At 60.4% G+C, this 57671-nt stretch carries 43 protein-coding genes and 11 pseudogenes (1 of these 54 only partly in view); 34 read left to right on the forward strand and 20 right to left on the reverse strand.

Features of this window, described 5'->3' with window-relative positions; all coding sequences use genetic code 11:
- A protein-coding gene (locus HAP41_RS44720) for an IS91 family transposase (protein WP_166053869.1) crosses the window boundary here: on the reverse strand, positions 1–106 show its beginning. Its footprint begins 1121 nt before the window's first position; the window shows 106 of its 1227 coding nt (coding positions 1–106); it begins with the start codon at positions 104–106; its stop codon lies off the left edge, out of view.
- A gap of 20 nt (positions 107–126) precedes the next feature.
- Complete coding sequence (locus tag HAP41_RS44725) at positions 127–987, reverse strand: tyrosine-type recombinase/integrase (protein ID WP_029085027.1); 861 nt, start codon at positions 985–987, stop codon at positions 127–129.
- A gap of 349 nt (positions 988–1336) precedes the next feature.
- On the opposite strand from HAP41_RS44725, the gene istA (HAP41_RS44730) reads away from it, so the two are divergent.
- Positions 1337–2878 carry an IS21 family transposase gene (istA, locus tag HAP41_RS44730; protein WP_166065845.1) on the forward strand — a complete coding sequence of 514 codons (1542 nt, stop codon included), beginning with the start codon at positions 1337–1339 and terminating at the stop codon, positions 2876–2878.
- Between the two features lie 16 nt (positions 2879–2894).
- Entirely contained in the window at positions 2895–3656 is a 762-nt protein-coding gene (gene istB / locus HAP41_RS44735; RefSeq protein WP_166063422.1) for an IS21-like element helper ATPase IstB, read from the forward strand.
- A 32-nt stretch (positions 3657–3688) separates the two neighbouring features.
- Here istB (HAP41_RS44735) and HAP41_RS44740 read toward each other — a convergent pair whose 3' ends face one another.
- From HAP41_RS44740 to HAP41_RS44750, 3 genes are read right to left on the reverse strand one after another with little or no spacing between them, the layout of a single operon-like run.
- Entirely contained in the window at positions 3689–4129 is a 441-nt protein-coding gene (locus HAP41_RS44740; RefSeq protein ID WP_166072083.1) for a DDE-type integrase/transposase/recombinase, read from the reverse strand.
- Entirely contained in the window at positions 4053–4415 is a 363-nt protein-coding gene (locus HAP41_RS44745) for an IS3 family transposase (RefSeq protein WP_166072022.1), read from the reverse strand. The genes HAP41_RS44740 and HAP41_RS44745 overlap by 77 nt, the downstream gene beginning before the upstream one ends.
- Positions 4412–4663 carry a transposase gene (locus tag HAP41_RS44750; RefSeq protein ID WP_224580976.1) on the reverse strand — a complete coding sequence of 84 codons (252 nt, stop codon included), beginning with the start codon at positions 4661–4663 and terminating at the stop codon, positions 4412–4414. Before HAP41_RS44750 ends, HAP41_RS44745 begins: the two co-directional genes overlap by 4 nt.
- Before the next feature lie 182 nt (positions 4664–4845).
- Here HAP41_RS44750 and HAP41_RS44755 point away from each other — a divergent pair, with 182 nt between their 5' ends.
- From HAP41_RS44755 to HAP41_RS50870, 12 genes and pseudogenes are all read left to right on the forward strand, one after another.
- Positions 4846–6120 carry an IS256 family transposase gene (locus HAP41_RS44755; RefSeq protein ID WP_166064748.1) on the forward strand — a complete coding sequence of 425 codons (1275 nt, stop codon included), beginning with the start codon at positions 4846–4848 and terminating at the stop codon, positions 6118–6120.
- A 1730-nt stretch (positions 6121–7850) separates the two neighbouring features.
- Positions 7851–7952: pseudogene (locus HAP41_RS44760) on the forward strand (IS66 family transposase); the annotation flags it as partial.
- A gap of 372 nt (positions 7953–8324) precedes the next feature.
- On the forward strand, positions 8325–8678 hold the full coding sequence (locus HAP41_RS44765) for a hypothetical protein (RefSeq protein WP_166072002.1): 354 nt from the start codon (positions 8325–8327) through the stop codon (positions 8676–8678).
- Positions 8679–8969: 291 nt separating this feature from the next.
- Positions 8970–10304: an oxygen-independent coproporphyrinogen III oxidase gene (gene hemN, locus HAP41_RS44770; RefSeq protein ID WP_166072000.1), complete on the forward strand. Its 1335-nt coding sequence runs from the start codon at positions 8970–8972 to the stop codon at positions 10302–10304.
- 215 nt (positions 10305–10519) lie between these two features.
- Positions 10520–11380 (forward strand): tyrosine-type recombinase/integrase, encoded by an 861-nt coding sequence (locus tag HAP41_RS44775; RefSeq protein ID WP_029085027.1) that lies wholly within the window; start codon positions 10520–10522, stop codon positions 11378–11380.
- A gap of 20 nt (positions 11381–11400) precedes the next feature.
- A pseudogene (locus HAP41_RS44780) lies at positions 11401–12048 on the forward strand (IS91 family transposase); the annotation flags it as partial.
- An 88-nt stretch (positions 12049–12136) separates the two neighbouring features.
- The gene (gene tnpA / locus HAP41_RS44785; protein WP_166055731.1) at positions 12137–12559 is read left to right on the forward strand and encodes an IS66-like element accessory protein TnpA; all 423 of its coding nucleotides are present in this window, start codon (positions 12137–12139) and stop codon (positions 12557–12559) included.
- On the forward strand, positions 12553–12906 hold the full coding sequence (gene tnpB / locus HAP41_RS44790) for an IS66 family insertion sequence element accessory protein TnpB (protein ID WP_166055720.1): 354 nt from the start codon (positions 12553–12555) through the stop codon (positions 12904–12906). The genes tnpA (HAP41_RS44785) and tnpB (HAP41_RS44790) overlap by 7 nt, the downstream gene beginning before the upstream one ends.
- Before the next feature lie 51 nt (positions 12907–12957).
- Positions 12958–14523, forward strand: coding sequence for an IS66 family transposase (gene tnpC, locus HAP41_RS44795; RefSeq protein ID WP_166055670.1), 1566 nt, complete (start codon positions 12958–12960; stop codon positions 14521–14523).
- On the forward strand, positions 14520–15122 hold the full coding sequence (locus HAP41_RS44800; protein WP_166055583.1) for a plasmid pRiA4b ORF-3 family protein: 603 nt from the start codon (positions 14520–14522) through the stop codon (positions 15120–15122). The genes tnpC and HAP41_RS44800 overlap by 4 nt, the downstream gene beginning before the upstream one ends.
- 28 nt (positions 15123–15150) lie before the next feature.
- A pseudogene (locus HAP41_RS44805) lies at positions 15151–15750 on the forward strand (IS91 family transposase); the annotation flags it as partial.
- 418 nt (positions 15751–16168) lie between these two features.
- Positions 16169–16386, forward strand: a pseudogene (locus HAP41_RS50870) (IS630 family transposase); the annotation flags it as partial.
- Between the two features lie 1044 nt (positions 16387–17430).
- On the opposite strand, the gene HAP41_RS44815 reads toward HAP41_RS50870, so the two are convergent.
- The 5 genes from HAP41_RS44815 to HAP41_RS44835 all read right to left on the reverse strand — a co-directional run bounded on the left by HAP41_RS44815 (position 17431) and on the right by HAP41_RS44835 (position 23649).
- The gene (locus HAP41_RS44815) at positions 17431–18777 is read right to left on the reverse strand and encodes an IS5 family transposase (protein ID WP_166071952.1); all 1347 of its coding nucleotides are present in this window, start codon (positions 18775–18777) and stop codon (positions 17431–17433) included.
- Positions 18778–19184: 407 nt separating this feature from the next.
- A complete protein-coding gene (locus HAP41_RS44820) occupies positions 19185–20411 on the reverse strand; it encodes an IS91 family transposase (RefSeq protein ID WP_166053869.1) in 1227 nt (408 codons plus the stop codon).
- A gap of 20 nt (positions 20412–20431) precedes the next feature.
- On the reverse strand, positions 20432–21292 hold the full coding sequence (locus HAP41_RS44825) for a tyrosine-type recombinase/integrase (RefSeq protein ID WP_029085027.1): 861 nt from the start codon (positions 21290–21292) through the stop codon (positions 20432–20434).
- Between the two features lie 959 nt (positions 21293–22251).
- Positions 22252–22767, reverse strand: a complete 516-nt coding sequence (locus HAP41_RS44830) for a hypothetical protein (RefSeq protein ID WP_166071946.1) — start codon at positions 22765–22767, stop codon at positions 22252–22254.
- A 726-nt stretch (positions 22768–23493) separates the two neighbouring features.
- Entirely contained in the window at positions 23494–23649 is a 156-nt protein-coding gene (locus tag HAP41_RS44835; protein ID WP_166071945.1) for a hypothetical protein, read from the reverse strand.
- Positions 23650–23908: 259 nt separating this feature from the next.
- Between HAP41_RS44835 and HAP41_RS44840 the strand changes: the two genes are divergently transcribed.
- From HAP41_RS44840 to HAP41_RS44875, 7 genes and pseudogenes are all read left to right on the forward strand, one after another.
- A complete protein-coding gene (locus HAP41_RS44840) occupies positions 23909–25492 on the forward strand; it encodes a carbohydrate porin (RefSeq protein ID WP_166071944.1) in 1584 nt (527 codons plus the stop codon).
- Positions 25493–26288: 796 nt separating this feature from the next.
- Positions 26289–26849, forward strand: a complete 561-nt coding sequence (locus HAP41_RS44850; RefSeq protein WP_414643272.1) for a S10 family serine carboxypeptidase-like protein — start codon at positions 26289–26291, stop codon at positions 26847–26849.
- Positions 26848–27704: pseudogene (locus tag HAP41_RS44855) on the forward strand (IS3 family transposase); the annotation flags it as partial. The gene HAP41_RS44850 and the pseudogene HAP41_RS44855, both read left to right, overlap by 2 nt.
- Before the next feature lie 471 nt (positions 27705–28175).
- Positions 28176–28379, forward strand: coding sequence for a hypothetical protein (locus HAP41_RS44860; RefSeq protein WP_166071943.1), 204 nt, complete (start codon positions 28176–28178; stop codon positions 28377–28379).
- A 571-nt stretch (positions 28380–28950) separates the two neighbouring features.
- Positions 28951–29400 carry a hypothetical protein gene (locus HAP41_RS44865; RefSeq protein ID WP_224580568.1) on the forward strand — a complete coding sequence of 150 codons (450 nt, stop codon included), beginning with the start codon at positions 28951–28953 and terminating at the stop codon, positions 29398–29400.
- Between the two features lie 55 nt (positions 29401–29455).
- Complete coding sequence (locus HAP41_RS44870; RefSeq protein ID WP_224580567.1) at positions 29456–29785, forward strand: hypothetical protein; 330 nt, start codon at positions 29456–29458, stop codon at positions 29783–29785.
- Positions 29786–30745: 960 nt separating this feature from the next.
- Positions 30746–30859, forward strand: coding sequence for a TIR domain-containing protein (locus HAP41_RS44875; RefSeq protein ID WP_231169030.1), 114 nt, complete (start codon positions 30746–30748; stop codon positions 30857–30859).
- 180 nt (positions 30860–31039) lie between these two features.
- On the opposite strand, the gene HAP41_RS44880 is transcribed toward HAP41_RS44875, so the two are convergent.
- The 3 genes and pseudogenes from HAP41_RS44880 to HAP41_RS44890 form a co-directional block, all read right to left on the reverse strand.
- Positions 31040–31321: a Fic family protein gene (locus HAP41_RS44880; RefSeq protein WP_224580565.1), complete on the reverse strand. Its 282-nt coding sequence runs from the start codon at positions 31319–31321 to the stop codon at positions 31040–31042.
- Positions 31318–31758 carry a Fic family protein gene (locus HAP41_RS44885; RefSeq protein WP_224580564.1) on the reverse strand — a complete coding sequence of 147 codons (441 nt, stop codon included), beginning with the start codon at positions 31756–31758 and terminating at the stop codon, positions 31318–31320. The genes HAP41_RS44880 and HAP41_RS44885 overlap by 4 nt, the downstream gene beginning before the upstream one ends.
- Before the next feature lie 191 nt (positions 31759–31949).
- Positions 31950–32785: pseudogene (locus tag HAP41_RS44890) on the reverse strand (IS5 family transposase).
- 289 nt (positions 32786–33074) lie between these two features.
- Between HAP41_RS44890 and HAP41_RS44895 the strand changes: the two are divergent.
- The 3 genes from HAP41_RS44895 (at position 33075) to HAP41_RS44905 (ending at position 37026) form a co-directional block, all read left to right on the forward strand.
- On the forward strand, positions 33075–33299 hold the full coding sequence (locus tag HAP41_RS44895) for a hypothetical protein (RefSeq protein ID WP_166071942.1): 225 nt from the start codon (positions 33075–33077) through the stop codon (positions 33297–33299).
- A 1179-nt stretch (positions 33300–34478) separates the two neighbouring features.
- Positions 34479–35237: a glucose 1-dehydrogenase gene (locus tag HAP41_RS44900; RefSeq protein WP_166071941.1), complete on the forward strand. Its 759-nt coding sequence runs from the start codon at positions 34479–34481 to the stop codon at positions 35235–35237.
- Between the two features lie 43 nt (positions 35238–35280).
- Positions 35281–37026 (forward strand): oleate hydratase, encoded by a 1746-nt coding sequence (locus HAP41_RS44905; RefSeq protein WP_166071940.1) that lies wholly within the window; start codon positions 35281–35283, stop codon positions 37024–37026.
- A 377-nt stretch (positions 37027–37403) separates the two neighbouring features.
- Here the strand turns inward: HAP41_RS44905 and HAP41_RS44910 are convergent, their stop codons facing one another.
- Entirely contained in the window at positions 37404–37805 is a 402-nt protein-coding gene (locus tag HAP41_RS44910; protein WP_166071939.1) for a hypothetical protein, read from the reverse strand.
- 278 nt (positions 37806–38083) lie between these two features.
- On the opposite strand from HAP41_RS44910, the gene HAP41_RS44915 reads away from it, so the two are divergent.
- Complete coding sequence (locus HAP41_RS44915) at positions 38084–38458, forward strand: hypothetical protein (protein WP_166071938.1); 375 nt, start codon at positions 38084–38086, stop codon at positions 38456–38458.
- Between the two features lie 292 nt (positions 38459–38750).
- Here the strand turns inward: HAP41_RS44915 and HAP41_RS44920 are convergent, their stop codons facing one another.
- Positions 38751–40094 carry an IS1380 family transposase gene (locus HAP41_RS44920; protein WP_166053720.1) on the reverse strand — a complete coding sequence of 448 codons (1344 nt, stop codon included), beginning with the start codon at positions 40092–40094 and terminating at the stop codon, positions 38751–38753.
- A 530-nt stretch (positions 40095–40624) separates the two neighbouring features.
- Here HAP41_RS44920 and HAP41_RS44925 point away from each other — a divergent pair.
- Complete coding sequence (locus HAP41_RS44925; protein ID WP_166071937.1) at positions 40625–41041, forward strand: hypothetical protein; 417 nt, start codon at positions 40625–40627, stop codon at positions 41039–41041.
- Positions 41042–41116: 75 nt separating this feature from the next.
- Here the strand turns inward: HAP41_RS44925 and HAP41_RS44930 are convergent, their stop codons facing one another.
- Both HAP41_RS44930 and HAP41_RS44935 read right to left on the reverse strand, forming a co-directional pair.
- The gene (locus HAP41_RS44930; protein ID WP_166105276.1) at positions 41117–42553 is read right to left on the reverse strand and encodes an IS701 family transposase; all 1437 of its coding nucleotides are present in this window, start codon (positions 42551–42553) and stop codon (positions 41117–41119) included.
- A gap of 104 nt (positions 42554–42657) precedes the next feature.
- Positions 42658–43493 (reverse strand): annotated as a pseudogene (locus HAP41_RS44935) (IS5 family transposase).
- A 911-nt stretch (positions 43494–44404) separates the two neighbouring features.
- On the opposite strand from HAP41_RS44935, the gene HAP41_RS44940 reads away from it, so the two are divergent.
- The 3 genes from HAP41_RS44940 to HAP41_RS44950 all read left to right on the forward strand — a co-directional run bounded on the left by HAP41_RS44940 (position 44405) and on the right by HAP41_RS44950 (position 48950).
- On the forward strand, positions 44405–45694 hold the full coding sequence (locus tag HAP41_RS44940) for a glycoside hydrolase family 28 protein (RefSeq protein WP_166071936.1): 1290 nt from the start codon (positions 44405–44407) through the stop codon (positions 45692–45694).
- A 260-nt stretch (positions 45695–45954) separates the two neighbouring features.
- Positions 45955–46941, forward strand: coding sequence for a pectinesterase family protein (locus HAP41_RS44945; RefSeq protein WP_166071935.1), 987 nt, complete (start codon positions 45955–45957; stop codon positions 46939–46941).
- A gap of 734 nt (positions 46942–47675) precedes the next feature.
- Positions 47676–48950 carry an IS256 family transposase gene (locus HAP41_RS44950; protein ID WP_166064748.1) on the forward strand — a complete coding sequence of 425 codons (1275 nt, stop codon included), beginning with the start codon at positions 47676–47678 and terminating at the stop codon, positions 48948–48950.
- A gap of 1031 nt (positions 48951–49981) precedes the next feature.
- Here the strand turns inward: HAP41_RS44950 and HAP41_RS44955 are convergent.
- Positions 49982–50270, reverse strand: a pseudogene (locus HAP41_RS44955) (transposase); the annotation flags it as partial.
- A gap of 503 nt (positions 50271–50773) precedes the next feature.
- Here HAP41_RS44955 and HAP41_RS44960 point away from each other — a divergent pair.
- The 3 genes and pseudogenes from HAP41_RS44960 (at position 50774) to HAP41_RS44970 (ending at position 53422) form a co-directional block, all read left to right on the forward strand.
- Positions 50774–52015, forward strand: coding sequence for a cytochrome P450 (locus HAP41_RS44960; protein WP_166071934.1), 1242 nt, complete (start codon positions 50774–50776; stop codon positions 52013–52015).
- A 114-nt stretch (positions 52016–52129) separates the two neighbouring features.
- Positions 52130–52519 carry a hypothetical protein gene (locus tag HAP41_RS44965; protein WP_224581068.1) on the forward strand — a complete coding sequence of 130 codons (390 nt, stop codon included), beginning with the start codon at positions 52130–52132 and terminating at the stop codon, positions 52517–52519.
- Positions 52455–53422, forward strand: a pseudogene (locus HAP41_RS44970) (IS481 family transposase). The gene HAP41_RS44965 and the pseudogene HAP41_RS44970 overlap by 65 nt, the downstream one beginning before the upstream one ends.
- A 356-nt stretch (positions 53423–53778) precedes the next feature.
- Here the strand turns inward: HAP41_RS44970 and istB (HAP41_RS44975) are convergent.
- A pseudogene (gene istB, locus HAP41_RS44975) lies at positions 53779–54536 on the reverse strand (IS21-like element helper ATPase IstB).
- Positions 54537–54552: 16 nt separating this feature from the next.
- Positions 54553–56094: pseudogene (gene istA, locus HAP41_RS44980) on the reverse strand (IS21 family transposase).
- A gap of 788 nt (positions 56095–56882) precedes the next feature.
- Here istA (HAP41_RS44980) and tnpA (HAP41_RS44985) point away from each other — a divergent pair.
- Entirely contained in the window at positions 56883–57305 is a 423-nt protein-coding gene (tnpA, locus tag HAP41_RS44985) for an IS66-like element accessory protein TnpA (protein WP_166055731.1), read from the forward strand.
- Positions 57299–57652: an IS66 family insertion sequence element accessory protein TnpB gene (tnpB, locus tag HAP41_RS44990; protein WP_166055720.1), complete on the forward strand. Its 354-nt coding sequence runs from the start codon at positions 57299–57301 to the stop codon at positions 57650–57652. The genes tnpA (HAP41_RS44985) and tnpB (HAP41_RS44990) overlap by 7 nt, the downstream gene beginning before the upstream one ends.
- Positions 57653–57671 lie beyond the last annotated feature (19 nt).

The following is a 57671-nucleotide window of genomic DNA, read 5'->3' on the forward strand; positions in this document are numbered from 1 at the left end:
GCCCCAGATGACCGGCATGTACACGGCGATAGGCGTCGCCATGCCGGCGCAGAATATCGGCAATCTCGATGGCGGGCCTGTTGGAGCGGATGTCGGAGCGGGTCATGACCCGCATCCCGCTGCGGGTCATCCAGGTGGCGTCACCTCCAGCGACAGGCGATCGAGCGGGCTCTGCGTCGCTCGGATCGTATCGGTGGCGACCTGCGTGTAGCGCGCTGTCGACGACAAATTATTGTGCCCGAGCAAGACCTGGATGATCCGGATATCGGTTCCGTTCTCGAGAAGATGTGTCGCGAAGCTGTGGCGCAGCGTGTGCAGCGTGACGCGCTTGGTCAGGCCCGCAGCCTTCACCGCCGACCGGCAGGCGGCATGCAGCACGGTCTGATCGATCGGATGATCTTCGTCACGACCAGGGAACAGATAAAGCCGCGGCCGGGCGAGCCGCCAGTAGGTGCGCAGGATGCCCAGCAGCTGGGGCGACAGCATCACGTTGCGATCCTTCGCGCCCTTGCCGTGGCGCACCTGGATGACGCCGCGGGCGCTGTCGATGTCTTCGATCCGCAGTCCCGCAACCTCCGAGGCCCTGAGCCCGGCCGCATAGGCGGTGGTGAGCGCGGCGCGGCTCTTCAGGCTCGATACCGCTTCAAGAAACTGAACCACTTCGTCGGCGCTGAGAACGACCGGCAGCTTGCGCGGTTCTCGCGCATAGGGAATGCGCTCTGGGATGAGCGCCTCGCCGAGCGTGACGCCGTAGAAAAACCGTAGCGCACAGACGATCTGGTTCAGCGCCGGCCATGAGATGCCGGTCGAGACCAAATGCACCTGGAAGGCGCGGACGTCTTCCAGCTCTAACCGGTCAGGCGATCGGCCAAAATAGCGGCTGAACTTCGAAACCGCGCTGATGTAGGATCTTTGCGTCGCCGGCGACAGATTGCGGACGGTCATGTCTTCGATCATGCGGCGGCGAAGAGGGCTCAAATCGGCCATCTCGATACTCCTGTCTGAGGGGGTGGGCTCCAACACCCACATCCTCTCAGCCAGGAGGCGATCTATGCCACCTTGCCCCCTACGCCGCGGCAGCGGCTTCGTTCAATCCGGCTTCAATGAGGTCGCGTCATAAGCGCCTGCCGCGCCCTCGCGTGAGCGCGACCTCACAGAACCCTTGCATGTTTCGCGGGATCGTGAGCACGGATTTCAGGGGATCGTGAGCAGAGATTTCAGACGATCGTGAGCACGGATTTCGCGGGATCGTGAGCAGCTTTTCAGCAACTCAGCCCGCTTCGGCCGACAACTCAACCGGCTTAGGAACTGCCTCGTCAGTGAACGAGGAAGGCCGATGCCCACCCAGAGATTGTCGATGCGCCGGATCAAAGAGGTTCTCCGCTTAAAACATGTTCAAGGCTTGCCGGAGCGAGCCATCGCGCGCACCTTGGGCATCAGCAACGGCGCCGTGCACAGCTATCTACGCCGAGCCGGGGCTGCCGGGCTGAACTGGCCGTTGCCGGCCGGAATGAGCGACGAGGACCTGGAGCTGCTGCTTTTCCCGGCGCCGAGGCCTGCGTCGCAGAGCCCCCAGCGGGCCGTTCCCGACTGGGGCTATGTCGACAAGGAGCTGCGCCGACGCAACGTGACCCGTCGGCTGCTGTGGGACGAGTATCGCGCCACCCATCCCGATGGCTTCGGCTACACCTGGTTCTGCACGACGTACGAGGCCTGGAAGGGGCGAGCCCGGCCTTCGATGCGGCAGACGCATCTGGGCGGCGAGAAGGTTTTCGTGGATTTCGCCGGCGACACCATCGACGTCATCGATCCCTCAAACGGGGAAGTGCAGTCGATGAAGCTGTTCGTCGCGGCGATGGGCGCCTCCAACTATACCTATGCCGAGGCCTGTCCAAGCGAGGGGCTCGCCGACTGGATCCGGGTCCACATCAATCTTTTCGCCTTCCTCGGCGGCGTGCCGACATTCGTAGTCTGCGACAATCTCAAGGCCGCCGTCACCAATCCCGACCGCCACGATCCCGGCCTCAACCGAACCTATGCCGAGATGGCGAGCCATTACGGCACGGCCATTCTCGCAGCCCGGCCGCGGCGCCCAAAAGATAAGGCAAAGGTCGAAGTTGCGGTGCAAGTCGCCCAGCGATGGATTCTGGCGCGGCTGCGCAACCAACGCTTCTTTTCGTTGGCGGAGCTGAACGCAGCCATCAAAACACTCGTCGTCGAACTCAATGCAAGGCAGATGCGCGACTTTGGCGCCAGTCGCGCCGAACTGTTCGCCGAGCTCGACAAGCCCAAGCTTACAAAGCTGCCGGACCAGGCTTACGCTTTCGCACGCTGGAAGCGATGCCGGATCGGCCCCGACTATCATATCGAGATCGATGGACACTGGTATTCCGCGCCGTATCGGCTCATCCGTGAGCTTGTCGACGCACGCATCGATGACAGAACGGTCGAGATCTTCCACAACGGCCGCAGGATCGCCAGCCACGCCCGCGCGCCCAACCGGCGGGGCCACACCACCATCGCCGACCATATGCCCAGCGCCCATCGGCGCTACGGTCAATGGACGCCCGCCGGAGTGATCGTCGCCGGCGAGCGGATCGGTCCGTCGACCGCCGCCTTCTTCCAGGCCGTGATCGCGGCCCGGCCGCATCCCGAGCAAGGCTTTCGCACCTGCCTCGGCATTCTGTCACTGGTCAAAAGCTACAGCGCGGAGCGCGTCGAAGCGGCCTGCCGGCGCGGCATTCTGATCAAGGCGCGATCCGTCGCCTCGATCCGCTCCATCCTCCAGAACGGTCTGGATCGTACCTTTCTCGACGAGCCCTCCGAACACCAACCCCTGCGCCACGGCAACATCCGCGGCCGCGATTATTTTCACTGAAGCCAAGGAGACCTGTATGCTCAACCATCCCACCCACGAACGCCTGATCGAGCTCGGCTTGAGCGGCATGGCCAAGGCCTTCGAGGAGCAGCGACGATCGCCTGATCTCGAAGCCTTGCCGTTCGAAGATCGCATCGGCCTGCTGGTCGACCGGGAAGCGGCGGAACGCGACACCAGGCGGCTCACCACGCGCCTCAAGCTGGCCTCGCTCCGCCAGAATGCCTGCGTGGAGGACGTCGATTTGCGCACGCCGCGGGGTATCGACCGGGCCGTCTTCGCCAAGCTCGCCAGCGGCGACTGGATCGATCGCCACGAGAATTTGCTCATAACCGGGGCGACCGGATTGGGCAAAAGTTGGTTAGCCTGTGCCCTCGGCCACAAGGCCTGCCGAGATAATCGCTCGGTCCTCTATCACCGCGTCCCAAGATTGTTCGAAGCGTTGGGGCTCGCGCGGGGCGATGGACGTTATGCCCGCTTGCTCAAAACCCTTGGCCGCGCCCAGGTTCTGATTTTGGATGATTGGGGATTGTCGGTGCTCACCGCTGCCGAGCGGCGCGATCTACTGGAAATCCTTGACGATCGCCATGGCCGCTCCTCCACCATCGTAACCAGCCAACTCCCTGTGGACACATGGCACGAAGTTATCGGAGATCCCACGCTAGGCGACGCGATTCTGGATCGCCTCGTCCACAACGCTCACCGCCTCCAGCTTGCTGGCGAAAGCATGCGAAAACGCAACGCCAAAACCATCACCCTTGACGAGCAGCCAGAACGCTGACCCTATCACCGCCTCGGCCGGAGCGAGGCTGCTCACGATCGTCTGAATTCGGCGCTCATGATCGCGCGAAATCGCTGCTCACGATCACTGAAATATGCATTGCGGCTCATCGATGCGGTGATGCCGGCGCCCGTGAAAGCGTCGCGATGGGCGCGTGAGGCATACTGCACTCCGCGATCGGAGTGGTGGATCAACCCGTGCTGCGGGCGTTGCTGCTTGATGGCCATTGCCAGAGCCGCGGATGGCAGTTCGACCTGCATGTGATCCCGCATCGCCCACCCGACGATCTTTCGGCTGAACATGTCCATGACGGCCGCCAGGTATAACCAGCCCTCCGCGGTCGGGATGTAGTTGATATCGGCGAGCCAGACCCGGTTTGGCGCTGCGGCGGTAAAGTCACGCGCGATCAGGTTCGGCGCGATCGGCAGATCGTGACGACTGTCGGTGGTGCGAACCCGACGGGGTCGCGCCATGAGCGCTCGAATGCCATATCAGACGCATCAGCCGTTCGATCCGGCCGCGGCTGGCGCCCCGTCCCTGGGTCCGCAGAGCGGCATAGACCCGCGGGCTGCCATAGCGCTGACCGCTGTCGTGATGGACCTGCCGGATCTCGGCCAGGAGCGTGGAATTGGAGCCCGCACGCGCGCTCACCGGGCGCTCGCGCCATGCGTAATAGCCCGCCGGCGAGACCTCGAGCACGGCACACATCAAGCGTATCGGATAGGTCTCGCGGTGGTCCTCGATGAAGCGAAAGCTCATGTCCGGGTTCCGGCAAAGATCGCGATCGACTTTTTTAAAATGTCGCGCTCCATGCGCAGCCGTTCGTTCTCCTGACGCAACCGGGCGATCTCTGAAGCCTGGTCCGCCGACATCGGCGTCGCCTGCGTGGTGGGGCGCCACGCCGCCGATGCCGGCTCCTGCCGGAGCTTATCTACCCAGCGCCGCAGCACCGAGTTGCGCAGACCCAGCTCTTTGGAAACCGACCCGATCGAGCGACCGCTCGACACCACCAGTTCGACCGCCTGGCGCTTGTAATCCTCGGTAAACGACCGACGTTGAGGTTACATTCGACACCTCCGGGCTCATTGAGGGGGATGTCCCGGGTTCTGTTGAATTTCTGAAGAGGTCGGCGTTGCCCACCTTGAGCCGGTAGGCTCGGGGTGCTGATTCCACAAAGGAGAGCAACGCCATGACGAGAGATATCACACCGGCTGGTTGGCCGGCGACCGGGGCTGTGGAGAAATCATTTGCGGAAGTGCGAGCGAGCTTCGATCGGTTCTGCCTTGCGGCAGGAATCGAGGCGCTCGGCACGATGATGGAGGCGGATGTGACAGCGGCCTGCGGGCCGCGCCACGGTCGTGATGCGGCGCGGCGGGCGCACCGTTGGGGCCGAACGCGGGGGCGGATCGGTTTCCACGGCGGCAAGATCGAGGTCGATCGCCCGCGGGTCCGGGGCATGGACGGCCGCGAGGTCACGATCCCGAGCTGGGAAACGGCGGCGCAGGAGGACTGGCTCGGTCGCTGGGCGATGAACCTGATGCTGATCAATGTGTCGACGCGCCGGTTCGGCCGCGCCGTCCGGCTGCCCGAGGGTGACGTGCCGGCACCGCCCGGATCGGGGATTTCGAAGTCGGCGGCCTCGCGGAGGTTCGTGGCTCTGTCGGCGGCGCGGCTGGCCGACTTCATGGCTGCCGATCTGTCCGCGCTCGACCTTCTGGTGGTCCAAATCGACGGGCTGCATCTCGACGACGATCTCGTGCTGGTGGCCGCGATCGGGGTTGACGGCGAAGGCAACAAGCATCCGCTGGCGCTGGTGGAAGGGGCGACCGAGAATGCAGCAACGGTTCAGGCCCTGCTGGACAACCTGGTCTCGCGCGGGCTCGACCCGACGGTGCCAAGACTGTTCATCGCCGACGGCGCGAAGGCGTTGTCGAAGGCGATCCGCCGCACCTTCGGTTCGGCCGCTGCGATCCAGCGCTGCCAGATCCACAAGGCGCGCAACATCATGGAACGCCTGCCGAAAGAGCATCATGCGGCCACCCGCCGGGTGCTGCGCCAGGCCTGGGAGCTCGATGACGCCGACAAGGCTGAAAAATTGATCCGCAATCTCGCGCGTCGACTCGACCAGCAATGGCCCGGCGTTGCGGCCAGTATCCTCGAAGGCCTCGACGAAATCCTGACTGTCGTCCGGTTGAAGTTGCCGAAGGAGCTTCGCCGATCGCTCGCCTGTACCAATATCGCCGAGAACATGATGGGCACCATTCGCCGCGTCACGCGCAACGTTAAACGCTGGCGGGATGCCGGTATGGCCTTGCGATGGGTCGCGGCCGGTATGATCGAGGCCAACAAGGGCTTCCGACGATTGAAGGCGCATAAGCAATTGTCGGTTCTGCGTGCGGCCCTTCAAGCTCACCACGATCGCATGACAATCAAGTCCGTTGCCCACGTCACGAGGGCTGCGTAATATTCATTCCGGCAACGTCGACCCGACGTAGTTCAACAGCGATCGGGACATCCCCCTCATTGAGCCTACTACAGGTGTACACTCATTCGGAGGAAGTTCACACGCAACCATGGTCCAATGGCCAAGTGGAAGCTCAGGAAACTCAAGCTGGTCAAACGGCAGATGTACGGGCGCGCTAAGCTCGATCTCCTTCAGGCTAGAGCGGTTTTCGGTTGATGTGAATCGGAACAAATAAGGGCGGTCCCTGAGGCGCGCTAATCAGATTCGGGTTGCTTTGACAAGCAATGGCGAGGTCGCGATGGCGAAGGGGTACTCGAAGGATCTCAGGGCGCGGGCGGTCGCGCTAGTCGAAGACGGCGAGAGCAGACGGAAACGGCGCGGGTGCTCGGTCTCGGCGCCTCGACCGCAATCCGCTAGATTGAGCGCTGGGTGACGACGGGCAGTGCCCTTCTTTAGCCCGGGCCGCCCCGAGGATGAATAGAGGATGAGTGGCCAGGGAGCGACGGGCCCCCCAGAAAAGGTAGGAGCCCGATCCAATGTTGATGCTGTACCGTCAAACGTGGTTAGCCTTTCGGGCTGGACTCCGTGGAGCATCAGGATCTGACGATGTCTAGAAAGACTGCCTGCTTGCACGCCGAAGTTAAGAAGCGCATTGCCCAGATCGAAAGTATGAAACTGGTCCAGATTCAACGGGTCATGATGGATTGTGTGTCCGAGCGGTCCGCTGGCAGGATGACGACAGATGAGGGCAATGCGTTGCGCCGAGCACCGAACAAACGGGTTAGCATTCTCAGACGAGACCTTATCGCGTAAGAGTTCGCGAGCTTGTCAGGCAAAGCACTGACGTCGCACAGCGGTAGGACACGAATTTAGTCGGGGAGAACCCAGATAAATGACTGCTTTTAGGTGGGGTTGCTAGGTAAGCGATTTACCCGATGGACTAAGCTGGACGACCAGCGGGTATTCGAACTGCGGGAAGCCGCGCGAGCTGCGCAAGAGATCGCGAGTGAGCTAAAGCGCAGTGATTCGGCGATCAGAATCCGGGTCGTCACCCTTGAGGGCCTAAAGAAAGAACCCGCGGTGGGGAGTTAGGACGAAGAGGAGCGGCGTCTTTTATTTGGACTCCCTTACCCTCGGCGATCGTTGCCGGCCATTGACGACACGGGGGCGCACTCGGCGCATCCCGCCCTTCGTCCGTCCGGCATTAGGTAGGTGATATGAAACAGCATGTCCGGGTGGCGTCAGCTGCGGTCGCGTTCGCTTACCATCGCCGCTGCGAAGTCCTCAGCGTGTACGAACGCGAAACCAAAAAGCGCAACGAGATTAGTGTCGCCGTATGCGGAAAACAAGTGGACGGATACGACTACGACAGTGAATGCCACGTCAGCGGTTTGTTACCGAACCTATGTCACCACGGGGCGAAATCGCGTTGGATATTGAGCCCTGGGACCTCGGAGATATGCATCGGCTACGAGGATGACACATCGTCCTTCTTCTCAGTGAAAATCGTCAGCGGTCACGTTCAGGTATTTGATTGCCGCCAAGTCCTGTCCTTCACATACACAGTATGGTGGAGAGACGTGCAATCCGATAGCTGCTGATGCCCCTCGGCTCGCCGAGGCCGGGTGATTTCTACGGAGGATTAGGCCGAGAGGACGTTAACTGGAACACTGCGAGGCGGTCGGCGACGCTGGGGTTGGCTTCCGCGTCTCTCGTTACCGGCACTTGCTTTGACGACGGAAGCGCTTCTGGCCCAGATTGCCGTTGCCAAATATGCCGATGGCGAGCCGCTTTACCGCCAGGAGGCCATCTACGCCCGCGACAAGCTCGACCGCCACGCAACAACCGCATCTCACTCGGCCGGCGAAGAGATGCCTGGGCCGCCGGCGTCGGCGGTGGGTACACGATGATCTCGAAGGACCTGCACGGCGGCGCGGGAACAAGGTGACGTGCAATAATCGCGTGAACATCCGGCACGATGCGCTGGCGCCATCCGTATTGAACGGCCTCCGGACGCACTTAACAAAGCCCGAATTGTTCAAGCAGTTTTGCGAGGAATTCACCCAAGAAGTGAACCGAATGCGGATCGAACGTCGAACCGATCAGGATGCTTGGCAAAGCGAGCTGGAAAGAGTCAAAAAGCAGATTCGAGGCATTATCACTGCGATCAAGATGGCATGTATGAACCGTCGATGAAGGCTGAGATGGATGCGCTCGAAGCTTGCAAGTCGAAGTTGACCGATCTGCTCGCGAGCGCTGAGGCCCCCGCCGCTCTTGCACCCGAACATGCGGAGTCTATCGGCAGCGCATCTCTGCACTGTATGAAAGCCTGCAGTGCGAAGAGGAGAAAGCCGAGGCGGCGGTTCCGTACGTTGATCGATCAGGTCACGCTCGTGCTCGACGGGGAACAGCTCGCCATCGTGCTGCGCGGTGACTTGGCCGCGATCCTGCGATTTGCGGCGGACAAGAAGAACCCCGACTTCCTCTCGGAGGCCTGGGCTCTGGATGGCTTGCTATCGCAAACATCGGTCGTTGCGGGACCGGATTTGAACGTATGACGATCAGTTCATGAACCCTCCTGCCCTATTGATCCTATGCTGCCAGACTGCCAGAGCGAATTTGATCCCGCCAGCCGTCGGCGCGCTTTACCACATCCGCCGCGAGCTGATGGTTTGAGATCATTGCTTCTTCATAAACGTGTGAGAGCCAGAAGCGACACACCTTCGGAGGACGGATTGCCACTACGTCCAGACAAAGATCGAGACCAAAGCGGGCACATTGACATGAAGCAAAGACACCGAAGAGGAGATCGGTCAACTTCATGTTGTGTGAGCATGGATAGATAAGACGTGCAGACCTCGTTGCTGAACAAATATTGCGATTCCCGCCTGCCTTGGTACACTATTTATCCGACCGTACCTGATTTCTCCGCGATGGTGGGCGCCAACACTTATGGGAGATGGTTGAGGCGGCTGCTGCGCGATGAACCGGTATCCATCTATCTCCACGTTCCGTTCTGTCGCTCGATTTGCTGGTATTGCGGCTTCCCGACAAGCCTCACTCACAGCGAGCGACCGATCCGCAAATATCTCGGGGTGCTCCGCGAGGAGATTGATTTGGTCGCAGCGCAGGCGCCCCGCGCCTTGTCCGTCAGCGACGTGCATTTCGGCGGCGGAACGCCGACCATCATCTCGCCTGCCGACTTCTTGGGCCTGATGGAGCTCCTGCGCGACCGCTTCACATTCAGCAAGTCGACCACCGTTGCCGTCGAGATCGATCCCAGAGCGTTCACGACCGAGATGGCCGAAACACTAGGCTCAGCCGGCGTCAGCCGCGCCAGCATTGGCGCGCAAAGTTTTGATCCCCTGGTGCAGCGGGCAGTGAACCGCGTCCAGAGCGAGACACAGATAGCTCTTGCCGTCGAAAGTCTGCGCCAGCATGGAATAAGCCGCATCAACTTCGACCTCCTGTTCGGATTGCCACACCAGTCGGTGCAGTCCTGCGTTGACTCCGCCAGAATCGCGGTTGCTATGCGGCCGGACCGGCTTGCGGTTTTCGGCTACGCCCATGTTCCCTCCTATATGAAACGTCAGCGCCAGATCGATGAGGCGGCGCTGCCAGACAATGTCGCTCGCGCCGAGCAAGCCGCGGCGGTGGCTGAAACTCTGGTCGCGGCGGGCTACCGACAAATTGGGCTCGACCATTTCGCCTTGCCATCCGACGAGCTCGCGCTGGCGCAGAAGGCCGGTCGCCTTTGCCGCAACTCCCTGGGTTATTCGGCTGATACCTGTCAAACCGTGATCGGCTTCGGTCCGTCCGCCATTGGCCGCCTTCCTGACGGCTACGTCCAGAATGAGCTCGCAACCGCTTCCTATCATCAGCATATCAAAGCTGGCTGCTTCCCGACTTCAAAGGGCTACCGTCTCACCGAGGAAGACCGGCTTCGGGCCGAAATCATCGAACGCGTGATGTGCGACTTACAGGCCGATGTTCCAGCAATCTGCGCCAACCACGGATTTGATCCGGTAGCTTTTCTTGATTCAGCTGATCGCTTGGAGATGCTCACCGAGGACGGGATAGTGGAGATCGAAAAGGGTATCCTCCGCGTCAAGCAGGAGCACCGTTTTGTCATCCGCGCCGTTGCTGCGGCATTCGACGCTTATCTCGACCGCGCACCATATTAACGAAGACCACCCATATGCGCACAGTTCTTGAAGCATCAAATGAGGTCGCGGGCCGCGGCCCGTACGGTCATACTAGAGCATTTTCCGACCGGAATGAATCGGGTGTGGATTGAACGAAGCCGCTGCCGCGGCGTAGGGGGCAAGGTGGCATAGATCGCCTCCTGGCTGAGAGGATGTGGGTGTTGGAGCCCACCCCCTCAGACAGGAGTATCGAGATGGCCGATTTGAGCCCTCTTCGCCGCCGCATGATCGAAGACATGACCGTCCGCAATCTGTCGCCGGCGACGCAAAGATCCTACATCAGCGCGGTTTCGAAGTTCAGCCGCTATTTTGGCCGATCGCCTGACCGGTTAGAGCTGGAAGACGTCCGCGCCTTCCAGGTGCATTTGGTCTCGACCGGCATCTCATGGCCGGCGCTGAACCAGATCGTCTGTGCGCTACGGTTTTTCTACGGCGTCACGCTCGGCGAGGCGCTCATCCCAGAGCGCATTCCCTATGCGCGAGAACCGCGCAAGCTGCCGGTCGTTCTCAGCGCCGACGAAGTGGTTCAGTTTCTTGAAGCGGTATCGAGCCTGAAGAGCCGCGCCGCGCTCACCACCGCCTATGCGGCCGGGCTCAGGGCCTCGGAGGTTGCGGGACTGCGGATCGAAGACATCGACAGCGCCCGCGGCGTCATCCAGGTGCGCCACGGCAAGGGCGCGAAGGATCGCAACGTGATGCTGTCGCCCCAGCTGCTGGGCATCCTGCGCACCTACTGGCGGCTCGCCCGGCCGCGGCTTTATCTGTTCCCTGGTCGTGACGAAGATCATCCGATCGATCAGACCGTGCTGCATGCCGCCTGCCGGTCGGCGGTGAAGGCTGCGGGCCTGACCAAGCGCGTCACGCTGCACACGCTGCGCCACAGCTTCGCGACACATCTTCTCGAGAACGGAACCGATATCCGGATCATCCAGGTCTTGCTCGGGCACAATAATTTGTCGTCGACAGCGCGCTACACGCAGGTCGCCACCGATACGATCCGAGCGACGCAGAGCCCGCTCGATCGCCTGTCGCTGGAGGTGACGCCACCTGGATGACCCGCAGCGGGATGCGGGTCATGACCCGCTCCGACATCCGCTCCAACAGGCCCGCCATCGAGATTGCCGATATTCTGCGCCGGCATGGCGACGCCTATCGCCGTGTACATGCCGGTCATCTGGGGCGGGTCGAGCGGCGCGTGATGAGCGCGATCGTTGCGTGCCGGACCGAGGCGCTCGGCGGCCACATGCAGGCTTGCGACGACTGCGGCACGACACGCGTTGCCTATAATTCCTGCCGCAATCGGCACTGTCCGAAGTGTCAGGGGAGAGCCCGAGCCGCGTGGCTCGCCGCGCGTCAAGCCGACCTGCTTCCGGTTCCCTATTTCCACGTCGTCTTTACACTTCCCGCACCGATCGCCGCGATCGCTTTCCAGAACAAGGCCGTCGTCTATGCCATCCTGTTCAAGGCTGCCGCCGAGGCGATGACGACGCTCGCCGCCAATCCACGCCGGCTCGGCGGTGCGATCGGCGGCGTCGCCGTCCTCCACACCTGGGGACAGACGCTGATGCATCATCCCCACGTCCATTGCGTCGTTCCGGGTGGCGGCCTCTCGCCCGATGGCGCGCGCTGGACCGCTTGCCGACCGAACTTCTTCCTGGCCGTCAAACCGTTGTCCAGACTATTTCGCACACTTTTTCTCAAACGTCTGTCGGCAGCCTTCAACGTAAGCGTAGCGCCGAGGCCCGTCTGATTGTTTGTGCGGAGTCTTGAGAGCACCGTTAGAAGAGTCATCTTCTGGAAGGGTGCTCACAATGGACGACCATTCTGACGACATAAGACGACCGTTGTCACCGCGTATTGAAGTGTTCGCTGGCGCAGGTCGAAAGCGCTGGCCGGATGATTTGAAGGCGCAGATTGCGGCGGAAAGCCTCGAACCGGGGGCGGTTGTAACAGACGTCGCTCGTCGCCATGGCTGCCGGCCCCAGCAGGTGCATGATTGGCGGCGCCGGGCGCGTTTGGGCCAGTTGGTATTGCCGGCGTCGGCGGACACGCTGTCGTTCGTGCCGGTGGTGTCGGAATTAGCGTTGCCTGCGGCCGCAGAGCCCTCCGGTTCGCCGGAAGCAGCCATTGTTACGGTTGAGTTCCAGGGCGCGCGCGTGGAGGTGCGCGGGGCGCCTGGCCTTGCTGCGTTGAGCGATGTGTTCATTGCGCTGCGACGGACACGTTCATGCTGACGATGCCGGCGAGCCTCATGATCTACGTGGCGACGCAACCTGTGGACTTCAGGAAGGGTGCAGAGGGCTTGGCGCTGCTGGCGAAGGATACGCTGGGCCATGACCCGATGAAGGGCGTGGCGGTGGTGTTCCGTGCGAAGCGCGCCGATCGGGTGAAGATCGTCGTCTGGGATGGCAGCGGCCTTGTGATGTACTGGAAGCGGCTCGATGGCAGCGGCTTCAAATGGCCACCCATCGTGGCCGGTGTGATGCGGATGAATGGGGCCCAGCTGTCAGCACTGCTGGCCGGCATGGATTGGACGCGCATGCGCGCGCCTCGGATCCCGCAGCCGAAAGCGCTTGCGTAAAAATGCAAATCATCGCTGCATCGTGACGCGAAGCATGGCAAGCTCGGGCCAATGAGTGATTTGCCTGATGAGCTACCGAGCGATCCAGCCGAGTTGCGTGCCTTTGCCGCGGCTCTGCTGGATCGCTGCGCCCGGCTCGAGCGGTTGCTCAAGCTTGCGAAAGATGCGCAGTTCGGTCGGTCCTCGGAAAAGCTGGACGCTGATCAGCTGCAGCTTGTTCTGGAGGATATCGATCAGGCCGTTGCGGCTCTCGAAGCCGCCGAGAATCGTGCCAATCCCAAAACAGGCGAGAAGAGAGCTGCCGCGCGCAGAGCCAACCGTGGTCAGCTGCCGGAGCATTTGCCGCGCGTCATCGAGACTATGATGCCGGCCGAGAGCTGCTGCCCGTCTTGTAAGGGCAACCTCTTCGAGATTGGTCAGGATGAGAGCCAGAGGCTCGACGTCGTTCCGGCGCAGTATCGCGTCATCATCACCCGCCGTCCCAAGCTGGCCTGCCGCGCCTGTCATGGCGTCGTCCTGCAGCACGCGGCTCCCGAGCGATTGATCAGGGGAGGATTGCCCACCGAGCGGCTGGTCGCGCATGTGATCGATGCCAAGTATCACTGGCATTTGCCGCTTTACCGCCAGGCGCAGATGCTGGCGACGCACGGAATAGCGCTGGATCGTTCCACGCTCGCCTTCTGGGTCGGCTATGCCGCCCAGGAATTGAAGCCCGTGTGGCATCGTCTGCGCCAGCTTCTGCTCGCCTCCTCGAAGCTCTGTGTCGATGAGACCCCGGCGCCGGTGCTGGATCCGGGGCGCGGCAGAACAAAAACCGGCTACTTCTGGGCGCTGTCACGCGATGACAGGCCTTGGGCCGGACCTGATCCGCCTGGGGTAGTCTATGCCTATGCACCGGGCCGCGGCGCCGTTCATGGCTTGCGGCTGCTGGAGGGCTATCGCGGCATCATCCACTGCGACGGCTATCAGGCTTACAAGACCATGACCCGAGAGACGCGTGCGGACGCCCTGTCCGGGACGCTCGCCTTCTGCTGGTCGCATCTGCGGCGCCAGTTTGTGAAGATCGAGCGGGAGGCTGCGCCTGCGCCAGCTCCGGTTGCCCGCGAGGCTCTTGAGCGCATCGCCCAGCTTTACGCGGTCGAGAAGGCCCTCCGCGGCCGATCTGCGGACGAGCGCCGTGCTGGCCGACAAGCGCATACCCGGCCTCTGGTTGCAGCCTTGAAGCAGTGGTTTGAGGCCAAGCTCGATCACCTTGCGCAGAAGAGCGACACGGCGAAGGCTTTGCGCTATGCACTACGTCATTGGGACGGCCTGACGCTCTATCTTGATGATGGGCGCATCGAAATGGACACGAATGCTGTCGAGCGTGCGATGCGACCGATCAAGCTCAACGCCAAGAACTCTCTTTTTGCCGGTTGCGACGAAGGCGCCGGGAATTGGGCATTGCTGGCTTCGCTCATTGAGACCTGTAAGCTCAATGGCGTCAGTGCCGAGCACTGGCTCGCTGACGTTCTCGCCAAGCTCGTCAATGGTTGGCCTGCAGCGCGACTGGACGAACTGCTTCCCTGGGCGTCGACCTATACGATGCATACACGCGATCCGAGGCTGGCGGCATGAGCCTGAACACGACCGCGGTCCGGATCAAGGTGACCCTCAAGGATGTGAAGCCGGAGGTGATGCGTCGCCTTGTCGTACCCGTCACCCTGCGCCTTGATCGGCTGCATCTGACGCTTCAGGAGGCATTCGGCTGGACGAACAGTCACCTCTTCGAGTTCTTTGCTGGTGAGGCACATTGGGGGATTCCCGACCCCGACAATGATTACGGTCACCAGCCCATGGATGCCCGCAAAGCGCGGCTGTGCGATATCGTTCGCGAGACCGGCGCCAAGACGATCCACTATCTCTATGACTTCGGCGACAGCTGGGACCATGTGATCAAGCTCGAAAAATGGTTCGAGAACACCACGACGGAGGGGCTTCCCTTCCTGCTCGAGGCCGCCGGTCGTTGTCCTCCGGAAGACGTCGGCGGTGCGCCAGGCTATGCCGAATACCTCGCCGCCATCAGCGACCCCGCCCATCCCGAGCACGGACACATGCGCCTCTGGGGCCCGGAGCGGTTCGATCCCAACGTCGTCGACCGGAAGGCACTCGAAGCCGCCGTCAACGCGTTGTCCGACACAAGGAAGCCGCGGCGACGCGCCACGCGAACAAAATAGGCGTCAAGCGCCATTCAAAAGGGCCGCAGAGCTACGCTTACCCTTCAACTCCGGTGCCTTGCGTTTCTTCGGCGATCTCGGAGCTCTGGCCGAGCCGGCTGCCTTTGCGGCCCACCTCGACGCCATGCGACGCATCAACTGGGTTGTTTACGCCAAGCGGCCCTTCGGCGGACCCGCACAGGTCCTGGCCTATCTCGGCCGCTACACCCATCGCGTCGCGATCGCCAACAGCCGGCTCGTCGCACTCGACGACGATCATGTCGCCTTCTCATGGAAGGACTATCGCCAAAACAGCGCGACAAAGATCATGAATCTCAAGCCCGATGAGTTCATTCGCCGTTTCCTGCTTCATACGCCGCCTGACGGCTTCCACCGCATCCGCCACTTCGGCTTCATGGCCAACCGCCATCGCGCTGCCAAGCTCGCCCTTTGCCGCGAACTTCTCGATCATGAGCGAACAGCCCCAAACGATGGCCAGCCGTCGCCTGTGGATTCGGAGGCTCAAACCTGGGCCGAGGTTCCTGCCTGTCCCGATTGTGGTGGCGTCATGCGCATCATTGAGCGCTTTCGACATAGCTTCAGACGCCCCAGCCCTCGAACATCACCGTTCCGATGCGACACATCGTGAGCCAAGTCATGTCGTGCACGACGATCATCATTCGTCATTTCGCTCCCAGCGTCTCGATCATCGCGGACGATGTCGAATCCGTGCTGTCACACTGCGCGACAACAACCGTCCGATGCAGCAAAAGGCCTATCGCGATCTCAGGCGAAGCGCGTCTGATCTCAACTCTTCCAGGATGCGCACTCCTGTGTCTCTGCCTCACGCGCCGAGCCAGCAGATCGGGCATGGCGATCTCGAACAATCCCCATAGCTGCAAAACCGCGAATAGCCTCCCGCGCCTTCGTTCAATCCGGCTTCAATGAGGTCGCGTCATAAGCGCCTGCCGCGCCCTCGCGTGAGCGCGACCTCACAGAACCCTCCAGATTCCCAAAACGGCGCGAGTCAGATTCAAGCTGCATGCTGGCGAGGGAGGCCAGCATGTATGGCCAGGGCGCTTTCGGTTGATCTTCGCCAAAGGGTGGTAGCCGCGATTGACGGTGGCATGTCCTGTCGACAGGCTGCTGAGCGCTTTGGTGTCAGCGCGATCCGCCGGCGCGGTCGCCTCAAGGAAGTTGGCGACATCGTTCCTAAACGCCAGGGCGGTGACCGCAAATCGAAGCGCATTCGCAATTGATTCTGGAGGCGGTGACAGCGAAGCCGGATATCACGCTCGCCTAGTGGCTCTGCACAGTGATTTTGATAAGTTGGGTCCGGCGGTCAGATTAACCCCGGCAGGGGTTTCGGACCAAGATTGGATCATCCGACGACCAACCGAGACCGGGCCCTGTTCGTGGGCGGCAATCTCATGACTATCCGATGGCACGTGAACCAAATCCGTAACGCGCCGAAGATGGGACGAGTCCGAGCTACGGCTGCAGACACGAGTCAGCTTGCAACCGTTCACACGCATACTAAAGACTTTCAATTCACGCGGCGGTGAACGGCCTTACTATGGGAACTCCAGTCAATTGCGAACGATATCTAGCACTCGGAGGACAGCATAAATGAGGATTGCCCAAGTCCCAGCGCAAAACAACACAGCAGCACGCCACGTGTTGGCCCTGAATCGATTTCGCCATTTGATGAGCTCGGATGCGTAACCATTGAAGCAACGACCGCGGACGACACCGATCATCTGGCCGTAGCTGTCAAACCGGAATTGGGAACGATGTTTTCGGATGTAATTGATCCTCTCTTGAGGCGATAGACACCAAGTCCATATGTCAAGAGCTGAAGCTGCCTGCTGCTCGAGATGTGGTGTCCCGCGCAGTCTACTGCGATGATAACCTACTCCCGAAGCCTTGCTATATGCTCTGTTTGCGGCGCGCACGTCGTCGAAGTCTGTAAATCTAAATTGCATTATCGGATCGAGCCTGCTTTGGTCATGTTTCGCTGGCGACGCTACAATATGACCTTACGTCAGCTTCAAGCCAAATTTGACCTACCAGCCCTCTGAGGCTCCCCTCGACGTCTTGATGAGCCATGAGCGCTACGCGGGGGATGGTGAGCGATCACCGCTGTCACGATCGCGCTCAGTGCGGAGACGCTTCAATTGTCTGAAGAATTTAATCGTAGAACCTTGTTTTAGCGGTGGGGCGTGTAGCCCGGATGGAGCGCAGCGAAATCCGGGGGGCCTGCCCCAAGCAACGCCGGTCCCGGATTGCGCTTCGCTCCATCCGGGCTACGGCCCGAAATAGTCGTCCGTTAAGAATCCGAATTGAGCGGGATGGGACATGTGAACGTGCGCCATATCCGGATCAGGAACAGGTCCAAGAAATCTCTCAGCCAGGCGAGGATGCGGCGGAAGTTGTGGCCTACGGCGGAGAGGACGACGTTGGCGGCGTCTCCTGCGCGGCCTTTGAGGTAGCAGCGCCCGAGGTGACCTTCGGCCTTCAGGTGTCCGATGATGGGCTCGATGGCGGATCGGCGGCGCAACTCGCGCTTGATGATCCCGAAGACGCCGCGCTTCTGGCCGGAGATGAAGACGCGACGTGGATTTTGAGCGTCGTGGCCGCGATACCCCTTGTCGACATAGGCCCGCTCGATCGGACAGCCGGTGAGTGCCTCGGTGCGGTCGATGACGTCGCGCAGGGTGTGACCGTCATACGGATTATCGGGCAGCGCCCTGACGTGTAGCACGAACAGACCGCCGGGAGCTCGGCGGTTGTTGGTGACGATGGAAGCCTTGACGCCGAACTCGTACGGCGCGGAGGCCTTGCCCTTGCCGATGCACTCCACCTCCGGGGCATGGAAAGAATAAAGCTTCCAGCCGCGTTGGCGCTGCTGCTGCGAGCGGATCTGGCTGGCCCGGCCAAGCGGAAGGGCGAACGCCTCCTCCAGGGCTGGCTGGCCGTCGATCTTGCGGCGGATATCGCGGATGATCCGGCCGAGCCTTGAGCGCAGGATACGCAACTGCCGCTGATGCCGCCTGAATTGTTTGGCATGGGCGTAGCGGCCCGCCATCATCGCGGCGGCCTTGGCGATCCGAGAATAGGACTGCCGCAGCCTGACGCCGTGCCTTCTCGCCAGGCGATTGAGCCCCTTGATGGCCGCATGCAGCAGCTTGGCGTCGGTCGGAAAGGTGATGGCCTTTGGCTGCACCGTGGTATCGACCGTGCCCCGCTTGAGGTCCTGGCCGCGTAACGCGCCGGCCTCGTGCGCCACCCGCAGGCTCTCGGCCAGCAGCAGTTCCAGCTTGTCGCCGAGCCGCTTGCGCCAATGGCTCAGGTCCGATCGCTCGTGCGGGAAGGCGTGCTGGAAGAACTCTTCGCCGGTGAAGTACTGGAAATACGGGTCGTGGACCCAGCGCTCGCAAATCCCCTCATCGGACAGCCCGTAAATCTGCTTGAGCAACAGCAGCCCGATCATGAAGCGGGTCTCGATCCCCGGCCGGCCGTTCTCGCTGTAGAGCGGCGCGATCTCGCCGTCGATCCAGTCCCAATCGATCTTGCCGGCCAACAGAACCAGCTCGTGCTTCAGATTGATGATCTGGTCCAGCCGCGCCCGGAACAGGTCGTTCGATCCCGTCGTCTTGTGCTTCTTCGGTCGCATCGTCCCCTCCGATGCAACACAGAATCATGGTCCGCTGCGAAAGGGAATCTGGAGGGTTCTGTGAGGTCGCGCTCACGCGAGGGCGCGGCAGGCGCTTATGACGCGACCTCATTGAAGCCGGATTGAACGAAGGCGCGGGAGGCTATTCGCGGTTTTGCAGCTATGGGGATTGTTCGAGATCGCCATGCCCGATCTGCTGGCTCGGCGCGTGAGGCAGAGACACAGGAGTGCGCATCCTGGAAGAGTTGAGATCAGACGCGCTTCGCCTGAGATCGCGATAGGCCTTTTGCTGCATCGGACGGTTGTTGTCGCGCAGTGTGACAGCACGGATTCGACATCGTCCGCGATGATCGAGACGCTGGGAGCGAAATGACGAATGATGATCGTCGTGCACGACATGACTTGGCTCACGATGTGTCGCATCGGAACGGTGATGTTCGAGGGCTGGGGCGTCTGAAGCTATGTCGAAAGCGCTCAATGATGCGCATGACGCCACCACAATCGGGACAGGCAGGAACCTCGGCCCAGGTTTGAGCCTCCGAATCCACAGGCGACGGCTGGCCATCGTTTGGGGCTGTTCGCTCATGATCGAGAAGTTCGCGGCAAAGGGCGAGCTTGGCAGCGCGATGGCGGTTGGCCATGAAGCCGAAGTGGCGGATGCGGTGGAAGCCGTCAGGCGGCGTATGAAGCAGGAAACGGCGAATGAACTCATCGGGCTTGAGATTCATGATCTTTGTCGCGCTGTTTTGGCGATAGTCCTTCCATGAGAAGGCGACATGATCGTCGTCGAGTGCGACGAGCCGGCTGTTGGCGATCGCGACGCGATGGGTGTAGCGGCCGAGATAGGCCAGGACCTGTGCGGGTCCGCCGAAGGGCCGCTTGGCGTAAACAACCCAGTTGATGCGTCGCATGGCGTCGAGGTGGGCCGCAAAGGCAGCCGGCTCGGCCAGAGCTCCGAGATCGCCGAAGAAACGCAAGGCACCGGAGTTGAAGGCTGCCGACAGACGTTTGAGAAAAAGTGTGCGAAATAGTCTGGACAACGGTTTGACGGCCAGGAAGAAGTTCGGTCGGCAAGCGGTCCAGCGCGCGCCATCGGGCGAGAGGCCGCCACCCGGAACGACGCAATGGACGTGGGGATGATGCATCAGCGTCTGTCCCCAGGTGTGGAGGACGGCGACGCCGCCGATCGCACCGCCGAGCCGGCGTGGATTGGCGGCGAGCGTCGTCATCGCCTCGGCGGCAGCCTTGAACAGGATGGCATAGACGACGGCCTTGTTCTGGAAAGCGATCGCGGCGATCGGTGCGGGAAGTGTAAAGACGACGTGGAAATAGGGAACCGGAAGCAGGTCGGCTTGACGCGCGGCGAGCCACGCGGCTCGGGCTCTCCCCTGACACTTCGGACAGTGCCGATTGCGGCAGGAATTATAGGCAACGCGTGTCGTGCCGCAGTCGTCGCAAGCCTGCATGTGGCCGCCGAGCGCCTCGGTCCGGCACGCAACGATCGCGCTCATCACGCGCCGCTCGACCCGCCCCAGATGACCGGCATGTACACGGCGATAGGCGTCGCCATGCCGGCGCAGAATATCGGCAATCTCGATGGCGGGCCTGTTGGAGCGGATGTCGGAGCGGGTCATGACCCGCATCCCGCTGCGGGTCATCCAGGTGGCGTCACCTCCAGCGACAGGCGATCGAGCGGGCTCTGCGTCGCTCGGATCGTATCGGTGGCGACCTGCGTGTAGCGCGCTGTCGACGACAAATTATTGTGCCCGAGCAAGACCTGGATGATCCGGATATCGGTTCCGTTCTCGAGAAGATGTGTCGCGAAGCTGTGGCGCAGCGTGTGCAGCGTGACGCGCTTGGTCAGGCCCGCAGCCTTCACCGCCGACCGGCAGGCGGCATGCAGCACGGTCTGATCGATCGGATGATCTTCGTCACGACCAGGGAACAGATAAAGCCGCGGCCGGGCGAGCCGCCAGTAGGTGCGCAGGATGCCCAGCAGCTGGGGCGACAGCATCACGTTGCGATCCTTCGCGCCCTTGCCGTGGCGCACCTGGATGACGCCGCGGGCGCTGTCGATGTCTTCGATCCGCAGTCCCGCAACCTCCGAGGCCCTGAGCCCGGCCGCATAGGCGGTGGTGAGCGCGGCGCGGCTCTTCAGGCTCGATACCGCTTCAAGAAACTGAACCACTTCGTCGGCGCTGAGAACGACCGGCAGCTTGCGCGGTTCTCGCGCATAGGGAATGCGCTCTGGGATGAGCGCCTCGCCGAGCGTGACGCCGTAGAAAAACCGTAGCGCACAGACGATCTGGTTCAGCGCCGGCCATGAGATGCCGGTCGAGACCAAATGCACCTGGAAGGCGCGGACGTCTTCCAGCTCTAACCGGTCAGGCGATCGGCCAAAATAGCGGCTGAACTTCGAAACCGCGCTGATGTAGGATCTTTGCGTCGCCGGCGACAGATTGCGGACGGTCATGTCTTCGATCATGCGGCGGCGAAGAGGGCTCAAATCGGCCATCTCGATACTCCTGTCTGAGGGGGTGGGCTCCAACACCCACATCCTCTCAGCCAGGAGGCGATCTATGCCACCTTGCCCCCTACGCCGCGGCAGCGGCTTCGTTCAATCCACAATCGAATTTGCAGGCTTTGGCGGTCTTTACCTCCCAATCCCTGCAATCTCAAACCGTCTCAAATCCGAAAAACAGACTCTCGCTCAATCGCTTAGAGCCTTGTTCACGGACGACTACCTACTGCCCGGCAACAATCCCTTCTATGAGCCATGAACTGGGAGCAGGACTTCAACTTAAACGCCATGGTCTCAGCGTGGCGCGTTGGATCGCTTCCATTTCCGACGCTCAGCGCGACGCTTATACGCGGCCCGCAAAGCCATGCGGCTACACGGCGTCGATGCCAACCTTTGGACCCAGACGCAGCGGTGACCTCCACCGACAGGCTGTGCTGCGATGGGTCGCGCGCAAGGCCAGGATCGTCGTGCAACGCGGACTCTCTATACGGAAGATTCACGCGATACGGAAGATTCACGCGAGCCCGCGGGAGACGCGTCCGCGCCCCGGCCGGCGACGGGCTGCCCTGCGAGTTGCCTGGCCCGTTAGATGACCCCGGCATCCTTAGCGCTCTTAGCTTCCGCTGAAAGTCCGTTGGACCCCGCGGTGCTAACCAGTCAAAATCACTGTGCAGAGCCACTAGGATAGTCCAGGTTCGGCGTTGCTCGGGCCCATCATTCAGATCGACAGGCGTTTCGGTTCGGACTTACGGCGGAGGCCGTCCGTAGCGGATCTTCTCGCTGTGATCGCGAAGATCCGGCTGCACTGACGAGACATGTGATGGACGGGGCCAATCCATATCCGGTTTGGGTCGAGGCGGCGCGAGCCAGCTTGACGCGGCGCTCGGCGCGGGCGCCGCCCCGGCGGTGGCGAGGCGGTGAGACAGCGATACGGAGGCGACCGGTCTGTGGTGTCAGCGCTCGCCGATCGATCCTGCGATCAAAGGCGCGCCTCCGACCGAAACAGGACCCTGTGGTTTTGAGCGTCCGATGCGTTTCTTGACGGAGCTCAAGACCGCTTTGTCTGGCGGCAAAGTAGCAGCGGAAGGAGCAGATGGACCAGGCGCCGGAATCTGCAAGATGTCGATTCGCGAAGTCAGTGTGGTGAGCTGATCCAAGATCGCTTGGAGGTCGCCCCGCTGGGCATCGATGTGGCGGGTGAGCCCTGCAATGTCATCGCTCAGCTTCTGCTGCGCCCCCTGTGTCTCGGTCAGGGATGCCCTGTCCTCCGGTGACAGAACCATCGTTGAACCGACTTGCCCAGCGGCAGGCGTTTCGACGAACTCTGCGAGGCTCGATGCAAAATGGGCTGCCGCCGCACCCAGGCCGACGAAGACAACAAGAAACATCAAACCCCAGCGAATGCGCCCTAACGAGCTGTGCAAGAGCGGCCGCAAGTCCGAGGCGGCAGCTTGATCTGTTATCTCCATGGTTCCACGCGCGACTTCCCCGACCCAATAGGCAGCTCGTTGCTGCAATAGCCTGCGATGCTGACGGGCTGCAGCCGCCCGCGCCCCCCGGGCACCATCATTCTCCGCAACCTCTGATTGTCTGCCCTTCGGCTCCAATGTGGGCTCTTTTTCAGCGCAAAAGCCCCCCCTAGCGGGGATCTCCTACATCCTACCGTCGGCAGCGGCGTACTGCTTCGCGTCTTTGCGAGCAACGGGGCACCATTTTCTCACGATTCACAAGATCCTTGCAGATTTTCTCACCCTGCTGCGGCCGAATACGAACCGCGCCAACTCGCCGGAGTGCGTTGTGACGGAAACTCAGCCCTGCCAGCTAGCCACCTCAGCACTGGGCGCCATGCCATTGGACCGGCAGCCATTGCAACTACCAATCTCGGCAGGTTGATCGAGACGATGGACAGCTGGCAAGCGTGGCCATCGAACGCCCCACGGGTCATTTGTCAAGGAACTCGGAATGCACCATAGATCTGGCCGCGCTAATGGAGCTGACGGATTCGCCAACTGCCCTGCGGCAGCGATCAAAGCTGCTCGAATGCTATTTTCTCCGTTCTCCTGCGCCAGCTCGCAGAACACTCTGCCACGATCGCCGGGGGCTCAGACGGCAACATTTTCCAGACCTCGCGCCCGTCGATTGCCTCGTCTTTCGGTGACCGAGCTGCCAACAAAGCTTCATGATGCCTGCCCTCGTCACCGGCGGGGTTGCTTTTCGGTGACTACCATTTCGTCGAGAATGACGCCTTCAAACACGATGTTCGGCACCATAAGACTCTTCTGCGGCATCACGGAGCACGGTCGCTCGCGATGTCTTGCTGGCAAGGACAGCTGAAGCTCGTTCGTCATCATCACCTCATCGAGCCAGCACGCCGCTCGCGCTCGCGCCACGCATGATGCACAAGCTACGTGCAGGCCAGATCAGCCTCGCCCTCCCCGGGTGACGAGGTTCGGGACGGTTAAAGCCGGTCCCGCTGGGGACATACGACACCTTTTGCTTTTAGAGGTCACCATAGCCTTCAGACTCCAAAGGCTGGGAAGTCCGCTTCTCGGGCAATCAGGCCGAAGCTCGATCCATTCACGGCTCGCAGATAGGGACGCGAAGTACATTATGCGCGATCGCATTGTTTCGGCGATAACGTCTCGAACATCTTCGGCTACGGCGGCACTTGCATACAGCTCGAAGCGACGGGGCCGGGTTGTCGCACTTCCGCTGGCGGCTTGTCTGGTCGGCAATTCAGTTCTGGCAAAAGCCGCTAACGATCTTGATCTCAACAGAGATACTGCAGATCAGGTCACCAAAAGAAGCCGCAGCACCGCTCCCGATCGGAAGACAAGGCTCTCCATCCGCTTGATCAGTAAGGCATCCGGACCCCGTGCCGCGGCGCCGGCAAATGGTCCCAGCATGCCTCTCAAAAAGAGCGGCAGTGCCGATCGGGCTACCCAGACGAGAGCACAAGCGGCGATCGACCCTTTCGCGCGTTTCGAACATCTACGAGAAAAGGGGTTGTGGCTCGCCATACCTGGGCCTTCCGATACGATAGATCAGGACAAGGGCGGCGCCAGATCGGCGCTGGCGGACATCGGCATCGGGTATATCGGCTGGACGCACAACAGCTTTGCAGACAACCAGCTGCCGAATGCAGCCAGAAGCAGCTTCGCAAACCAGCTCTATATGGGACAGAATCCGACATTTGCCACGGCGAACTTCATGATCGTCACCTACGATCTCAGCCGCTTCGGTATTGCTGATGGTCAAATTGCCGTGGGGGCCGAGCAGCAATACTGGACATGGAAGCGCCCGGGGCCTGATCGAGTAGGACTCAACACGCTCGCTTACTACCAAACTTTCCTCGACAGGACACTCGAACTCAAGTTTGGCTATCTTAGAAATCAGAACGAATTCACCGGCACATTGTTCGGAGGAATTTCAGGATCAAACATGTTCGCCCTTTTCCAAGCAGGGATGAGCACCAACGCGGCGCCGACCCCCGCCCTCAACCTGAAGTACAATTTCGATGATCGCTGGTACGACAAAATCTCCGTGCAGCGCTCAATCAGTCCAGATGGACCCTATGCGCATGTAACCGAGAATCCCAGCGGCGTGAACTGGAGCACAGCAAACGCGGGCATTCTTTTCATCGACGAGATTGGCTACAAGAGTAAGGCCGCTCCCGGCGTGCCTGACACGTGGTTGCGGGCAGGCGCTGGTTTCAGCAACAGCCGCTACAAGAATGTAGCGGACCCGGACCGGCAAAGGCATAGCGGCAATAGTTTTCACTACATCGCCGCGGACCGGCAGCTCTGGCAGAGTGACGTCCAGGGGGCACCATCTCGTGGTATCTATGGCGGATTCTCTCTCATGGGAGCACCGCCCGACCTCAACAGAATCAGCCAGTACTACGAGCTTCGCCTTTATGCGAAGGGACCTTTTGATAGTCGGCCCAGTGATCTGATGGCTCTCGTTGCCACCAACACCGTCTGGAGCAAGTTTGCGGTGGATGCTGCTTTGGCCAAGGGCGAGCTCGTGCATCGCGATACAACAGCAATCACGGGAACATACACTGCGTATCTCGCGCCCGGAATATATGCGAGCATCGGCCTGTCATACATCCATAACCCGACGAGCATCACACACACGCCCCAAACGGAGCACGCCCTCGACTTATTGGTGTCTACGTTGATATTCTTCTAGATCATCGCAAGCCTCGTTTTGCTCCTACCTTTTCATGGAGCATGCGACAGCAAGCTTCTCGATTGCGATTCCGATGATTTCGCCTGGCTGTACCGATTTGATCTCGCCCAGGATTCCGAGATGATCTCGCCCATCGCCCGGGTATCGGCGAAGCCGCGAGGTCAATCTAGAATCGCGGCTCGAAGGATTTGGTTTTTTTGCTGCTCCTGCTGTGGGCAGGTGGGCAACGCCCTTCGCGTTGTCCACGCGCGGCGGCATGTCCACGGAGCCCCTCGCTCAGGCCTTTCGGCCGGGCTTGCGGGTTCGCCGCAGGCTCTCGACGCCGGGGGGCCGCAGATCGGCAGGTTGGCGTGGTGGGCGGTCCAGCCGCCTTCGACCAGCATTGCCAGAAGGCTGCGGTCCAGACCGCGCGGAGTGCGATAGTCGATGTCCTCGACGGCGGCCTGCTGCCGCAGCTTGGCGATGTCGACGAAGGGCGTTGGCCATGCCGTGAAGGCCGAGCGCGTTGAGCCGATCAGGGGTCGAACCGCCAACCGGGCGATTGGCGATGGTCGGGCATACGATCTGCACCCGCCGACGGTGGCAACTGCTGACTCTGGTAGGTTTGTTGTTCCCACGCATGAGCTAGTGACTAGACCGTTTTTGACAGACACGCCTCGCGCACCAACAGAGCAAGCCTTGCACAGGAGAACCTCTATGTCGTCGACCGCACTGCGCAGCACCTCTCTTGCGTTGATCCTGTTTGCTTGGGGGATCATGGGGAGCGTGCGGGCAGACGATCTGCCACGGCGCGCTAATGCCACGACGCCGGCCGGCCAGAAGGGCGGCCCCGGCGAACACGCCGGCCAAGCGCCGAAGTACGCCGTCGGCGGCCGAGCAGCATCGCCTGCCGCCGGACTCCAGCACCAGGCAAACGCTTGATCTCCCTGGGCGGACGCTCTCTTTCATCGCGACGGGCGGCTCCATCCGCCTGTTCGACGAGAAGGGTGAACCGGAGGCCGACATCGCCTATACGTCCTATCAGCTTGACGGCGCCGATCGCGGCACGCGCCCGGTAACGTTCTTCTTCAACGGCGGACCGGGCTCATCATCGGCCTGGCTGCAGCTTGGCAATGCCGGACCGTGGCGGCTACCGATCAATGCTGACGAGGTCACGCCATCCACTTTTCCGGAGGTGAGGCCAAACGCGGAGACTTGGCTAGATTTCACCGATTTGGTGTTTCTCGACCCCGTGGGCACAAGCTATAGCCGTTTCGTGGGGACCGGCGATGATGTGCGCAAGCGGCTCTTTTCCGTTGACGGCGACGTCAACGCGCTCGCGCTGGTGGTCCGCCGCTGGCTCGAAAAGCATGACTGAGCGCAAAGCGATGATCGACCGCGACCATGATCTGTCTGTCGTGCGCCAGGCGAAGGTCCTGAACCTTGCCCGCAGTACGGTTTACTATGAACCTCGGCCGGTTTCGGCCGAGGACTTGTCTTGATGCTCCGGCTCGATGAGCTGCACCTCGATTATCCCTTCGCAGGGGGGCGCATGCTGCGATCGCTGTTGCAGCGTGAGGGCATGCAGGTTGGCCGCCGCCACGTCGGGACGCTCGCGACGCTGATGAAGCGCATGGGGATCGAGGCGATCTATCGCCGTCCGAACACGAGCAAGCCCGCACCGGGCCACAAGATCTACCCGTACCTATTGCGCGGATTGAAGATCGAGCGGCCGAACCAGGTCTGGGCAATGGACATCAGCTACATTCCGATGCGACGTGGATTCGTTTACCTCGCCGCGGTCGTCGATGTGTTCAGCCGAAGGGTATTGGTCCATCGCGTATCGATCACGATGGAGACGATATTCTGCGTCGAAGCGCTCCAGGAGGCGTTGGCGAAGCACGGCAGGCCCGAGATCTTCTTCAACACGGATCAGGGTAGCCAGTTCACCAGCCTCGACTTCACCGGCGTGCTGCTGGACGCGAACATCGCCATCAGCATGGACGGCAAGGGTGCCTGGCGCGACAACGTGTTCGTCGAGCGGCTGTGGCGCACTGTCAAATACGAGGAAGTCTATCTGCGTGCTTACGACAGCGTGCTCGAGGCGCGAGCATCGATTTCCAAATATCTGGCGTTCTACAATCGAGGACGTATCGCACGCCGATGGCGGTCTGGCGCGAACGGATGCAGGCCGCGAAGGCTGTGGACATGGTGGACAACGCTGACGCGTTGACCACATGCCCACAGCAGCAACAGCAGCAGACAGTGTCTCTGGCAGCGTGATAGGAAGTAATCAGGAGCGGTCAGTTTCCAACTAACAAACCGGCTCAAGCGGCCCCGCTCCGCGGGTCCATTTCATCGCCCAGCGCGGCCGTTGAAACCTACGATGTCACCGATTCGAACGGCATGCCATTCATACGGGCGCGGATATTCGGTGTCAGAGATGGCCCTTTTTGTTGTGGCCCAAGTGACGAGCAGCGCGCACTGCGGAATTTGCCGCAATGGGAAATAGATCATTCACTGGCTGCGATTCAGTATTGGGCTGAAATCATTAAGGTCATACCGGGTCAATCGCCGGCCATCGTCAACGTCGCCGGGATTGCCATTGACAACGCATGGGCCTCTATCCAATCGTCACCCGATAGCGGCAACAAGGTGCAGGCGGCACTCACGAGGCGGCTCGCTGACCTACGGGGCGCTTGGCATGGTTGCGATCGGACAGATGGGGTTTTCAGCCGAAGCATACATCCCTTCGCAATTGCCGATGACGCGAAAGATAGGTCTCGCACCCGTTATGATTTATGAGATCGCCCATCAGATGGGAATCGTCAGTACTATTGACGGCCACGAAGCATCGCCGCATTTCGCCCGAAGCGATAAACGGCTGGACGGACCATTTGCACGATGACAATGGCAAACAAGCCAAGCCGGGACAAGCGATCTATTGCTCCGGCTGCGCCAACCTGCGAGCTGACAACGTTTTCGACCTGCGCCGCGGGCTATTTCGCCGGGAAGCATATGAGTGAAGTGCTGGCCGGCGCCATGCCCGGTATTCCGGTGCAGGCGATGCATGAGGACGCGTCGCCGGATGCAGCCTTCGTCTCGCATAGCGAGCTCAAGAACAGCTTAATGAGCCACCAGCGATACCGGAATTACACACCCTTCATGGAGGCGGAGTTTGGCCGCGTTGCAGGATATCGGCTATACCATCGATCGGCGCAAGTTGTTCGGTTACTCCATCTACGGCAACGGTCAGAGTCTGATTAGCGATAACCCCTTCTTCGCTCGCAACACTGAAGGAACCGCGTATCTCCCAAATACATACAACACGGCGATGCTCGGACTGGGGCTGCATGTCTATGGCCGCGACAACACTGTGGTCCAGCGCGCCGGCCTGCTTTCGGAAGGAACGGGGAGCGCTGGCATCCGCGTCGATGGCGAAGCCAATCGGATAACAATCCCGCCGGGGACCCGCGTCCATGCGGACGGCGATGTTCGCCTATGGCAAGGGTCACTCGCTTACTCAGCGTGGCGACGTGCAGGCGCTCGGCGAGCATGGCATCGCAGCAAGCTTCGACTTTGGCAACAATGCGATGGGCAATCACCGTGAATATCGTGGCTCGTATATTCGCACGATTGGCAATAGCGCGGCCCCGATGCTGAACGAAATCGACGGTCCGCTCGTCAACACATTCGATCTGACCGGGCGCCTGGCTGGCAGTTACGCCGCGATGTACATGTCGAACAGTGGTTATGTGGGCGAGATCAACGTGATGCGTGGCGCAACGCTGTCAGGGGACATCCTGTCTGATTACGCCCAACTTGACGAGAAGGGTTCGCCGCGCCTGACCAAATTGACGCTCGGTATGACGCCTGACACATGGTCACACAACGGGACAGCCCGACGCAAGCTTTGCGACCCGCTATGAAGGTAACATCATTGGACGCAACAACCTGTCGCTGCAGTTGTCCGGCGGCGTCGCGTTGTTTACTGGCAATCACGAAGTGTACGACGCAACTGTCGCGCAACACGCAACCCTGTCCGGTAACGGCAGTTATCTGCTCAATACCGATGGCCGCTTCACCAATAGCGGGGCTGTCGCGCCGCTCATCGATGGTCGTGACAACAACATAACGGTGAATGGGGGCTATCTGCAAACGTCCACCGGGCGCTTGCAGCTCGCGGTGAACGATACTGGTGCGTTCAGCCGCCTCGTGGTGAACGGAGGTGCGGCGCTCGACGGTACCCTCGCGATTATGCCGCAGCGTGGCTGGTATGGCAATGATTTCAGCGTCTGGCTCTCGGGGCCATAGGTCAGGACTCAGATTGCCGTAATCAACCAGCGCCTTATCCGTGGTGCTTTTCTCCGAGAAGTCTTGATAGCCGGTCGCTCGAGCAGGCGATGTCTGGCTCCTTAGTCGGCTATTCACTCCCTGGCATTTAATCCAAACGTCTGGTCGGCTGGACAAGTTTGTTGTTTGCAGCGCCAGTTGTCGAAGAGGTGCACCAAAGCTGAAAATTATCTCTGGATGAAAACTAGCGCCGTATTGGTCGAGGCGTCGCCAAGGCTGATTCCGGGAAAATTCGGCAAGCGCCAGTGCCTCAGTTTGAGATTGTCTGGCTTCCTACCTGCTTCTTGCACACGCGGCGCAACCCCGGACGGTCCGCTTGTCGATCCGCGTCAGCACATCCTCCCAGCCAAGCCAGAAGCCTTCGCCGCGGTAGCGACAAGCGTCTTATCAGTTTGGCAAAAAATTTTAGAACAAAAATGGCCAGAATGCGTGACAATGGTTTTCAACTTCTTAGGGACGCGTTAGGCGGGGTGAATATGCGCTTGGTAAGGTTCTGACGCTCGGCGAACGACGTGTTGATTAGGGCCAGATCCGTTGTCCAAGAGGTAGATCTTGATCCGGCCGATGCACTTGGGTGGGCTATGGCCCCCAGATGCGGCCACCGCGAAAATCTGTGTTCAGCATCGCCTAATCAGCATCAAAATAACATCTCGCGCCCGCCGGGAGCCTGGCTACGATATGATATCCGGAGCAACGATTCGGCGGCCAGATCTGGCCTTGACCCCAAGTCCGCGCCGCCGTAGCGCCCCGTCCGAAAGGGCGGGGCGCTTTCCTTTTGCATACGTCCCTTGCGGGGGATTCTAGCAGAGCATCAGATGGGTAGCCGCAACTGTATACTGTCAAACAGGCCTTGGATCGTTGGTCGCGAGCGGTATTGTGGATACGGAAGCAGGCCTTCGATCGCGGGCGCGGCAGAATGTCGTGTTCGAACTCGGCTTCGTTATCGGGAAGTTTGGGGCAGCCAATGTGGCTGCGCTTATGAAGTCGACGGTGGAGAAGCCATCCGACCTTGATGGCATTGCCTATATTTCCTAACGGCCCGGGCACTTCCTTGAAGACTGAGCTTGCACGCGAAATGTATCACATGAAAATCCCCTTCGATACCAAGGCTGTTCTTACAGCTTAGGTAAGCCTCGATCGTGCATCAATCTTGAAGAATGCTCGACGTGATCGATGCCGGCGATGAGGGGGTGATTGGCCGCGACCCAGGCGCGGCTAGGTAGGCTGATCAGTTTGATCTGCATCGCTAAGTCCAAGGGAGTAACTGGTGCTGCGACCGCCTGCGGCGTCTTTTGAATGCCGCTTGATTAAGTCATTAATGTCGCGCGTTGCGGTCGGCTGCGAGAGCTTGGCAATTTTTCCTACTTCGACGAAGTGAGCTTTCCCTGGAAGTCCGTCGAGCAGCCGATTTAGCATCCGTTGCTGGCGATCGCTGAGGTCGCTCGTGGCATGCTTTTCCCAGAACGCTGCCTTCTGCAAGACGCTACCGATGATCATCTCAGCGCCGTCGAAAGCCCGACCCAGGCAACCGAGAAACCAGTCGAGCCAAATGATGATGTCGAGCGTGCCACGTCGGGTTCGCTCAAGGATGTCGTAGTAGGCTTGCGCTCCTTCCGGATTTGCCTGGACATGCTGTAGAAGCGCCGCGTGCTTTGTTCGGAACGCACGAGTGCCAAATCGGCGATCGCACGCCCTATTCGTCCGGTGCCGTCCTCGAAGGAATGGATGGTCACAAACCGCAGATGCGCAAGTGCAGCCGTGATAACAGGGGCCTGGCCTTGCTCGGTGTTGAACCAGTCCAGAAACGCCTTTATCTCGGTCTGAAGCCGCTTGGCAGCCGGCGCTTCAAGGTGAACACGTTCGCGGCCGAGGGTCCCCGACACCACCTGTATTGAACCTGCCTGTTCGGTGCGCCAGCGGAATATTCCGATCATCGTTCTATCGCCACAAGCTCGCCATGGCCAAGGCCGCTTCCAGTCGGCTTCGCGGAGTTCGAGATTCGAGGTCGCTGCTTCGCCTGCGCCGGCTGCCGACGAAGCCTTTACGGCTTCGGCCGTATCGGCCCTCGCGACCGCGTAGGTCACATATCGAAGCCCGCTGTCGTCTTAGAGTCTGTCCGGAAAGATTACCTTGGATTGCATAGCTTTCGCAGCATGAGTCGGATGGAGGCCAGCTTGAGAAAGGCGAGCGCCCTGTGATTGAAGCATTCCCAATCTTTGGACAGTCTTCGGCATCGCCCGAGCCAGGCAAAGGTACGCTCGACGATCCAGCGTTTGGGCAAGACGACGAAACGGTGAGCCTGATCGGAGCGTTTGACGATTTCGAGGTTCACGCGCTTCAGAGCGCTACGCAGCCCCTTCTGGAAATGTGGCCCTTGATATCCGCCGTCGGCGTAGAGCTTCAGAAGAAAGGGATAGAGGCCGAACAACGTTGCCATCAGGAGCACGCCGCCGTCGCGATCCTGGATGTCCGCCGCATGCACGATGGCGTGCATCAAGAGGCCTTGCGTGTCGACGAGAATGTGCCGCTTCTTGCCCTTGATCTTCTTGCCCGCGTCGTAGCCATGGAGATCATGAGGCCCCCTTTTTCAGCGCTTTTCACGCTCTGGCTATCGATGATGGCGGCGGTGGGAGAAGCCTCGCGCTCGGCCCTTTCGCGACATTCGACATAGAGGGCGTGATGAATTTTATCGAGCGTGCCGTTCCAGCTCCACAGATCGAAGTAGCCATACAGCGTCGAGCGCGGCGGCAGGTCCTTGGGGATCGCGCGCCACTGGCAACCTGTGCTCAGGATGTACATCAGCCCGTTGGCAATCTCGCGCAGGTCCACCGTACGCTTGTTGCCGCCGCGCTTGGCCGGCGGGATGCGAGGCGCGATCAGCGCCCACTCCTCGTCGGTCAAGTCGCTCGGATAGCGCAGGCGGCTGCGGTCGTAGCGTGCACGGTTCTCGGTAGTCCACATTGGCGGCGCGTCCCCATCGAATCAGGCCGCTCACCTTGAATCACAACCGATTCATTCGACTCAACATGTTTTGGAACAGACACTTAGACGACGCCAAAGTATCCGTCCTGCCGCCATCAGTTTGTCCGAATTCACGACAGGCGGACTTCACGTCCCTTGCCTGATGTGACCTCCCAACAACGGAAGGTTGCAATTGGCGGCGACCGGAGCGGTCAGTCCGTAAAATCACAGGCTCCTCTTCCATCCGTGCGGCGGATTGCGCTAGTCTGCGACCTGGAGGGAACAGGCCGTGGCGACCAGCTTTGAGCGGATCGACGCTTTCGCACGGCCTGCGATCCTGCCGCGCCTCCGCCATGTGCAGGCATGGCGCCGCGTCCGGCTGCAGCGCCTCCTATCTGATCCCAACATCGCACAGAATGATCCGGGAAGGCTCAAGTCCATCAAAGCCGCACAAAATTGCATGGCCGTCTCCGTGCGCGTCAAAGCCATCCTTACCGGGATCATCGATCGCTAGGGGCGCTGGGAGCGGCGCGGTGTCGAGTGCGCGAGCAATCACCGCATGCGCCGCCTCGTGATATGCGGTGATCTCGCGCTCTTCTAACACTTCGACCGCTTGATTTCCGGAAATTGACAGCGGGACCGTCGACCGAGATTGCTGGGCGTAGCTTAGACGCGCGCATCCGCGTGATGGCGGAGAGCTTCCGTTCTGGATGCAGCCGCGGTGTTGCCCTACTCGCTTCAAGCTTTGCCAGCGCGGCAAGTACGGTGCCGGTTGCGAGTTAGCCTTCAGACCATCTCCTCAGCGCCTCTATGGCGTTCTCCAAAGCCTTTTCATAGCATACTCTCCACGGGCGGCCTGCGGAAAAGCGCGCGGGCGGGTGGAAGGGCCACCCGCGCTAGTTTACGCTTCGAAGAGGCTTTGCTGTCCCATGGAGGTTGCGCGAGCATATGAGCAGCCGAGCCATACATGCGTCAGCAACCAGCGTGCCAAACCATCGTACCGGCATTCCGCTTGAACAGAGACAAAACGCTGCGCTTTGCGCCTCGATTGCAGTTCCCCACATGCATGTCATCGACCGGACATAGCTGAGCGAGCTCAGACGTGCAGGGATGCAACGGGGCCACGCAGCGCCGATGACGGTTAATCCAGGTCTTTCATCGTGTCGAAACTGGCAGCAAAACGTGCCTGCGCTGCCGATGCTTGCGGGGGCGTCACGATCGACATGAAGCCGCTGTAAATAGGGCCGGGTGCAAACATCACGACGTTCGCAAGTCGGAAAGAGAACAAAACCCACACAAAACAATGCGAACTCTGGACCATTTTTTGGCACGAAGAATGCAGACCTTGGATATGCCCAGGGGCGCCCTCCCCTGGACATGGCCACCATCGCAGCTTGAGGCCGTGGCTGGCCACTTGAGGTTAGCGGCGCGTGATATCGACGAGGGACAGTGCCTGTGCATGACTCACGCGGGCACCTGCGTCACGTCGCCGCTAACTTCTGTCCGCCGCCAACAGCGCCTCAATGGTTGGTCCGCTTAGCATGGACGTGTCGATAAGAAGGCACCCGCGATTCGCACAGAGCATTCCGCACATTCTCGACACCTCGCGCGTCATAACGGATGACCCTCGCGTTCCTCTTCGACGTCTGGAAGACGCTGCACCGCCATTGATCAACGGAACGGGTCGACGACTATGGGACGTGTGAACGACAAGGTCATTCTGGTGACCGGCGGGGCTCGCGGAATGGGGGCAGCTAATGCGCGCCTGCTGGTGGCTGAGGGGGCCAGGGTCGTGATCACTGATATTCTTCATACAGAAGGAGAGGCTCTCGCGGCTCAACTTGGCAATTCGACCATCTATATGCCTCAGGACGTTACCCAGCCGAAGCAGTGGGCCGAGGCGGTCGCAAGCGCCGAAGGGCGCTTCGGCGCGCTCCACGGGCTGGTCAACAACGCCGCGATCGCCAACATAGCCCCTATTGAGCAGTTCTCGCTCGATCAGTGGAACAAGACCCTTGCCGTCAATCTAACCGGCGTATTCCTCGGAATGCAGGCAGCCCTACCGGCCATCCGGCGCGCGGGCGGAGGTTCGATCGTCAACGTCTCGTCCGTCGAGGGACTGCGGGGCAGTGCCGGACTCCACGCCTATGTCGCTTCGAAGTTCGGCGTGCGGGGCATAACCAAGTCCGCTGCACTGGAAGCCGCGGCCTCGGGAGTCCGCATCAACTCGATCCATCCCGGCTTCATTGCCACCCCGATGACCGAGAGCTTCGAGTCCTCCCTTTTTCCCGTTCCACTCGGGCGGGCAGCCGAGCCGCAGGAAGTATCGCAGGTCGTCTTGTTCCTCCTCAGCGACGAGTCCAGCTACCTTACCGGTTCGGAGGTCGTCATCGATGGAGGTCTGACGGTCGGCGTCCCGCGCAAATGCCTGGCGCCCGAGAACCTCTTTTGATTAACCTGACTGAATGTCCAATCTAGTCGGATAGAATGTTGCGATGTACTACGGTAGCGGAAATTACGAAGCCTTTGCCCGCCCTCGCAAACCCGAAGGTGTGGACAACAAGACTGCGTGGTTCGTCGGTGCGGGCCTGGCGGCGCTTTCCGGTGCGGCCTTCCTGATCCGCGATGGCCATATGCGTGGCGACCGGATCACCATCCTCGAACGGCTGAAGATACCGGGTGGGGCTCTCGACGGTAACCAAGACCTAGGAAGGGGCTTCGTGGTCCGGGGAGGCCGCGAGATGGAGGATCATTTCGAGTGCCTATGGGACTTGTTCCGGTCGATCCCTTCGCTGGAAACTGAAGGTGCCAGCGTGCTCGACGAATTCTACTGGTTGAGCAAGGATGATCCGAACTACTCGCTGCAACGGGCGACGGTGAACCAGGGACAGGACGCGCACACCGACGGCCTTTTCACTCTGAGCGAAAAGGCGGAAAAGGAATTGATCGCCGTCTTTCTTGCCTCCCGTGAGGAGATGGAGAACAGTCGTATCGACGAAGTGTTCGGGAAAGAGTTTTTCAGCAGCAATTTTTGGCTCTATTGGTGGACGATGTTCGCCTTTACGGAGTGGCATTCTGCCCTGGAGATGAAGCTTTATCTGGATCGGTTCATCCATCATATCGGGGGCCTGCCGGATTTCAGCGCGCTGAAGTTTACCAGGTACAATCAGTATGAAGCGCTGGTTCTACCGTTGTGCAAATGGCTGTTGGAGCAGGGCGTCAACTTCCGCTACGACGTCGAAGTCACTGATGTCGATTTCGACATAAAGGCGGGATGCAAGCAGGCCACGGCTATCCACTGTCTGGAGGGCGGCGTCGCCGGCGGCATCGGCCTTGGCGCCGACGATCTTGTCTTCATGACGATCGGGTCGCTCACCGAAAACTCGGACAAGGCAGACCATCACACGCCCTCCAGGCTCGACGAAGGCCCGGCGCCTGCTTGGGATCTGTGGCGGCGTATTGCGGCCAAGGACGCGGCGTTCGGCCGCCCGGATGTCTTCGGCGGCAATATTCCTGCAACCAAATGGCAATCGGCGACGATCACGACTCTAGATGCGCGCATTCCAGCCTATATCCGCAAGATCGCCAAACGCGATCCGTTCAGCGGCAAGGTCGTCACGGGAGGGATCGTCACGGCGAAGGATTCGAACTGGCTGCTCAGTTGGACTGTAAACCGTCAACCGCATTTCAAGTACCAGCCCAGTAATCAGATCGTCGTCTGGGTCTACTCACTTTTCGTCGACGAGCCTGGCGACTACGTGAACAAGCCGATGCAAGATTGCACGGGCGAGGAAATCACGCAGGAATGGTTGCATCACCTCGGCGTGCCGGTCGAGGACATACCGGGACTCGCCGCGATGGCCGCAAAAACTGTGCCGGTGATGATGCCCTACGTCACCTCTCTCTTCATGCCGCGGCAGGCGGGTGATCGACCAAATGTTGTGCCCAAAGGCGCCATCAATTTTGCCTTCATCGGCCAGTTTGCTGAGTCGGCGGAGCGCGATTGCGTCTTCACGACCGAATACTCAGTGCGCACGGCGATGGAGGCCGTCTACACGCTCCTCAACGTCGAACGTGGTGTGCCAGAGGTGTTCAATTCGACCTATGATATCCGCAAGCTGCTTGCGGCAATCGGCAGACTGCGCGACGGCAAGGAAATCCGAATTCCCGGTCCGGCGCTCTTGCGCGACCTAATGCTGAAGAATATCGGCGCTACCGAACCCGGCAAGACTGCTCAGTGAGGGCTTTGTGCGTTCGCCTGCCTTGTTGCAGCTGGAGAGCTCGTTCTCCACGGCCCGTACGAGTGTGAATTGCAAGGGGCAAGCCCTTCGTCGAGTGTCGAAGGCGACACACGCGAAGGCGGAACTGTTCTCGGGCCGCAATTCATAACATGGCTGGTAATGGAAGCCGCAACAATCGTGCCCGCACATAATGCTGGCGCCGACAGTCTGCTTGACACTCGCGTTCGATGTGCCACCTGAGCTCCAAATCGACCAGGTGGCGGAAGGAGGTTTTCTCAGGACGCGCCGAGATGCAGTATCCATAACGTCGCCGGTCGGGGACGTGCAGCCCCAGCTGCGGATAAAGCAGAGTGCGGTCGGGGCCTCATTTCTCAAGCTTAGTGGGTTCCTTGCCTTACCGCAGAGGATGGCGATGGTTTGAGATGATCCAATATTTTCGAGCCTTCGCTGAACGACTTCGACCAGAATTTCTCCGCGAGGTCCAGATGGCACTTCAGTAGCTCTGAGGGAGTTTTAGAGTCGGCAAGATTTCTCAGAAAGCTTGCTTGTTCGTGCAGAGAGGAAGCAGCCAAACTTAATCCATCCTTTAATGCCGCGGCGTACAGGTGCCTTGTCGATTCGATCGATTTTTGCCATTCCGGAAAAATTGACGGAATGCGTGATGCCGCTGCTGCAGGTTCTCCAGCGCCATCGGCTGCGGCGCCGGTCAGTTGGGTCAGTCCGGGCTCTGGACGTGGCCGCCGTTCGCGTTTCTCGTCTTCGGTTGTATTCGCGTTCATTCGACGTCTCCTGGCCTAAAAGAGGATTTGTAACACCTGAGTTGTTCGCTGCTCGGTTCCGATCATCAACCTTCAGAAGGTACCACACCCTCCAACATGTCATACCTACCTCTTTTGGTACGGCGTGATCGCGCCGCAAATTGCGCATTCTAGGCGCCACTTGCTGGAATGTTCACCCATCCCCGGTTCAGAGGCTGAGAATCGCGGCAACCTCGTTGAGGACGAGCGCTGACTGCGTAGATCGACGGTGCCGCCAAAGGTGGTGCGGTCGCACGTCGATGCGCTTTGCCGTGATTGCGGCTGGCATTGGCCGCCATCACGCTCGCATCCATCGCGATGGCGCGGGAACGATAACCTGCCGTTTGGGCGGGGCGGCTCACGGGTATGGCGCGGACGCTTGGTTGATGTTGGGGGCGACGCCCGGCCGTTCAATCCGAACGACGCCGTCCATGTCGATATCCTGGATTCTCGAAGTCGGGATCGAGCAGGCGAAGCCCCGTGGCGAGGTCATCAACGTCCGTCTCCCCATCCGGCTCTCGGAATCGGCGATCTGCATATTCCGTTTCGCGATTGCGCATGCATTCGGTTTGCCTGTCGCGAGCGCGCGGCGCTTTTGCCTGCCACTTTCTCCTTTGGAGCGTCACGATGTGTAGCAGGCTATACTAACAGCTTAGTCCAGTCTCGTAAAACCGCCGCTCGACCCGCGCCGCAGGAAATTGAGGCTTTTCCGGCGAGGTGTGTTGTGGGCATGGCGAGATACTCCTTTGTCAGTGAGCTAACCCGCCCTATTCGTGAGAGCGCGGTATTTTGGTCCGACTGGTGCATCCGCACACCTCCGCTGACGAGGCGCACAGGATTGCCTTCGGCTTTTCACCGCCTGACGACCGGTACTTTGCAACGCGCTTGAGGGATGGGTTGGGTGAACGCGGGCGGACGCCCCACCGGTCAAGGACCGAGCGGCAGCAGCGCGCCGGGCAAGCTGCGGATCAGGTCGGCTTCGGGACATGCCGCGGCGAACGCAAGGCGAATGCGGCTCTTGGTCTCGACAACCCGGGCGGCGATTTTCAAGAGCCGAAGACGCAGCGTCGCGAACTCGGCAGTGGCCAATTCCCGGACTTTGGGAATGGCGTCGCGCACGGTCAGCATCAGCCAATAAGCGGCGGTATGGAGAACGAGGCGGACTTGATTGGCGAGCGCCGAACGGCAACTGGTGCGATCGGAGGCGAGCTGCGTCTTATGCAGCTTGATCAGATTCTCGGCTTGGCCGCGCGCGCAATACAGGCTGTCGTAGATCCACTCGGCCGAGCCGACATCGAGGCTGGTGACGACGAAGCGGATGTCGAGGCCGAGCATCGTCGCCTCAATACGGGCGACGGTGCGTCGTTCGCGATCCCAGGACTTTGCCTTGTGGCGCGTCTCGGTATAGCCGCGCAGAACCGGCAGGTTCTCGATGGCGCGTCGCGTGCGGATGTCGTCGGCGACCGCGTCGACTTTTCTGGCGAGCGGCTTGGTGCCGGACAGACCGAAGATGTAGTCGATGCCGTTGGTCTCGCACCACGCCATTGCCTCCGGCCGGGCATAGTGCCCGTCGCCACGGAACGTAATTCGCGTGTTGTGCCACCGCGTCCGGATATGCCGTACCAGGCGGCGCAGATGGGCACGCACCTCGACGCCGCCCGGCGTCTTGCCGGGCCGCAGCACGACCGCCACGGGCCGGCTCTTCTCCGTGTCGTAGACGTGGATCGGCAGGAAGCAGCGTTCGTCATAATGAGCGTTGAACAGCGAGAGCTGCTGATGGCCGTGGACGACATCGCAGGTATCATCGATGTCGAGCGTGACGGATGCCGGCTCGCGCGGGTAGCTATCCATCCATGCGTCGACCAAAGTGTAGGTCAGTCGGATCACGTCGCGCAGGCGCGGAGCATTCTCCAGACGCGACAGCGTCGGTTGGGAACACAGATCGCGACCCGTGTCCGGCAGCCGTCCGCAGGCCAGCTTGAATGCGGGATCGGACCGCAGATGATCGAGGTCGTCGGCGTCCTCGTAGCCGCAGCAGATCGCGAACATGCGCGCGCGGAACATATCGACCAGGCTGTGCACGACCCGCGTCGGATCGCGCCGATCCGGGAACACCCGGGCCAAATTGTCGGCCAAGCCGAGACGCCGCTCGGCCATCGCCAGAAGCATCACGCCCCCGTTCGAGGTCAGCCGACCGCCATCGAAGGCAGCTGTGACTTTCTTGGCGTGAACGGCTGGAAACGAGAAGGGCAGAATCGTATCGTCGGTCATGGCGGGCGTGGTGTTCGCGGCTGAAGGTGATGGGGTTGGCTTTGCAACCGAATCCTACGCCGCATCAGCGCTTTACACCACGCTCGCCAGCCTCTCAGGCGCCCTCTGACGAATAAGACGGGCTAAGAACGGTCTGAACTGGGCGCTCATCGTACCCCGTAGGTCAAGGTGCACACCGCGCAAAGATCGGCGCAGGCAGCGATGCCGTCGGCTGTGCTGCCGATCGATAGTGATGCTGTGGCTGATGAAGGGGCGCGCACAGCTTGGGTCCGCCAGGTAGGCCCATACTGGCCCGCGGCGTTGCGGCCGGAGAGCAATATCAGCTACGCTGACGCCCGAGGCCTTTCACGTCTTGAGGCAAGCGGGCTCGCGCGTTGACCTTGACGCCCCGCGGCGAGGTAAATCTGGGCCGTCGCGCTCGCGGTTAGTCAATATAGTTGAGGTTAACCGCGCTATGATATTGACGTTGCGCCCCTATGCTTGATCCATTGCACCGGAAACTGCACACCCGGCCCACCGGAGAGGTGGAAGTGTCCTTCCAGCTGACCGTCCTGAAAGTGCTGGCCGGCCAATCTGCCGGGCTGGCCTCCGTTGCCGACATAAGGCACGCCGTTGAAATCCTGATGAACAGCGGCCGTGACTGGACCGATCGCATGAAGCGGCTGGCCGAACGCGCACCTGACCTGAATATCTTCTCGGCCGGGTTTGTCTTTCGCGATACTCTTGGCTGGGAAATCACGGAAGAGGGCCGGCAATTCCTCTCCGCGCTCGAAAAGGCCGTCGCCGATCAGAGCGAGCGGCCTCGATCAACCATCGATCCCCCATCAAGCGAAGTCACCGCGCAACCGGTCATGGATGCGGCAAAATCACTTATTCCTCCCCATAGTCACCGTCAAAGGTCGCGGCGTCGCCGCGGGAAAGGCGGGTCTAATCGACGTAGAGCATGACGCGGCGCAGCTTTAACTTGTCACGCGGCCTCTGGCCGCACCGCGTGCCGATATTTTGCAGCGAAGTTTCTAATCTTACTGCGTCACAAACGGTGGTCTGTGAAATGGGCGAACTTGATTGCACAACAAGGACATCTCGACAACGTTCGGACCAGCCCTTGTTCGAGTCGCCGTCGCATCGTCGTGATCGAATTTGGAATGTGACGTTGGGTCCGTAGCGGCAGAACCGCGGGGTCTGTAATCCGCGGAAACGCGAGCGAGCGGGATCGGCCGGGCGCGCCGAGCGCCTGAGGGGGGAAACGCCTCCCGCTCGGAGATCAGGAATCCGAAGGCTGCAATGCACATCGTTGCGTGATGATGAAAGCCGCGCCAGCCGCGTCCCTCGAAGTGGCCAAGCCCGACCTCCTGCTTGAGTTCCTGATAGTCGCGTTCGATGCGCCAGCGCAATTTAGCCGTCTCTACGAGAGTCCGGAATGCCACATCCTCCGGCAATGTCGAGAGCCAGTATTTGGTAGGCTGGTCCTCGCCTTTCGGCCATTCGATCAGCAACCATTCCTCCAACCGCTGGGTGGTTTGCCAATAATCACGGTGCGCGGCACGGACCCGCACGCGGGCAAAGCGCGAGCTCAGCTTTTCGTTCGTTCCTTGCCGCCACGTGATGGTGCGCCAAGCTTTGGCCGGCAGGCCGATCGCGAGCGCTTTAACGGCGGCCGGCCGACGCTGACGGTTGCGGCGCATCAGTTTCGGGGGACGGCCGCGGCCCGACCATGGCTTCGGCGGCAAGGGACCGGTGCCGGGCGCCCATACCGTTGTGCTCGACAGAAGACCCGCCACATAGGTCAATCCCAGCGCCGTGATCTCCGTGCGCAGATCGCTGTTGTTGCCATAGCCCGCGTCCATCAGCACGACACCACGCGGAAGGCCGGTCGCACAGGCCCACCGCAACTGCTCCAGCGCGATCTCCGGCTTGGTCCGGAAGCCGACTTCGGCAGGAATGCCCACCTTGCGCCGCCGATCGCAATCCTCAGTCCATTCCTTCGGAAGATAAAGGCGGTAGGCAACAGGCAGGCTGGCGTGGTGATTGGCAATCGATAATGACACCGCCACCTGGCAATTATCCTGCTTGCCGAGCTGCCCGCAATATTGCCGTGCAACTCCAACCGAATGTCGCCCCTGCTTGGGAAATCCGGTGTCATCGATGATCCAAGCTTCGATCGGGCCCTGGCGTTCGATCGCCGGCAGGACCATCTCTCGTACCTTGCCCAGCACCTTCTCATCCGACCAGGCGCCGCTGCCGACGAAATGCAGCAGCGATTGATGTTGGGCGGCCGTCCGTTCCGGAGCCGTCATCGCCGCCATTGGCTCCACGCTCTTACGACCGCCACAGGCCATGAGGCCGACGCAATAGTCGCGCAGCGGTGCCTTCCGATCAGCATGACCGATGACGCTGGCAAGCCCTTCCAAATACGTCGCAAATCGCATCTCACTGGTCTTGGTGCCACGCCCGCTCATGTAGCCTCCTCGGCTGATGGTCCATGCTTCAACCATCGCTGATTCCGGCCGGATAAAGCCTGCGGTTTTGTGACTCAGTCGTTCTAAGAGTCTGTCCGGAAAGATTACCTTGGATTGCATAGCTTTCGCAGCATGAGTCGGATGGAGGCCAGCTTGAGAAAGGCGAGCGCCCTGTGATTGAAGCATTCCCAATCTTTGGACAGTCTTCGGCATCGCCCGAGCCAGGCAAAGGTACGCTCGACGATCCAGCGTTTGGGCAAGACGACGAAACGGTGAGCCTGATCGGAGCGTTTGACGATTTCGAGGTTCACGCGCTTCAGAGCGCTACGCAGCCCCTTCTGGAAATGTGGCCCTTGATATCCGCCGTCGGCGTAGAGCTTCAGAAGAAAGGGATAGAGGCCGAACAACGTTGCCATCAGGAGCACGCCGCCGTCGCGATCCTGGATGTCCGCCGCATGCACGATGGCGTGCATCAAGAGGCCTTGCGTGTCGACGAGAATGTGCCGCTTCTTGCCCTTGATCTTCTTGCCCGCGTCGTAGCCATGGAGATCATGAGGCCCCCTTTTTCAGCGCTTTTCACGCTCTGGCTATCGATGATGGCGGCGGTGGGAGAAGCCTCGCGCTCGGCCCTTTCGCGACATTCGACATAGAGGGCGTGATGAATTTTATCGAGCGTGCCGTTCCAGCTCCACAGATCGAAGTAGCCATACAGCGTCGAGCGCGGCGGCAGGTCCTTGGGGATCGCGCGCCACTGGCAACCTGTGCTCAGGATGTACATCAGCCCGTTGGCAATCTCGCGCAGGTCCACCGTACGCTTGTTGCCGCCGCGCTTGGCCGGCGGGATGCGAGGCGCGATCAGCGCCCACTCCTCGTCGGTCAAGTCGCTCGGATAGCGCAGGCGGCTGCGGTCGTAGCGTGCACGGTTCTCGGTAGTCCACATTGGCGGCGCGTCCCCATCGAATCAGGCCGCTCACCTTGAATCACAACCGATTCATTCGACTCAACATGTTTTGGAACAGACACTAAGAGTGTGTCGTATCAACTTCCTGACAATGGTCTCAAGCTGACAATAGAACCTGCTACGCACAATTCGAGCAACTTGCTGTGAACAGTGCCTCAAGTCGTTCTGGCAAAGGTCCACCTGCGCCGGAGATCGACAGTCCGAGGCTTTGAGGATTGTAGTCATCTGCAGATCGGAGACCGTACGTAAATGACCATTGAGCCGATCGAGGATAATTGGCGGCTTGAAGAGGAATCGAGGCGACGAGACGAGATCAAAGTCAAGCTCCTTCGCGCGCGATCGGATGTGGCCAGGTACCAAGCAGAATTGACAGAGCTCGAGCAAACGCCGAAGCGTGAAGACGGCTCATCGATCTGCTCTGGGACACTTCAGCGCACGTGCGCAGGAGGTCGGAGAGCATAACGTGCGACCACGTCAATTGGAGCCTGTCTTGGATCCCGCTAACCTGCGAGCGGATGCTGGGGGCAGCGTCCGACCGAGCGACAGCTGGAAGTAGGCTGCCAACCGGGTCTTCGCAACAGGGGCTTGGCTTGGTGCAATGGCTGAGCGGTGTAGAGCGCAAGAATTCGCGCACAAGTGCAAGTGGCGAGAAGCCAAGCCACGAACGCTCACGCGCGTGACAAGTGTTGGGATCAGCCGTTTTGACCGGCTCATCTTTGTTCGCTCACAAGCAAGGTGCTGTCGCCGGGTTGCAAGGTTCACGCCTCCTCTGCGTCTTATAAATGTCATCTTGCCCATGCCAGTTAGCCGCGCTACGGCCGATCCAGCCAGCGCTCAGCTTCACACAAAGCATGCTGCAAGGATGCGGGCGGCAAAGCTCGAGGTAGTCGATGACAAAGCGTTTCCGCAACTGGGGCTTATTGTCCTTCGTTGCTTTCATGGCTTTCTGCCCTGTGGCCAAGGCGCAGGACCGCCGCATTGTTGCCGAACCTGTTGCACCTCACACGGTCTGCGACCGCCCGGTGCCGTCTGGCACAAACGATACGGCCAGGTTGCAAGACGCCATCGACCATTGCCCCGCCGGCGCGGCGGTCTATCTGGGCCGCGGCCAGTACTTCTCGGGCCCGCTCGGGATGAAATCAGGCGTCACCTTATGGATCGGACGTGGCGCCACGCTTGTCGCCATAGCCGAACCAGCTCTCTATGACAAAGGCCGGCGCCATTGTGGACGGATCGCAGGCAAGGGCGATGGTTGCCGTCCGTTCATCAGCTTTTCCGAGACGCGTGGCGGCGGCATTTATGGCGACGGCACCATCGATGGCCAGGGTGGAGCAGCCATGGCCGGCAGCACCGAAACTTGGTGGCAGTTGGCCCGCCGCGCCCAGACTGAGAGCGGCAATCAGAACGCCCCGCGTTTGATCCAGATCGATCAGGCGCAGGACATCACGTTCTATGGTGTCACGCTACGCAATGCGCCCAATTTCCACGTCGTGATGAACAGGGTCGAAGGTGCCACCTTTTGGGGGCTCACGATCGATGCGCCGGCCGAGGCCCGCAACACCGACGGCATCGACCCTGGCGCCAGCCAGGATGTGACCATCACCCGCAGCTTTATCCGCACTGGAGACGATAACGTGGCCATTAAAGCCGGCGACAATGGCCCAAGCCGTCATATCTCCATCATCGACAATTACTTCGGCTGGGGACATGGAATGTCGATCGGCAGCGAAGTGAACTCCGGCGCCAGCGACATATTGGTGCGCGACCTGACGCTGGATGGCACGACATCCGGCCTGCGCATCAAGAGCGATGTCAGTCGAGGCGGCTTGGTGGAGCGAGTGACTTATGAGAACGTGTGTCTGCGCGGCAACCGATGGCCGATCGCCTTCGATACAAAGTACAATCCACACGCACAAGGCTTCAGCATTCCAGTCTATCGCCAGATCGCTCTCCGCCATGTGCGCGGCGACAACGGTACGCTGCTGATGCGCGGTGTAGACGGCAAGCATGCACTTGACGTGACGCTGGAGGATGTTCGGTTTGCCGAGTCTGCGACTTGGCGGCTGGAAAACGCCAATGTAACCGCCGATCATTCTGAAGTGTCGCCGCCGCTGCCCGGCTGGGCTGGAGAGAGGGGGCCGGGCGGGTGGGAGCAATGTGCAAAGGCCTTCCGGAACTAGTTAATGCGTAACCACAACAAACTCGTGTCCGGCGGGTCAGGTTCGTGTCAATGCGGTTGAGATTGAGTGGCGTTGCGCCCCGGGTCGTTTCATAGCGCTCACGTTCTTGCCAAGCTTTCCGACAAGCCTTGTCGCGGTCAGCCGCTCTGGAAATCGCGCCCGGCGGCATACTCGCTGCGTTGGCAAGGTTCGGCTGCTGTTGCGCTGCGGCTGTTTGTATCGATCATCGAGCCCGCAGCGGATCGGATGGAGAAGGTCACATGCGAATGATCGCGCTATCCGCTGCGGCTCTCGCGGAATGTTGCTCTATCTCGGCAGCCGATACTCAGTTGCTTTTTGTGTCGCACGCCGGAGAGACGGCCTATCACTCCGTGCAGGCAGCCATTGACGCACTGCCACCGCAAGGCGGGGATATCCAGATCGAGCCTGGCATCTATCGCGAAAAGGTCAAAGTCCTCAAACCTGGTGTTCATCTCAAAGGTACCGGCAAAAAGCCGGATGATACGATCATCGTGTACGGCGATGGCGCAATCAACGCGGGAGGGACGGCCCGTTCTGCGACGCTCAACGCCTCGGGCGATGACTTCCGGCTCGACAATCTGACGGTCCAAAACGACTATTCCCTCAAGGGGGACAATCCAGCTTCGCAGGCCGTGGCTCTATCGGTGACCGGCGACCGGGACGCAATCATCCATGTTCGCCTGCTTGGCGCCCAGGATACATTGTTCGCCGGTAAGGGCCCTAACGGTCGAATGTCGCGGCAGTACTTCTCTGATTGCTACATCGAGGGGCATGTCGACTTCGTTTTTGGCAATGCGAAGGCCTATTTCAGGCGCTGTGAGTTGCACGGCATCGCAAATCAAGCGGTTGTGTATACGGCGCAGAGCAAAAGAGCGCCGGGCGAGGACAGTGCCTTTGTGTTCGATCAGTGCAGGCTGACTGCCGAGCCTGGTGCGCGCTATGTTGCGCTTGGCCGCGCTTGGCGCCCCTATGCCACAGTGATCTTCCTGTCGACGAAGATCGATGCGCCGGTCATTGCGGAAGGCTGGCGCGAATGGGCCCCCGGCAAGACGGATACGTTCAAGACGGCCTACTATGCCGAATACAAATCCTCCAGCATCGGGGCTAATCCCGCAGGCCGCGAGCCTCATTCTCATCAATTGACTGACAGCGAAGCCGCGAAATGGTCGCTGAAAGCGTTCTTCGGGGGCGCGACAGATTGGCTGTCCAGCGAACCCTCAAGATAAAAATTAGACGAACGCTCGGGAAGTGGAGGGTTTTCAAACCCTTTGACCCGAGCCTCGTTGCGCTCGGGCGGCTCGTCCACAGCAACTCGCATTCGGGCAGGGGCGGCCATCGTAGCGCGCCAGATTCTTGTTGCCTCCTTTAAGAAGGAAAGCAAAGCGATCGACATTGCCGGCTGCGAATTCCTAATTCTTGTCAGCTTTCGAAAGCTGAATCCCGTATTCTCCAGAATCCAACGGCCGCCGAACGGCTGCCGCTTGCGGCCTTGTAAGGCGTGCGGATTACGCAAGCCCTGTACCATCGCAAGGAGAACGGATGGATCCAACCGACCCCTTCTTCAATTCGGGCGCTTGAATCGAGGAGTACGCCGCGCAACAGGCGCGAGCAGGCAACGCAAGCCAGCAAAGCAACTTTGAGCGGCGGATGGAGGATTTGCAGGTTGATTCGACGGAGGGGACCCCCGCAAGCTCGCCTTCGCCGGATCGGGCTGTCGCAGAGGGCCGTGGACGGATCAGCCGAGGCGATATCGGCGGTTCGATGCGGATGCCGCCACACCTTGGTTCTAGAGGCGGCGCGCTCGGCGGTGGGCGGGCGAGCTTGGACATTCCCCGCTTTCAGCTTGAAGCTTCGCCCTAGCGGGGATGTCCCGGGTTCTGTTGAATTTCTGAAGAGGTCGGCGTTGCCCACCTTGAGCCGGTAGGCTCGGGGTGCTGATTCCACAAAGGAGAGCAACGCCATGACGAGAGATATCACACCGGCTGGTTGGCCGGCGACCGGGGCTGTGGAGAAATCATTTGCGGAAGTGCGAGCGAGCTTCGATCGGTTCTGCCTTGCGGCAGGAATCGAGGCGCTCGGCACGATGATGGAGGCGGATGTGACAGCGGCCTGCGGGCCGCGCCACGGTCGTGATGCGGCGCGGCGGGCGCACCGTTGGGGCCGAACGCGGGGGCGGATCGGTTTCCACGGCGGCAAGATCGAGGTCGATCGCCCGCGGGTCCGGGGCATGGACGGCCGCGAGGTCACGATCCCGAGCTGGGAAACGGCGGCGCAGGAGGACTGGCTCGGTCGCTGGGCGATGAACCTGATGCTGATCAATGTGTCGACGCGCCGGTTCGGCCGCGCCGTCCGGCTGCCCGAGGGTGACGTGCCGGCACCGCCCGGATCGGGGATTTCGAAGTCGGCGGCCTCGCGGAGGTTCGTGGCTCTGTCGGCGGCGCGGCTGGCCGACTTCATGGCTGCCGATCTGTCCGCGCTCGACCTTCTGGTGGTCCAAATCGACGGGCTGCATCTCGACGACGATCTCGTGCTGGTGGCCGCGATCGGGGTTGACGGCGAAGGCAACAAGCATCCGCTGGCGCTGGTGGAAGGGGCGACCGAGAATGCAGCAACGGTTCAGGCCCTGCTGGACAACCTGGTCTCGCGCGGGCTCGACCCGACGGTGCCAAGACTGTTCATCGCCGACGGCGCGAAGGCGTTGTCGAAGGCGATCCGCCGCACCTTCGGTTCGGCCGCTGCGATCCAGCGCTGCCAGATCCACAAGGCGCGCAACATCATGGAACGCCTGCCGAAAGAGCATCATGCGGCCACCCGCCGGGTGCTGCGCCAGGCCTGGGAGCTCGATGACGCCGACAAGGCTGAAAAATTGATCCGCAATCTCGCGCGTCGACTCGACCAGCAATGGCCCGGCGTTGCGGCCAGTATCCTCGAAGGCCTCGACGAAATCCTGACTGTCGTCCGGTTGAAGTTGCCGAAGGAGCTTCGCCGATCGCTCGCCTGTACCAATATCGCCGAGAACATGATGGGCACCATTCGCCGCGTCACGCGCAACGTTAAACGCTGGCGGGATGCCGGTATGGCCTTGCGATGGGTCGCGGCCGGTATGATCGAGGCCAACAAGGGCTTCCGACGATTGAAGGCGCATAAGCAATTGTCGGTTCTGCGTGCGGCCCTTCAAGCTCACCACGATCGCATGACAATCAAGTCCGTTGCCCACGTCACGAGGGCTGCGTAATATTCATTCCGGCAACGTCGACCCGACGTAGTTCAACAGCGATCGGGACATCCCCGCCCTAGCGCCGCAGTCCAGTTTGCGGGATGACCCGTTCAGCAGCGAACGCTACAGCTTGCCGGACTCAGACGCTGCGGTTCACGCCAAGAGCGGAAAAATCCGCGGACTGTGGTCACGCATCAGATCGGGGGCGGCAAAGCCCTTGGCGGGAGCAGGAGTAAAAAACCCTCGCGAGACGCGGGGCAGTCAGAGGTTTCTTCAACGAAGCTTCGCATTCATTACGCGAGGCAGCCGGCCGGACGCGCGGGGTCGACGCGGCGGACGAGGCGCTCATCAAAGAGTTAGCGGCAGGCAATCTCAGCGAAGGCAACATCAAAAATGCGGCGACCGACCCGCGCCATTTGAGCGAGCGCGTGCGTGAGAACGGCAGGCGCGATTGGCTCGCTTTTCGAATTCGTCTGGCGCAGGAGGCGCAGCGCTGCCAGGAACGCGGGAGAACCATCGTCAGCAGCTGGATCGCGACCGTGGATTTACGGATACCATGGACCTACCAGCCATGCCCCTGCCGTCGACGGCTTCGCCTGTCTGTCCCATCATCCACGGCACGAGGTGCGTACGGCCGGCGACGACATAGAAAAAGATGCCGATCGGCGGCAGCCTGAGGCCAATCCTCAAATCCTGACCGAAACCGCCGCGCGACAGGTAGAGCGGGCAGGTCTGGCAGACCAGAATCGAGTCCAAGCTTAGTCGACACATAAATTCCCACCCAATTGCTTGATTCACGATGATCGTAGCCGAGTCTCGCGCCGATTGAAGCCGGTGCCCGGATCTCGTTGAGAGATCATAACTATGCTCGTGCGAACGCGAGCATGCTTGTGACCTCGTTCGCGGTGGTCATGGTTACTTCATAATCGCTTCGGCCTCTGCACGAAACGCGTGGCGCGAGCCATCTCGTGAATAGAACATGTGACCGCCTGGAAAGACGACGAGTTTGACGCGCGGTGCTGAGGCAAATGGCGGCAATTGGTCGACACAGCAGGCCCGCCTTGGTGAGCGCGCCGGACAAAAAATCGTTCTCCAACGCAAGCTCGCCGATCTTGCCATGTAACGCTTCAAATCGACCGGCGCCTCGGCCGGTCCGTTGTCCTGCCCAAACACTCCGGCGGCGCCTTCCAGGAGTTGGGACTTCCAGGTCGTGATCTGGTTCGGATGGACATCAAACAGTTGCGCCAGCTCGGCCAACGTCTTCTCCCCCTTCACGGCCACCAAAGCCACCTTTGCCTTGAATGCCGGAGAATGCGTCCGGCGACTCCTCTTCGTCATCTTCGCTCCTGTTTCGCGGCAAGAAGCCTCGCCGCTCTCAGGCAGAAAATCCACTCAAGCTACTGTCCGAATTTGCGGAGCCAGCTCTTCATGCCCTCCGTCTATCAAACGGAGCGGCCCTTTTCCAACTTAACCTCTGGTCCCAAAATCGGGGTCCATTTCAGTAGTGAATTGAGGGGGCGGTCCCGAGCCGCCGAAGATGGCGGGGTTAGCCGTTTTCAAAGAAGGATCACATTGCGTCCTTTTCGATAGCTCGAGCAGTAATGCGGCTGCCATGACGCGACGCCTGTCTACCAGTGATAGTTTCTCATCGATCCACTGGAACAGATTGATTTAGAGAGTCAATGCGATCCTGACCCCCAATAATGGTAGGGGGTGGTTGCGTAAACTTTGCGATACCGTGTCGAACGACAACCCCCAACAAGACGCTACGGCAGCTCGAAACCTGAAATCGCTAAATGGATCCGTGAGCTCTCGAGCGAGCAAGATCTGCGGAGACGGTCATGGAAACTCGATTGGCAGACGTTGGAGCCGACGATGCTTGCAACATCCCGCTGAGCAATCTGGACGTAAGCGAAGCAAAGCGTTTTCAAGATAATAGGATATGGAGCTGCTTCGAGCGGCTGCGAAGGGAGGATCCCGTTCATTACTGCCAAGACAGTCCTTATGGTCCCTATTGGTCCCTAACGAAATACCGAGATATCCTGGCGGTAGATGCAAATCATAAGGTATTTTCGTCAGAGCGAGGAGTCACGATTATCGATGTGCCTGATGAGCACTGGACTCAGAGTTTCATCAAGATAGGTCCTCCCAAACATCGCGAGCAGCGCGATACAGTAAGTCCGATAGTTGCACCGGAAAATCTGACAAAACTCGAAGGCTTAATTCGCTGTCGGGTCAGGACGATTCTGGACGGCTTGCCGCGCAATGATGCGTTCAATTGGGTGGACATGGTCTCCATTGAGTTGACGACGCAGATGCTCGCCACACTATTCGACTTTCCATTCGAGGATCGACGGCTCTTGACCTATTGGTCGGACATAGGTGCTACAATTCCGAAAAAAGGTCATGCTGTCGATAGCTGGGACAAGCGAAGCAAAATCCTGTTCGAGTGCCTGGACTATTTTACCCGTCTTTGGAATGAGCGCATCAATGCCGAGCCTCGCCTCGACTTGATTTCCATGATGGCGCATTCTCCTGCGACGCGCCATATGGATCCGATGGAGTTTCTCGGGAATCTGATTCTGCTGATCGTGGGAGGCAATGACACTACGCGCAATTCGATCACCGGGGGGCTCCTGTTCATGAACCGGTTTCCCTCCGAGTTGCGAAAACTACGCAATAATCCCAAGCTGGTGTCGAGCGCTGTGTCCGAGATTATTCGATATCAGACACCCATCGCACATATGCGCCGGAACGCCGTGGTCGATACCATCGTGGGTGGGAAACGAATCAGGCAAGGGGACAAGGTCGTCATGTGGTACATCTCTGGTAACCGCGACGAAGAGGTCATCGAGAATGCGAGTAGCTTCGTGATCGACCGCAAGAACGTGCGGCAGCATCTTTCGTTCGGTTTCGGCATCCATCGTTGCGTTGGTCGACATCTTGCGGAACTGCAGCTGAGAATCCTGTGGGAGGAAATGTTGAATGCGGGGCTAGAGGTCAAGGTTGTCGGCGAGCCCGAGCGGATTGCGTCAAATTTTGTGCACGGTTATTCCGTGCTTCCCGTGCGGATCGCAGCTTAGGCCGTGATGCTCTGGATTGGGAGCTGACACCCGCATCACGGTTGCGTTCTTTTTGGCCAGTCTCGCTGCTCCATTGGTACCTAATCGGCGTCGATCGGTACTAAGGAGCTGCTCATGGGCACGGAGCTCCGTGAGCACTGGTGCCTGGCCAAGCCCTTTGCGATGCCGGCGCCTTTAAGGAGCGTCTTCGATACGTTAGACGATGAGCTCAATATTGAAGATTGCAGCGGTGGGAGCGCTTTTGCTTGGAGAAGCGCTTTCGATAATCGCGGAGTTGATTGCCTCAAAGCGGTTTGGAAAGGCGGGCATCTGACAGCGCTCCTGCCGATGTTCCTGCTGATATCCCTCGGCGGTATCCTGCTCGTCTGCGGATACGCACTAGGTGTTCAGTCCCGGGCTTTGATGGTGCATTCTTGTCGCACGGTTCGAAGGATGCGCTATGGGACAAGTTTTACACGGCTGCGCCACCACGACGGAGGCAGTCCGTCGAGCAATACAAAATAGTCAAGAGAGCCTGAGAGCACTCGCCAAGCGCTACGGGATCAACCAGAAGACTGTCGCGAAGTGGAAGCAGCGCGAGACCGTCGCCGATCGTTCGACAGGCCCCAAGGAAAGCCAACTCGACAGTCCTTTCCATCGAGGAGGAGGCGGCCATCGTCGCTTTCCGGCGGCATACACTGCTGCCGCTCGACGGTTGCCTCTATGCCCTGCAGCCGACCATCCCGCATCTGACGCGGTCGTCCCTGCATCGCTGCCTCCAACGCCACGGCATCAGCCGATTGCCGTAGGTTGAAGGCGGCAAGCCTTCGAAGAAAAAGTTCAAGGCTTATCCGATCGGCTATTTCCACATCGACATCGCTGAGCTCCAGACTGCCGAAGGCAAGCTCTACCTCTACGTCGCAATCGGTCGCACCAGCAAGTTCGCCTTTGTACAACTGGCTAGGAAGACGGGAAGGACCTCCGCCTCGGCCTTCCTCGAAGCTCTGATCGCGGCTGTCCGCTACAAGATCCACACAGTGCTCACCGACAATGGGATCCAGTTCACCTTCCCACCCCGCTATGCGGACGGCCCGACAGCAATATACGTGACGCATATGTTCGATATGCGATGCCAAGAAAACGGGATCGAACATCGGCTGACCAAGATCAAGCATCCCTGGACCAATGGCCATGTCGAGCGCATGAACCGCACGATCAAGGAAGTGACCGTCCAACGCTACCATTATGATCGACACGATCAGCTCGAAGCTCACCTTGCCGACTTCATCACCGCCTACAACTACGTTCGGCGGCTGAAGACCCTGAAGGGCCTCACACCCTACCAATACATCTGCAAATGCTGGACTTCCCAGCCAGAACGATTCAAACTCAATCCCGCTCCAGCAAATGCCGGGACTAAAAACCTAGGCTACATGCATCTGAAGAATATTTGGATAATCATCTCCATCTCGGTGGGAGCAAGTTTAGTGGTGGAACCGAGTCTCACGCTTCTGCTCTTTCGAGATGTGCCGACGGCTGGTTCGCTGATCGGGCTGGTGCTTGGCGCGCTTGGTACGCTCGCAGCGTTATTCCTATGACCGTATTCTGAGAAGGCGTAAGATGGGCGGCAGTTCTGCATGAGTCAACTTTGAAAACGTTGCGCAAGATAGGTTTTGCTCAATTCGTGCATATTTCAGTGATCGTGAGCAGCGATTTCGCGCGATCATGAGCGCCGAATTCAGACGATCGTGAGCAGCCTCGCTCCGGCCGAGGCGGTGATAGGGTCAGCGTTCTGGCTGCTCGTCAAGGGTGATGGTTTTGGCGTTGCGTTTTCGCATGCTTTCGCCAGCAAGCTGGAGGCGGTGAGCGTTGTGGACGAGGCGATCCAGAATCGCGTCGCCTAGCGTGGGATCTCCGATAACTTCGTGCCATGTGTCCACAGGGAGTTGGCTGGTTACGATGGTGGAGGAGCGGCCATGGCGATCGTCAAGGATTTCCAGTAGATCGCGCCGCTCGGCAGCGGTGAGCACCGACAATCCCCAATCATCCAAAATCAGAACCTGGGCGCGGCCAAGGGTTTTGAGCAAGCGGGCATAACGTCCATCGCCCCGCGCGAGCCCCAACGCTTCGAACAATCTTGGGACGCGGTGATAGAGGACCAAGCGATTATCTCGGCAGGCCTTGTGGCCGAGGGCACAGGCTAACTTTTGCCCAATCCGGTCGCCCCGGTTATGAGCAAATTCTCGTGGCGATCGATCCAGTCGCCGCTGGCGAGCTTGGCGAAGACGGCCCGGTCGATACCCCGCGGCGTGCGCAAATCGACGTCCTCCACGCAGGCATTCTGGCGGAGCGAGGCCAGCTTGAGGCGCGTGGTGAGCCGCCTGGTGTCGCGTTCCGCCGCTTCCCGGTCGACCAGCAGGCCGATGCGATCTTCGAACGGCAAGGCTTCGAGATCAGGCGATCGTCGCTGCTCCTCGAAGGCCTTGGCCATGCCGCTCAAGCCGAGCTCGATCAGGCGTTCGTGGGTGGGATGGTTGAGCATACAGGTCTCCTTGGCTTCAGTGAAAATAATCGCGGCCGCGGATGTTGCCGTGGCGCAGGGGTTGGTGTTCGGAGGGCTCGTCGAGAAAGGTACGATCCAGACCGTTCTGGAGGATGGAGCGGATCGAGGCGACGGATCGCGCCTTGATCAGAATGCCGCGCCGGCAGGCCGCTTCGACGCGCTCCGCGCTGTAGCTTTTGACCAGTGACAGAATGCCGAGGCAGGTGCGAAAGCCTTGCTCGGGATGCGGCCGGGCCGCGATCACGGCCTGGAAGAAGGCGGCGGTCGACGGACCGATCCGCTCGCCGGCGACGATCACTCCGGCGGGCGTCCATTGACCGTAGCGCCGATGGGCGCTGGGCATATGGTCGGCGATGGTGGTGTGGCCCCGCCGGTTGGGCGCGCGGGCGTGGCTGGCGATCCTGCGGCCGTTGTGGAAGATCTCGACCGTTCTGTCATCGATGCGTGCGTCGACAAGCTCACGGATGAGCCGATACGGCGCGGAATACCAGTGTCCATCGATCTCGATATGATAGTCGGGGCCGATCCGGCATCGCTTCCAGCGTGCGAAAGCGTAAGCCTGGTCCGGCAGCTTTGTAAGCTTGGGCTTGTCGAGCTCGGCGAACAGTTCGGCGCGACTGGCGCCAAAGTCGCGCATCTACCTTGCATTGAGTTCGACGACGAGTGTTTTGATGGCTGCGTTCAGCTCCGCCAACGAAAAGAAGCGTTGGTTGCGCAGCCGCGCCAGAATCCATCGCTGGGCGACTTGCACCGCAACTTCGACCTTTGCCTTATCTTTTGGGCGCCGCGGCCGGGCTGCGAGAATGGCCGTGCCGTAATGGCTCGCCATCTCGGCATAGGTTCGGTTGAGGCCGGGATCGTGGCGGTCGGGATTGGTGACGGCGGCCTTGAGATTGTCGCAGACTACGAATGTCGGCACGCCGCCGAGGAAGGCGAAAAGATTGATGTGGACCCGGATCCAGTCGGCGAGCCCCTCGCTTGGACAGGCCTCGGCATAGGTATAGTTGGAGGCGCCCATCGCCGCGACGAACAGCTTCATCGACTGCACTTCCCCGTTTGAGGGATCGATGACGTCGATGGTGTCGCCGGCGAAATCCACGAAAACCTTCTCGCCGCCCAGATGCGTCTGCCGCATCGAAGGCCGGGCTCGCCCCTTCCAGGCCTCGTACGTCGTGCAGAACCAGGTGTAGCCGAAGCCATCGGGATGGGTGGCGCGATACTCGTCCCACAGCAGCCGACGGGTCACGTTGCGTCGGCGCAGCTCCTTGTCGACATAGCCCCAGTCGGGAACGGCCCGCTGGGGGCTCTGCGACGCAGGCCTCGGCGCCGGGAAAAGCAGCAGCTCCAGGTCCTCGTCGCTCATTCCGGCCGGCAACGGCCAGTTCAGCCCGGCAGCCCCGGCTCGGCGTAGATAGCTGTGCACGGCGCCGTTGCTGATGCCCAAGGTGCGCGCGATGGCTCGCTCCGGCAAGCCTTGAACATGTTTTAAGCGGAGAACCTCTTTGATCCGGCGCATCGACAATCTCTGGGTGGGCATCGGCCTTCCTCGTTCACTGACGAGGCAGTTCCTAAGCCGGTTGAGTTGTCGGCCGAAGCGGGCTGAGTTGCTGAAAAGCTGCTCACGATCCCGCGAAATCCGTGCTCACGATCGTCTGAAATCTCTGCTCACGATCCCCTGAAATCCGTGCTCACGATCCCGCGAAACATGCAATTCGAACGCGAGAAAGAAAATATGTTTTAACGGACGTTCTGCATCTAGTTGGGACTGGCGCATGATCGTTGGCTCCGCTCCTCTGCAGGAGCAGACTTGCGTGTCATACCCAAAGAGCGGGGCTTATGCGGCAGCCAAAGGTCTCTCAATCGAGATATCTCGGGTCGTTTTCCCTCACCACAACAATTCAGTCCGATCTGAGAGACTGTAAGCGGCAAAGAGACTGAAAGAGACCTCGTCTGGTGGAGTGGGTGGGTTACCCTTACGCTTCAAGCACATTACCAAGTCGTCCGTGAACAAGGCTCTAAGCGATTGAGCGAGAGTCTGTTTTTCGGATTTGAGACGGTTTGAGATTGCAGGGATTGGGAGGTAAAGACCGCCAAAGCCTGCAAATTCGATTGTGGATTCAACGAAGCCGCTGCCGCGGCGTAGGGGGCAAGGTGGCATAGATCGCCTCCTGGCTGAGAGGATGTGGGTGTTGGAGCCCACCCCCTCAGACAGGAGTATCGAGATGGCCGATTTGAGCGTAAGCGTAGCGCCGAGGCCCGTCTGATTGTTTGTGCGGAGTCTTGAGAGCACCGTTAGAAGAGTCATCTTCTGGAAGGGTGCTCACAATGGACGACCATTCTGACGACATAAGACGACCGTTGTCACCGCGTATTGAAGTGTTCGCTGGCGCAGGTCGAAAGCGCTGGCCGGATGATTTGAAGGCGCAGATTGCGGCGGAAAGCCTCGAACCGGGGGCGGTTGTAACAGACGTCGCTCGTCGCCATGGCTGCCGGCCCCAGCAGGTGCATGATTGGCGGCGCCGGGCGCGTTTGGGCCAGTTGGTATTGCCGGCGTCGGCGGACACGCTGTCGTTCGTGCCGGTGGTGTCGGAATTAGCGTTGCCTGCGGCCGCAGAGCCCTCCGGTTCGCCGGAAGCAGCCATTGTTACGGTTGAGTTCCAGGGCGCGCGCGTGGAGGTGCGCGGGGCGCCTGGCCTTGCTGCGTTGAGCGATGTGTTCATTGCGCTGCGACGGACACGTTCATGCTGACGATGCCGGCGAGCCTCATGATCTACGTGGCGACGCAACCTGTGGACTTCAGGAAGGGTGCAGAGGGCTTGGCGCTGCTGGCGAAGGATACGCTGGGCCATGACCCGATGAAGGGCGTGGCGGTGGTGTTCCGTGCGAAGCGCGCCGATCGGGTGAAGATCGTCGTCTGGGATGGCAGCGGCCTTGTGATGTACTGGAAGCGGCTCGATGGCAGCGGCTTCAAATGGCCACCCATCGTGGCCGGTGTGATGCGGATGAATGGGGCCCAGCTGTCAGCACTGCTGGCCGGCATGGATTGGACGCGCATGCGCGCGCCTCGGATCCCGCAGCCGAAAGCGCTTGCGTAAAAATGCAAATCATCGCTGC

Origin of the sequence: Bradyrhizobium barranii subsp. apii (assembly GCF_011516635.5) — a bacterium.
Lineage (GTDB): Bacteria > Pseudomonadota > Alphaproteobacteria > Rhizobiales > Xanthobacteraceae > Bradyrhizobium > Bradyrhizobium barranii.

Coding starts and splice junctions, on each gene's coding strand:
- HAP41_RS44725 (WP_029085027.1), bottom strand. CDS start 987: ATGGCCGATTTGAGCCCTCTTCGCCGCCGCATGATCGAAGACATGACC.
- istA (WP_166065845.1), top strand. CDS start 1,337: ATGCCCACCCAGAGATTGTCGATGCGCCGGATCAAAGAGGTTCTCCGC.
- istB (WP_166063422.1), top strand. CDS start 2,895: ATGCTCAACCATCCCACCCACGAACGCCTGATCGAGCTCGGCTTGAGC.
- HAP41_RS44740 (WP_166072083.1), bottom strand. CDS start 4,129: ATGGCGCGACCCCGTCGGGTTCGCACCACCGACAGTCGTCACGATCTG.
- HAP41_RS44745 (WP_166072022.1), bottom strand. CDS start 4,415: ATGAGCTTTCGCTTCATCGAGGACCACCGCGAGACCTATCCGATACGC.
- HAP41_RS44755 (WP_166064748.1), top strand. CDS start 4,846: ATGACGAGAGATATCACACCGGCTGGTTGGCCGGCGACCGGGGCTGTG.
- HAP41_RS44765 (WP_166072002.1), top strand. CDS start 8,325: ATGGATGCGCTCGAAGCTTGCAAGTCGAAGTTGACCGATCTGCTCGCG.
- HAP41_RS44775 (WP_029085027.1), top strand. CDS start 10,520: ATGGCCGATTTGAGCCCTCTTCGCCGCCGCATGATCGAAGACATGACC.
- tnpA (WP_166055731.1), top strand. CDS start 12,137: ATGGACGACCATTCTGACGACATAAGACGACCGTTGTCACCGCGTATT.
- tnpB (WP_166055720.1), top strand. CDS start 12,553: ATGCTGACGATGCCGGCGAGCCTCATGATCTACGTGGCGACGCAACCT.
- tnpC (WP_166055670.1), top strand. CDS start 12,958: ATGAGTGATTTGCCTGATGAGCTACCGAGCGATCCAGCCGAGTTGCGT.
- HAP41_RS44800 (WP_166055583.1), top strand. CDS start 14,520: ATGAGCCTGAACACGACCGCGGTCCGGATCAAGGTGACCCTCAAGGAT.
- HAP41_RS44815 (WP_166071952.1), bottom strand. CDS start 18,777: ATGCGACCGAAGAAGCACAAGACGACGGGATCGAACGACCTGTTCCGG.
- HAP41_RS44820 (WP_166053869.1), bottom strand. CDS start 20,411: ATGACCCGCTCCGACATCCGCTCCAACAGGCCCGCCATCGAGATTGCC.
- HAP41_RS44825 (WP_029085027.1), bottom strand. CDS start 21,292: ATGGCCGATTTGAGCCCTCTTCGCCGCCGCATGATCGAAGACATGACC.
- HAP41_RS44830 (WP_166071946.1), bottom strand. CDS start 22,767: ATGGAGATAACAGATCAAGCTGCCGCCTCGGACTTGCGGCCGCTCTTG.
- HAP41_RS44835 (WP_166071945.1), bottom strand. CDS start 23,649: ATGATGACGAACGAGCTTCAGCTGTCCTTGCCAGCAAGACATCGCGAG.
- HAP41_RS44840 (WP_166071944.1), top strand. CDS start 23,909: ATGCGCGATCGCATTGTTTCGGCGATAACGTCTCGAACATCTTCGGCT.
- HAP41_RS44850 (WP_414643272.1), top strand. CDS start 26,289: ATGCCACGACGCCGGCCGGCCAGAAGGGCGGCCCCGGCGAACACGCCG.
- HAP41_RS44860 (WP_166071943.1), top strand. CDS start 28,176: ATGGTTGCGATCGGACAGATGGGGTTTTCAGCCGAAGCATACATCCCT.
- HAP41_RS44865 (WP_224580568.1), top strand. CDS start 28,951: ATGCGGACGGCGATGTTCGCCTATGGCAAGGGTCACTCGCTTACTCAG.
- HAP41_RS44880 (WP_224580565.1), bottom strand. CDS start 31,321: ATGATCATCGGTAGCGTCTTGCAGAAGGCAGCGTTCTGGGAAAAGCAT.
- HAP41_RS44885 (WP_224580564.1), bottom strand. CDS start 31,758: ATGATCGGAATATTCCGCTGGCGCACCGAACAGGCAGGTTCAATACAG.
- HAP41_RS44900 (WP_166071941.1), top strand. CDS start 34,479: ATGGGACGTGTGAACGACAAGGTCATTCTGGTGACCGGCGGGGCTCGC.
- HAP41_RS44905 (WP_166071940.1), top strand. CDS start 35,281: ATGTACTACGGTAGCGGAAATTACGAAGCCTTTGCCCGCCCTCGCAAA.
- HAP41_RS44910 (WP_166071939.1), bottom strand. CDS start 37,805: ATGAACGCGAATACAACCGAAGACGAGAAACGCGAACGGCGGCCACGT.
- HAP41_RS44915 (WP_166071938.1), top strand. CDS start 38,084: ATGCGCTTTGCCGTGATTGCGGCTGGCATTGGCCGCCATCACGCTCGC.
- HAP41_RS44920 (WP_166053720.1), bottom strand. CDS start 40,094: ATGACCGACGATACGATTCTGCCCTTCTCGTTTCCAGCCGTTCACGCC.
- HAP41_RS44930 (WP_166105276.1), bottom strand. CDS start 42,553: ATGAGCGGGCGTGGCACCAAGACCAGTGAGATGCGATTTGCGACGTAT.
- HAP41_RS44940 (WP_166071936.1), top strand. CDS start 44,405: ATGACAAAGCGTTTCCGCAACTGGGGCTTATTGTCCTTCGTTGCTTTC.
- HAP41_RS44945 (WP_166071935.1), top strand. CDS start 45,955: ATGCGAATGATCGCGCTATCCGCTGCGGCTCTCGCGGAATGTTGCTCT.
- HAP41_RS44950 (WP_166064748.1), top strand. CDS start 47,676: ATGACGAGAGATATCACACCGGCTGGTTGGCCGGCGACCGGGGCTGTG.
- HAP41_RS44960 (WP_166071934.1), top strand. CDS start 50,774: ATGGAAACTCGATTGGCAGACGTTGGAGCCGACGATGCTTGCAACATC.
- HAP41_RS44965 (WP_224581068.1), top strand. CDS start 52,130: ATGGGCACGGAGCTCCGTGAGCACTGGTGCCTGGCCAAGCCCTTTGCG.
- tnpA (WP_166055731.1), top strand. CDS start 56,883: ATGGACGACCATTCTGACGACATAAGACGACCGTTGTCACCGCGTATT.
- tnpB (WP_166055720.1), top strand. CDS start 57,299: ATGCTGACGATGCCGGCGAGCCTCATGATCTACGTGGCGACGCAACCT.